Origin of the sequence: Yersinia enterocolitica, from assembly GCA_002082245.2 — a bacterium.
GTDB lineage: Bacteria > Pseudomonadota > Gammaproteobacteria > Enterobacterales > Enterobacteriaceae > Yersinia > Yersinia enterocolitica_E.
Genome location: NBTC02000002.1, coordinates 1,326,443 through 1,384,113, shown reverse-complemented (window position 1 = coordinate 1,384,113; position 57,671 = coordinate 1,326,443). Strand labels below are relative to the sequence as shown.

Genomic DNA, 57,671 nt, shown 5'->3' with positions numbered 1-57,671 from the left:
TGGGCGCATTAATTGGCGCTGAAAGACAATGGCGCCAGCGTATGGCGGGCTTACGTACTAATGCATTAGTCGCGACCGGTGCTGCAGTATTTATTCTCAGCTCTTATGCCACATCCCCTGATAGCCCTGGTCGTATCGCCGCTCAAGTTGTTTCAGGCATCGGTTTTTTGGGTGCAGGCGTCATTATGCGTGAAGGCATGAATATTCGTGGCCTGAACACCGCAGCTACACTCTGGTGCTCGGCGGGTATTGGTGTGCTTTGTGGCTTGGGACTGTATTGGAATGCAGTGGCCGCCACTGCCGTTATTCTGTGTGCCAATATATTGTTACGGGAGGCGGCGCAACGGATTAATATGCAGCCTCAACAACAAGCCATAGACCTGGAAGTTCGTTACCGGATTCAGGTCACTTGTGGTGCGGAAGATGAGATATTGGTTCGCACCCTTATTTTACAGGCGTTAAATGGTGTGGCATTACGATTACAGTCACTTTGCAGTGCAGATATTGCCAAACCCGGTCAATTGGAAGTGTGTGCAGAAATAATGGCGACACCCGCAGCGCAAAGAGAAATTGAAAGTATTGTTTGCCGTGTCAGTCTGGAGCGGAGCGTCAGTGCTGTCCATTGGCGTATCGCATCTGAATTACCTGCTTAATAATAAAGTAATTTACTCATTAATAAATTGCTCAATTTTTTGCAATAAATAATTAAATACTGACCCACGTGGTAGTAAGGAGTTGTTATGGACGATCACCCCGGAGTTAACCAAATTAGTCGCTGCTAATTAAATATAAATACAAAGTTGGCAGCGCAATAATAGTTCAGCACATTTATCTCTCAATAATTGAGCGGATAAACCCTGTGCGTTTAGAATTAAAAGAGAAGCGTTATGACCCAATTCAAAAAAACAGTTACCAGCCGTAACAGTAATAAAAAAACTTTTGCTATCGCGCAAGAAGCCAAGAATAGTTTGGATCAAACATTATCCAAGTTGAATGCTAATTTAAATGGGCTGACAGAAGAGGATGCCAGGGAGCGACTGGAATTATACGGCATTAATCAGGTAGCACATGAGAAAGCGCCCCCAGCGTTGCTTCAGTTATTGGCAGCATTTAATAACCCTTTTATTTTTGTTTTGATGGTATTGGCGGCAATCAGTTTCTTTACTGATTATTGGCTGCCATTACAACAGGGTGAGGAGACTGATCTGATTGGTGTCACAATTATTGTGACGATGGTATTGATCAGTGGTTTATTGCGTTTCTGGCAGGAGTACCGCACCAATAAAGCGGCTGAAGCCCTGAAATCGATGGTGCGAACCACCGCCACAGTATTACGCCGTAGTAGCCATAGTGCCCAACCGGCAAAACAAGAAATTGCGATTAAGCAATTAGTGCCGGGGGATATCATTCTGTTATCCGCCGGAGATATGATTCCGGCAGATTTACGGCTCATTAAATCCAGAGATTTGTTTATCAGCCAGGCGATCCTGACCGGAGAAGCTATCCCTATTGAAAAGTACGACGCAATGGGGGCCATCAGCTCAAAATCAGTAGATGCGGATGCCAATAGCGAGAGTGAATTACTTGAATTATCTAATATTTGTCTGATGGGAACTAACGTTGCCAGTGGAACGGCAATGGCTGTGGTTGTGGCTACCGGCGGGCATACTTATTTCGGGTCGCTTGCTAAGTCGATTGTTGGCACTCGCGCACAGACGGCATTTGATCGTGGCGTCAACAGTGTCAGTTGGTTATTGATTCGTTTTATGTTGGTAATGGTACCGATTGTATTGCTAATTAATGGTTTTACAAAAGGTGATTGGACTGAAGCGGCACTATTTGCATTGGCAGTTGCGGTTGGGTTAACCCCTGAAATGTTGCCAATGATTGTCAGTTCTAACCTGGCGAAAGGCGCAATTGCTATGTCACGGCGAAAAGTTGTGGTTAAGCGATTGAATGCAATACAGAACTTTGGTGCTATGGATGTGTTGTGCACAGATAAAACCGGCACATTAACCCAGGACCGCATCATTCTTGAACACCACCTGGATGCCAGTGGCAGCAATGACAATAAAGTGCTGCAATTAGCATGGCTTAATAGTTTCCATCAAAGTGGTATGCGAAATCTGATGGATCAGGCGGTCATAAAATTTAGCCGCGGTAAACCTGAAATAGATGCTTTGCGCGGCTTTAACAAGGTCGATGAATTACCGTTTGATTTTATCCGTCGTCGTCTGTCAATTGTGGTAAAAGATGAGCAGCAGCACCAGCGCTTAATTTGCAAAGGTGCGGTGGAAGAGATGCTGAGTATCTGCACCCAAGTTCGCGAGGGAGATAAGATATACCCACTGGATGAAGCCCGCAGAGCCAAATTACTGGCGTTAGCCACACAATATAATGAAGACGGTTTTCGTGTTTTGTTACTGGCAACCCGTGAATTAGGGACTCAGCTCAGTGAATTACCGTTAAATATTAATGATGAACGTGATTTAGTTGTTCAAGGGCTACTGACTTTCCTCGATCCGCCAAAAGAGAGCGCAGAGGCTGCTATCACCGCACTGCGAGAAAATGGTGTTGCAGTAAAAGTGTTAACGGGCGATAACCCGATTATTACGGCAAAAATCTGCCGCGATGTCGGGTTGGAGCCGGGGGAGCCGCTGAGTGGTCGTGATATTGAAGGTATGGATGATGAAACGTTAGCGCGTGAAGTCGAGTTGCGCACAGTGTTTACCAAACTTACCCCTTTGCAAAAATCACGGGTGCTAAAAATGCTGCAAAGCAATGGGCATACCGTTGGTTTTCTTGGCGATGGCATCAATGATGCACCGGCATTACGCGATGCTGACGTGGGGATATCGGTTGATACTGGCACTGATATCGCTAAAGAGTCGGCAGATATTATTCTGTTAGAAAAGAATCTGATGGTGCTGGAGGAGGGGGTTATTATAGGGCGTGAAACCTTCGGTAATATCATCAAATATCTGAATATGACGGCTAGCTCGAATTTCGGCAATGTGTTCTCAGTGCTGGTTGCCAGTGCATTTATTCCCTTCTTACCCATGCTTGCCATCCACCTGCTGTTACAAAACCTGATGTATGACATTTCCCAGCTCTCCCTGCCGTGGGATAAAATGGACAAAGAATTTTTACGCAAGCCGCGTAAGTGGGATGCTAAGAATATTGGCCGCTTTATGCTATGGATTGGGCCAACTTCCTCAATTTTTGATATTACGACTTATGCACTGATGTGGTTTGTTTTTGCGGCTAACAGTGTTGAGCATCAGGCTTTGTTCCAGTCCGGTTGGTTTATTGAAGGTCTGTTGTCGCAGACGTTGGTTGTCCATATGTTGCGCACACAAAAAATACCGTTTATTCAAAGTACCGCCGCCTTACCAGTGCTATTGACGACCGGATTGATCATGGCAATAGGTATCTATATTCCGTTCTCACCTTTGGGAGCATTAGTCGGATTGCAACCATTACCGTGGCAATATTTCCCTTGGTTGGCAGGTACCTTAGTCAGCTACTGTATTGTTGCGCAAATGATGAAGCAATTTTATATTCGCCGCTTCGGTGAGTGGTTGTAATTGCTTCGATTAATGTCTAGGTTTTATATCCGGCAAGACTATTTGTTGCTATCAGGGCATTGATATAACAGTTTCCGGGGCGAGTTGGCCCCGGAATTATTTCGACTATTCATTACTGACGCGAATCACCAACTTGCCAAAATTCTTGCCTTCCAATAGGCCGATAAAGGCTTGCGGCGCATTTTCTAGTCCGTCGACCAAGTCTTCACGGAACTTGATTTTGCCCTGATCAACCCATTGGGTCATTTGCTGTAGGAAATCACCAAAATGATGGCCATAGTCATCAAAAATGATAAATCCTTGCATCCTAATCCGTTTGCGCAAAATGATGCTTTGTAACAGTGGCAAACGATCCGGGCCGTCCGGTAATTCTGTATCGTTATAGCGTGCTATCAACCCGCATACTGGAATACGGGCGCGTGGGTTCAGCAATGGCAATACCGCGTCAAATACCGCACCACCTACATTTTCATAATAAATATCAATGCCGTCAGAACAGGCTTTTTCCAATTGTTGCGCAAAATCTGTTGCCCGGTGGTCAATACAGGCGTCGAAGCCCAATTCTTCCACCACATAGCGGCATTTCTCCGATCCTCCGGCTATCCCGATAACTTTGCATCCTTTTAGTTTACCGACTTGCCCGACAACTGAACCAACCGCGCCACTGGCAGCGGCAACGACCAGGGTTTCGCCCGCTTTGGGCTGACCAATATCCAATAGTCCCATATAAGCCGTGAAACCAGGCATGCCCAAAACGCCCAGAGAGCGTGAAGGATGGGAGAGTTGTGGCCCCAAATTGCGGATACCAGCACCATCCGATAACGTATAGTCTTGCCAGCCACTGTTGGCCAAAACCCAATCACCCACTTGAAACTCCGGATGATTAGAGGCTTCAACGCGTGAGACGGCCCCGCCTACCATGACGTCACCAATTTCAACCGGCGCGGCATAGGAGGGGGCGTCGCTCATACGGCCACGCATATAGGGGTCAAGCGACAAATAGCGAGTGCGAAGTAGCACCTGACCTGCTGCGGGTTGCGCAATAGGTTGAATATCTAAGGTGAAATTTTCGCTGGTTGGTGTGCCATGTGGGCGTGAAGCCAGCAGAATACGGCGGTTACTGGTTTTATCTTGAGGCATCAAATTCCCTTACTTGGACGGAGTAAAAAGGCCGGTAGTGAACATAGCGAATATTAAAAATAACGCGTGTTGAGAATAATAGTAGAACTCGGCGGGATGATTTCAGCTAATAGTGCGGCAACACAGCGAAAGGCATTACGGTGCTGACAGAACGGTTGTCGCAATGCACAGCTACGGGTTAATTAAAGTGGGACGATCAATACGTCGACACTACTGGTATTAATCAGCTTGGCAGCAGAACAGGAGAGTTTATTCATCAGGCTTGTACTGTGGTTACCGCAGATAACTAAATCAATATGCTGCTGTTGGCAAACGTAAGCCATGCTATCAGCGAATTGCCCGTGCACAATGGATCTATCCTCTATGGGATAATCAGCATTAATCGCTAACTCCTCCATAAATAGTTGCGCTTCTTCTTGCAACACAGAACGCAAGTCTCCCAGCATGGGGGCAGCATAACTGCTGTACATTTCTGGCTCAGTTGTCAGGGTGATTAACGAAACCCTGCCATTATAGGGCCGCACGATAGAAACGGCTTTATTAACCAATTGTTGGCTATCGGGTGAAAGGGCAACTGCGACCAGTACATTTCTGTATCCCATCATTAAGCTCCCATAAGCGCGGCTATAGATTAAAGGTTAGGGGAATACACCTTTGATAAATGGGATGTCAGTCACATTTGGTTACGACCAGCCAATAATGCGAGCCGTGATAGGGCGTTAATTAAAATAGTCGCTAATAAGCAATATTTGAAACTTATGTTTCAAACATTATTAATTATTTTTAATTACATTCTATTCACAAATTCCTTGTGGAAACGCGGATATGAACCGCAGTTGAAACTGCGGCAGAATGAAATGTGTGCAATAGCGTTGAATTGAAACATGCAGTTACCTCTGTTGCCTTTTTTAATACATGTTGTTGGGTTTTTTAACGTTAAAAGGTAAATAGGTTAATAAATGATCGGTAGGCGGTGTTTTGTGAAATCGCATAAATATTCGTTAAAACAAAATAGTTTCGGAAGGGTACTTATAGGATAACCGAACTATAATCCTCTGCTTTAGTCCTTACTGCTGATAATTTTGGGTTATAACAGATTTATGTTCTGCTATTTTGCTTTAGGAATGCTTTTGTTCGAACTGATCTAAAAACACTAAGAATTGGGCCTATATATCTAGTTTTTTAGCTCTTTTCTGACTTGTGAGTGTTTTTTAACCATGAGTGTGAGTGAAAAGTGAACAATTATGAGTGTAAGAAACAGCTTTATATTTTATTTTTGTGATCTATATCACATTACATTTAAAATGAATCACTAGTCACATTGTATGTGCTAACGATTCGGGAGTAGAGTTGGGCCTCTTTAGGAATAATCCTAATATTTTGTAAGAAAAGTTGCATAGCAAGATGCACTATCAGAGCAGCACAAAATCGAGCTGCCAAGTTTACGACATGTTATTTCATACCAAAATGGTATTTTTGTAATGTAACACCAGTAGGTTTTAATTACTTTTAGTTCTATGGGTTTTAATTAACTGTATAGCGGGAAGGATCCCAGGTCTTGGGTGAAGAATTCTATCATCCAACTTATGTTTTAAAACATAATCAGTCGGGATGTATAAAATGAGTACGTCTGAATTACTCAAACATATTTATGATATTAATTTGTCTTACTTGCTTTTAGCACAACGGTTAATTAACGATGAAAAAGCCTCAGCGATGTTTCGTCTGGGTATTACAGATACTATGGCCGACGCATTAGCGCAGTTAACTTTACCGCAAATGGTTAAATTAGCTGAGACTAACCAATTAGTCTGTCATTTCCGTTTCAGTGACCACAACACTATTCATCATCTGACGAAAGAATCTCGTGTCGATGACTTGCAGCAAATCCACACAGGGATCCTATTGTCGAGTCACTTACTCCACGAGCTATCGTTACAAGACGGTAGTGCGCCTAAAAAAAGAGCATGACTGATGGTTGTGAAAAGTATTGTTCAGGAAGCTAAAGACATTCATTTGGCAATGGAGTTGATCACTTTAGGTGCGCGTTTGCAGATGCTTGAAAGCGAAACGCAACTCAGCCGGGGGCGATTAATTAAGCTCTACAAAGAGCTGAGAGGGAGTCCGCCACCTAAAGGAATGCTGCCGTTTTCGACTGATTGGTTTATGACCTGGGAACAAAACATTCATTCATCGATGTTTTATAACGCTTATAGCTTCCTGCTAAAAAGCGGGCAATGCACCGGTGTTGAGGCCGTTATTAAGGCCTATCGTCTTTATCTGGAACAGTGTCCTGATCAGTCTGGAGTACCGCCATTACTGGCGTTAACTCGTGCCTGGACCCTGGTTCGATTCGTTGACAGTGGTATGTTGCAACTCTCAGGTTGCAGTTGCTGTGGTGGGACTTTTATCACCCATGCGCATCAACCACGAAATAGCTTTGTTTGCAGTCTCTGCCAGCCACCTTCCCGCGCAGTAAAAAAACGTAAACTTTCTCCGCCATCTGCCGATATTACTTCACAACTGCTGGATGAGCAGGTTAGACGCGCAGTTTGAGTCTCTTTGAGTTGTCAGAATTTTTTGGTTACAGCTGCGGTATGGATACCGTTCCTGTAGCCAGTTAATGACAATTCATTGCACTCAAAGGGTGCTAACGCCTCACCTTCCACCCACACACTTTGCTAAGGATGTCGCGTGTTAGTTATTTTGGGTTATATCGTGGTCTTAGGTGCGGTCTTCGGTGGCTACATGATTGTTGGTGGCAACCTTGGCGCACTGTATCAGCCAGCCGAATTTTTAATTATCGGCGGTGCAGGTATCGGTGCATTTATCGTGGGTAACAACGGCAAAGCGATAAAAGCGACAATAAAGGTCATGCCAAAATTGATGCGCCGTTCTAAATATAACAAAGTCCTGTATATGGACTTAATGGCGTTACTTTACCGTTTATTAGCTAAATCCCGTCAACAGGGAATGCTGTCACTGGAACGGGATATAGAAAGTCCGCGGGAAAGTGAAATTTTCTCTAATTATCCTCGGATCTTGGCCGATAAGTTATTAGTGGAATTTATTACTGATTATTTACGGTTAATTGTTAGCGGAAATATGAATGCTTTTGAAATCGAAGCACTGATGGATGAAGAGATAGAAACTCACGAACAAGAATGTGAAGTTCCCGCAGGTAGCTTGGCGATGGTGGGGGATTCGTTACCCGCATTCGGTATTGTTGCTGCGGTTATGGGGGTGGTACATGCCCTGGCTTCCGCCGACCGACCAGCCGCAGAACTTGGGGCACTAATTGCCCATGCGATGGTGGGGACGTTTCTGGGTATTTTGCTGGCATATGGTTTTATTTCACCTTTGGCCACCTTGTTGCGTCAACAGAGTGCAGAAACCACCAAAATGATGCAGTGCATCAAGGTGACACTGCTTTCCAGCCTGAACGGATATGCGCCACAAATTGCCGTGGAGTTTGGTCGTAAAACGCTCTACACCACTGAGCGTCCATCGTTCATTGAGCTGGAAGAGCATGTACGCAGAGTGAAAGCGCCGGCACCGCAAGCGACAGAAGAGGACGCATGAAGCATCAGAACCACCCCGTTATTGTGATTAGAAAGCGAAAAGCTAAGCATGGTGGCGGTCATCATGGCGGGTCATGGAAAATTGCTTACGCTGACTTTATGACAGCGATGATGGCCTTCTTTCTGGTGATGTGGTTGCTATCGGTTTCCAGCCCGCAGCAACTGACGCAAATTGCGGAGTATTTTCGGACACCGTTGAAAATAGCGTTGACCAGCGGTGATAAGAGCAGTGCCAGTACCAGTCCGATTCCAGGGGGCGGTGATGATCCCACCCAGCAAGTGGGCGAGGTACGCAAGCACATCGATTCAGAAGAGAGTCGCAAAGAAGAGTATCGACTGAACAAGTTGCGGGAAAAACTGGATCAATTAATCGAATCTGACCCGAGATTGAGAGCATTACGGCCACATCTGTTGATTAACATGATGGAAGAAGGGTTAAGAATTCAGATTATTGATAGCCAGAATCGGCCGATGTTTAAGATGGGCAGTGCGCAGGTAGAGCCGTATATGCGTGATATTTTACGTGCTATAGCCCCTATCTTGAATGACATACCAAACAAAATCAGTCTGTCGGGGCATACCGATGATCTGCCGTATGCCAATGGCGAACGAGGTTACAGCAACTGGGAGTTGTCGGCTGATCGTGCTAATGCTTCACGGCGTGAATTGCTCGCCGGTGGTTTGGATGAGGGGAAAGTGCTGCGGGTGGTGGGTATGGCCTCGACGATGCGCTTGAAAGAGCAAGCAGCGGATGATCCGGTTAACCGTCGAATCAGTATTTTAGTGCTGAACAAACAGACGCAACATGATATTGAGCATGAGAATTTAGATAACAAAGCGCTGGATATAGAAAAAGCCGCGAGCTTAAAGCAGCTTGAGACCAGTGGGACTGTGCCAACCGCGACGCCTGCTGCTGCGACAGCGCCAACGGGTACGGCAACCTCCACCGGGCAACCCGCGACTGGGGCGGTAACAGTATCGGCGGCGGCAGTACCGGTAACGGCAGCACCTGTGAAAACGATAACGCAGCCTGCAACAGCACCACAAACACAACAATCGAGCACGGGGAGCATCACTCCAGCAACCACTGGGCCAACGACATCGTTGCCAGCGGCACCTGCAAGTAATGCACCGGTCTCTCCGACAAGCCGCGACGCACAGTAGAGGTGACACCGTGAGCATGGATATTACCGCGTTTTATCAGACTTTCTTTGATGAAGCAGATGAACTGTTGGCAGATATGGAACAGCACTTGTTATTGCTGGACCCACTGGCACCAGATAAAGAACAACTCAATGCCATTTTCCGTGCTGCTCATTCGATCAAAGGTGGTGCAGCGACGTTTGGCTTTACGGTATTACAAGAGACAACCCATCTGTTGGAAAACCTGTTGGATGGTGCTCGTCGCGATGAAATGCGGTTGAGCACTGATATCATCAACCTGTTTTTGGAAACGAAAGATATTATGCAGGAACAGTTGGACGCCTATAAAACCTCTCAGGAACCTAATGCGGAAAGCTTTGAGTATATCTGCCACGCATTGCGCCAACTGGCATTAGAGGCTTTAGAACAACAAAGCACAGGTACCAACACATCAGTAGCACAAGGGAATGGCGTTGTGATGACTGACACCAAAGTGGGTGGTAAGTCACCTGCATTGGTTCAGGGGGGAATGCGCATTCGCTTGTCTGGCCTGAAAGAGCAAGAAATCCCACTGATGTTGGAAGAGCTAGGCAATTTGGGTGAAGTTAAAGATCCACATCAAAGTGCTGATAGCCTGGAAGCCACCCTGATTACGTCTGTCAGTGAAGATGATATCAGCGCCGTGCTCTGTTTTGTGTTGGAACCGGAACAGATCAGTTTTATACCCGCTGAATTGCAACCAGAAGCTACAGCTGAAGTGGCTGTAGTGGCGCCGGTTATCGCAGAATTACCGCCAACGGCGGTGGCCCCAGTGGCTGAAACCAACAGTTCCTCTAAAACGGGTGTTATTGCCGCACCGACCAGCCCGGAACATGTAAAACCAAAAGCGAAAGCCAGTGAGTCAACCAGTATTCGCGTCGCGGTTGAGAAAGTTGACCAGTTGATTAATCTGGTGGGCGAGTTGGTGATTACTCAATCAATGTTGGCACAGCGCTCCAGTACGCTGGATCCCGTCATCAACGGTGATTTGCTCAATAGTATGGGGCAGTTGGAACGCAATGCGCGTGACTTGCAAGAGTCGGTGATGTCGATCCGTATGATGCCGATGGAGTATGTGTTCAGCCGCTTCCCTCGTTTGGTGCGCGATTTAGCCAGTAAACTCAATAAGCAAGTCGAACTGACGCTGCTTGGCAGTTCTACAGAACTGGATAAAAGCCTGATTGAACGCATTATCGATCCCCTGACCCATCTGGTTCGTAACAGTTTGGACCACGGTATTGAAGATGCTGAAACCCGTATTGCTGCCGGTAAATCGCCGGTGGGGAATCTGACGCTGTCCGCAGAGCATCAGGGCGGTAATATCTGTATTGAAGTCTTGGATGATGGCGCAGGGTTAAACCGGCAGAAGATTCTGGCAAAAGCGCAGTCTCAAGGAATGGCCATTAATGAGCATATGAGCGATGAAGATGTTGGGATGCTGATTTTTGCTCCCGGATTCTCCACCGCAGAGCAAGTCACTGATGTTTCCGGCCGCGGTGTCGGTATGGACGTGGTTAAGCGAAATATTCAGGAGATGGGCGGCCATGTGCAAGTCAGTTTCCAGGCCGGTCTTGGCACTTCAATCCGTATTTTATTGCCATTGACGCTAGCTATTCTTGATGGAATGTCAGTAAAAGTCAGTGATGAAGTCTTCATCTTGCCATTGAATGCAGTAATGGAATCACTGCAACCTTTGGCTGAAGATTTACACCCGCTAGCCGGCGGTGAACGGGTATTACAAGTGCGCGGCGAGTATTTACCTTTGGTTGAATTGTACCGGGTATTTGATGTTGAAAACGCCAAAACTGAAGCCACTCAGGGCATCGTTGTGATTCTGCAAAGTGCCGGGCGTCGTTATGCACTCTTGGTAGACCAGTTGATTGGTCAGCATCAGGTGGTGGTGAAAAACCTCGAGAGTAACTATCGCAAGGTGCCAGGTATTTCAGCCGCAACCATATTGGGTGATGGCAGCGTGGCATTAATTGTTGATGTGTCGGCTTTGCAGGCATTAAACCGGGAAAAGCGTGTAACGGCTGATGATGTGGTCGCTGCCTAGCAGGTGGACCAATTGAAGCCTGTATGGAACCCGTATGAAAACAGGTATAGGGCACGGAGTGTTCCGGTCCTGAAAACAAACATAAATTCAACCTATTGATTGAAGGGTAAAAACATGGCAGGACTAGCAACCGTCACGAAGCTGGCTGGCGAAACGGTAGGACAAGAGTTCCTGATTTTTACGCTGGGCGATGAAGAGTACGGGATTGATATTCTGAAAGTACAAGAGATCCGTGGCTACGATCAGGTGACCCGTATCGCTAACACCCCGACGTTCATTAAAGGTGTCACTAACTTACGCGGCGTCATTGTCCCTATTATTGATTTACGGGTTAAGTTTGCACAAAAAGGTGTGAGCTATAACGAAAATACCGTAGTGATCGTACTGAATTTTGATCAGCGCGTGGTGGGTATTGTCGTTGATGGTGTGTCAGATGTGCTGTCATTAACCAATGAGCAAATACGTCCTGCACCAGAGTTTGCCGTCACTCTGGCAACTGAGTATCTAACAGGTTTAGGTTCACTCGGGGAAAGAATGCTGATTTTGGTGGATATCGAAAAGCTGTTGAGCAGTGAAGAGATGTCGTTGATTGACTCTGTCATTAAAGGGTAAGTTTCGGTTAATTTGCCTATCGGGTTTCGGTTGATATTCGTTCAGTGATCAGGTGATCTCCTGTCTCATGTCAACCGAACCAATCACCACGCCGCTCGCCATCGAAACCGTGGTCCGTTCTTGTCCGGCCAAAACCTGATGAGGCCGGTTTTCACCTCGATAATAACAAACTGCTAACACTCATCCTCATCTCGTTAAAATAATGTCTCTCTCCGGTAAAGTTCCCCCTCCCAGTGCCGATAACACAGTTAATTAGACGTCCTATGTTTTGGCGTACCTGTGTTTTGACGTACTTATGAAGGGATAACATGTTTAAGCGTATGAAAGTGGTCACCAGCCTCCTGTTGGTGTTAGTGCTATTTGGTGCCTTACAGTTCGTTTCCGGCGGGCTTTTCTTCAACTCCCTGAAAAATGACAAAGAGAACTTTGCGGTTTTACAGGTTATTCGTCAGCAACAGTCGGTGTTGAATGAAAGTTGGGTAAATCTGCTGCAAACCCGTAATACGCTGAACCGCGCAGGCATCCGCTACATGATGGATGTGAATCATACCGGTAGTGGCCCTACGGTGAATGACCTGTTGGCATCAGCCAAAGGGACATTAGGTGTGGCGGCGGAGCGTTTTAAAAGCTACGAACAGATCCCGTTGGATAGCCAGCAAGACGTCGAATCAGCTAAAAAATTAAAACAGACTTATGACCAATATTTTGGTGCGTTAACCGAACTGATCCAATTGATGGAAGCTGGCAAGATCAATGAGTTCTTCGACCAACCCACCTCTAGCTTCCAAAATGCTTTTGAACAGGATTACAACACTTACCTGACACAAAATGATCGCTTGTATGCCTCCGCAGTGGAAGACAGCAACCAGTCATTTAGCTTCGCGATGGGGGTGATTGTTACCGTACTGATTGTGGTATTCGCGGTAATTATTGTTGTTTGGCTTGGCATGCAACACATCTTGATTAATCCGCTTAAACACTTGATAGAACATATTAAACATATCGCTAACGGTGATTTAACGCAGACTATCGAAGTGCATAGCCGCAACGAAATGGGCACATTGGCCGCCAGCCTGAAACACATGCAATCTGAATTGATTACCACCGTCAGTGATGTGCGTTTAGGTGCCGATGCTATCTATAGCGGTGCCTCAGAAATTTCCGCCGGTAACAACGATCTGTCAGCGCGTACAGAACAACAAGCCGCCTCACTGGAAGAAACCGCCGCCAGTATGGAGCAGTTAACCGCCACAGTGAAACAGAATGCTGAGAATGCTCGTCAAGCTAGCCAACTGGCCTTAAGTGCATCGGAAACGGCACAGAAAGGTGGCAAAGTGGTGGCGAATGTGGTGCAAACCATGCATGAGATTGCCGGTAGTTCACAGAAAATTGCAGATATTACCAGTGTCATCGATGGCATCGCTTTCCAGACCAATATCCTGGCGCTGAACGCCGCCGTTGAAGCAGCCCGTGCCGGTGAGCAGGGTCGTGGTTTTGCCGTTGTTGCCGGTGAAGTACGTAACCTGGCACAACGTAGTGCGCAAGCTGCAAAAGAGATTAAAGGCCTTATCGAAGACTCGGTTAGCCGTGTCGATATGGGGTCAGTACTGGTTGAAAGTGCGGGTGAAACCATGGGAGATATCGTTAATGCGGTAACCCGCGTCACCGACATCATGGGTGAAATCGCTTCTGCTTCCGATGAGCAAAGTCGCGGTATCGATCAAGTGGGTCAGGCGGTCACTGAAATGGACCGGGTAACCCAGCAAAACGCCTCTTTGGTGGAAGAATCAGCCTCTGCCGCCGCCGCACTGGAAGAACAAGCCAGTATGTTAACCCAATCCATGTCTGTATTCGTTCTGCGTATGGATAACGGTAGTACTACAAGAGATGTTAGAAAAATAAAGCAGCCGACACAGGATTTGAGCGGAACTGCTAAAAAAACACTGGGAAGTGACCTGCAAGACAATTGGGAAACTTTCTAGTCCCCTACAACCCTTGATACTTGAAATTGCAGGGGTGTTAGCTGTGCTCACGAACCCGAATCACTTACTTGAGTAAGCTCATCGGGATTCGTTTGCTGGCTGCCTACCTGCAACTCCAATTATTTTGGGTGAACAAAAATAGATAAAGCTGGCCAATGAGCCGGCTGAGAAGAGGTTACGATGTTTGGCCGAATTCGGATTTCTACCAGCTTTTTCCTGTTACTGATATTAATTTGCTCGATACAGTTAATTTCAAGTGGTCTGTCATTTACTGCTTTTCGCTCAGACTACCAAAATTTGAACCGGGTGGATCTCAGTAGCCAGCAACGGGATGCATTAAGCCTCAGTTGGGTATCCTTGCTTCAGGCGCGTAATACCTTAAACCGGGCGGGGACGCGCTCGGCTCTCAAAGTACCTCAGGAGCAAGTCAACGCATTAATGGGCAATGCGCGCAGCTCATTACAGAAAGCGGACCTCTACTTCAATCAGTTTATTGCGGTGCCACGCCTTGATGAGAGTGATAACGGTGGCGAATTGTTGGATGCCACTAAAAACAGTTATCAGAACTTACGGACGTCGTTACGACAACTAATCGATTTTCTGGAAGCCGGTAATTTACAAGGCTTTATGGACCAACCCACCCAGAAAACACAGGATTTGTTCGAAGCCGATTTTTTACAGTATTTGCAGTATGCCAATGAAGTGATTGCTGAGGCCGGTACCCAAAACCAGCAGGCGTACCATCTCTCCATGTGGATATTTGGTGCGGCGATTGTAATGGTAATAGCCATGGCGATTTCGTCGCTTGTTTGGCTGCGCACCATGTTTGTCAGGCCGCTGAAAATTATGCGCGCGCATTTTGACCGCATCGCACGGGGGGATTTATCAGCGCAGATTCATGTCTCCGGGCGTAATGAAATCAGCGAGATGTTTGCCAGTTTACGCATCATGCAGCAGTCGCTTATCACCACTGTTAGTCATGTCCGAGATGGCACTGAAGCAATGCTAACGGGGATTCAGGAAATTTCTGCGGGTAACAATGATTTGTCAGCAAGAACCGAACAGCAAGCGGCGTCTCTGGAACAAACTGCGGCCAGCATGGAGCAACTGACCGCGACGGTCAAACAGAATGCGGATAATGCTCGTCAGGCAACATTGCTGGCGAAAGACGCATCAGCAACCGCTGCCAAAGGGGGTGAGTTGACGGGCAGTGTGGTGACAACTATGCATGATATCGCCACCAGTTCACAGAAGATTGGTGCCATTACCAGTGTTATTGATGGTATTGCCTTCCAGACCAATATTCTGGCGTTAAATGCTGCTGTTGAGGCTGCTCGCGCTGGTGAGCAGGGGCGCGGTTTTGCTGTCGTCGCCGGTGAAGTTCGTAATCTGGCCCAGCGCAGTGCACAAGCAGCAAAAGAGATTAAAGGGTTGATCGATGAATCGGTCAGCCGTGTTCGCCAGGGCTCCACTCTGGTTGAAAATGCGGGTACTACCATGGAAGAGATTGTTCGCTCAGTGACTCGGGTTACCGACATCATGGGTGAAATCGCTTCCGCCTCGGATGAGCAAAGCCGAGGTATTGAGCAGGTTTCACTGGCAGTAACACAGATGGATCAGGTCACTCAGCAAAACGCCGCATTAGTGGAAGAGGCTGCGGCTGCGGCTAACGCACTCGAAGAGCAGGCAAGTATGCTCTCCGATGCAGTGTCTGTTTTTCGTTTGGAGCAGGATAGCGACAGCGGGGAGGGGCAGGCAGCAGACGGCAGTGGTAAACAACCGGCTGTTAAGGAAATTCCAGATTGTCAAACGGCGTAACGAAGACTTTGTTGTGGGGTGAGGCCGGATGAAACCATCATCGATGAAACAGCCATCGCCCCAAGAGTCTGGGTCGATCCTGACTCAGATGATTCAACGGCTCCCGTTGCCGGATGTTCACTTCCGGCGCATATGCCAACTTATTTATCAACGAGCCGGGATAGTACTGGCCGATCACAAACGGGAAATGGTCTATAACCGCCTGGTCAGGCGGCTGAGATTGCTAGGGATTAACGATTTTGGTCAATACCTTGCTTTGCTAGAGACCGACCCGAACAGTGCAGAGTGGCAGGCATTTGTTAATGCCTTGACCACTAATCTGACGGCATTTTTCCGTGAGGCACACCATTTCCCGATTCTGGCTGAACATGCCCGCCAGCGGCCGGGAAGCTATTCGGTGTGGAGTACGGCGGCATCGACCGGTGAAGAGCCGTACTCTATCGCGATGACACTGTGTGATGTGTTGGGAAATAGAGCGGGTTCGTGCCAGGTGTTAGCCAGCGATATCGATACGCAAGTACTGGAAAAAGCGACCAGTGGTGTATACCGGCAAGATGAATTGCGTTCATTGTCGGCACAACAGATGCAACGCTATTTCTTGCGTGGCACCGGCCCACATCAAGGCATGGTGCGAGTGCGCCCGGAATTGGCCAATATGATCCATTTCCAGCAACTCAATCTGTTGGCACCAGAGTGGGCATTACCCGGGCAGTTTGATGCTATTTTTTGTCGTAATGTGATGATTTATTTTGATAAAGAAACGCAGGAGCGCATTCTGCGTCGCTTTGTCCCTTTGCTAAAACCAGGTGGTCTGATGTTTGCAGGCCACTCGGAGAATTTCAGTCAAATTAGTCGGGAATTCTATTTGCGCGGGCAGACCGTTTATGGGCTGACCAAGGAGAGGTGATGAGTAAAATCAGAGTATTGTGCGTTGATGATTCTGCATTGATGCGCCAACTAATGACCGAGATTATTAATAGTCACCCGGACATGGAAATGGTTGCAACGGCTCCCGATCCGTTGGTTGCCCGTGATTTGATCAAAAAATTCAATCCGCAGGTTTTGACGCTCGATGTCGAAATGCCGCGGATGGATGGTTTGGATTTTCTTGAAAAGCTGATGCGGTTGCGGCCGATGCCGGTGGTGATGGTCTCATCATTAACCGGTAAGAACTCTGAGATAACCATGCGTGCGTTGGAGTTGGGAGCGATTGATTTTGTTACCAAACCTCAGCTTGGGATCAGAGAGGGAATGCTGGCTTACAGTGAGTTGATTGCGGAGAAAATCCGTACGGCTGCTAAAGCTCGCCTGCCGCAGCGCGGCCCAGAAAACGCGCCGGTTATGCTTACGCATACACCACTGCTCAGTAGTGAAAAGTTAATTGCAATTGGTGCATCTACCGGGGGGACAGAAGCTATCCGTATGGTATTACAGCCGTTGCCACCGACCAGCCCGGCACTGTTAATTACTCAGCATATGCCACCGGGTTTTACCCGTTCATTTGCTGAGCGACTTAATAAGCTGTGTCAAATCACTGTGAAAGAAGCAGAAGACGGTGAGCGGGTCTTACCGGGGCATGCCTATATTGCTCCCGGCGATCGGCATATGGAACTGGCGCGTAGTGGGGCGAACTATCAGGTTCGCATTCATGACGGGCCGGCGGTTAATCGCCATCGTCCCTCGGTTGATGTCCTATTTCGCTCAGTGGCGCAGTATGCCGGGCGTAACGCCGTGGGGGTTATCCTGACGGGGATGGGCAATGATGGTGCGGCCGGGTTGTTGGAGATGTATCGCGCCGGTGCTTATACCATCGCGCAAAACGAGGCCAGTTGTGTGGTTTTCGGCATGCCGCGTGAAGCGATTGGTATGGGGGGCGTTAATGAAGTTCTGGATTTGAACCAGATAAGCCAGCGTATGTTGGCGCAGATTAGCAGTGGTCAAGCCCTGCGAATTTAGTAGACATTTTCCGGTGGAAATCGGGCGTTGATAGTTAATCGCTCAGCGGTGAGCAACAAACCTTAGGAGTTGGTATGGCGGATAAGAATCTCAGATTTTTGGTGGTAGACGATTTTTCGACCATGCGTCGTATTGTCAGAAACCTGCTGAAAGAGCTGGGTTTTAACAATGTGGAAGAGGCCGAAGATGGCGTCGACGCATTGAATAAATTACGTGCGGGTGGCTTTGATTTTGTGGTTTCTGATTGGAATATGCCGAATATGGATGGCCTGGACCTGTTGAAAACTATCCGTGCCGATGGTGCTCTTGGTACTTTGCCGGTTCTGATGGTAACCGCCGAAGCGAAAAAAGAGAATATCATCGCAGCAGCGCAAGCAGGTGCCAGTGGTTATGTAGTGAAACCTTTCACTGCCGCTACCTTGGAAGAGAAGCTCAATAAGATTTTTGAAAAGTTGGGTATGTAAGGAGGCGAGATGAGTAACCATCAAATGCCCGCAACAGATGCGGCATCGGCCAGTGATATAATAAGCCGCATTGGCCAATTGACGCGGATGTTACGCGACAGCCTGCGCGAATTAGGTCTTGATCAGGCGATTGCACAGGCTGCGGAAGCCATTCCAGATGCGCGTGATCGACTGGATTATGTCGTTCATATGACGGCTCAGGCCGCAGAAAGAGCACTGAACTGTGTTGAGGCAGCACAGCCGCGCCAAAATGAGCTGGAGTCATCGGCGAAGGCGCTTAAAGTTCGTTGGGACGAATGGTTTGCTAATCCTGTCGAGCTGTCAGATGCCCGCTCTCTGGTCACTGATACCCGTGAATATCTGGAAGTCGTACCGCAACATACCTCATTTACCAATGCACAATTGTTGGAAATCATGATGGCGCAAGATTTCCAGGACCTTACCGGTCAGGTTATCAAACGCATGATGGATGTGGTGCAAGAGATTGAGAAGCAGCTATTAATGGTACTGATGGAAAATATCCCAGATATGCCATCTAAACCGCAAAAATCTGCTGACAGTCTACTCAATGGGCCACAACTGGATAAGAATGGTGCTGGTGTTATTGCCAACCAGGATCAAGTTGATGATCTGCTAGACAGTTTAGGCTTCTAAGCCGACTGATCGACCATAATAGGCAGGTGAGGGGATATCTCATCTGCCATTATTTCTCTCTGGATTTATCGTCGTGATAATCTCATTTAAAACCGGCTATTCCTGGCGTTGCGGCTGATCGTGTTCTTCATCCCTTTTCCTTCATCTATCACTGGCTGTAGACGTTCCTAGCTATCAAATTTGACGACAGCCAGTCCCCCAACAGGCTACTGAGCCTGACATGATGTATTCATCCGAGAAATAACCCCCTAATTGCTGCTTTGTTCCATCCATAACCTTGCTGAATATTTGTCATGCTAGACAGCAATTTTTTATTTCCTAATTATCTGATATGGGAACGCTTACGCTGAACAGGAAAACCTGCTGTGGCTGAAGATAGCGACGCGGAAAAGAGCGAGGAACCCACAGCCCACAAGCTGGAGAAGGCTCGCGAAAAAGGCCAAATACCGCGTTCGCGCGAACTGACCTCGATGCTGATGCTCGGGGCCGGTTTGGCGATCCTGTGGGTATCTGGGGAGTCGATGGCTCGCCAACTGGCGGCGATGATTGCCCAAGGACTGCATTTTGACCATGGCATTATCAGCGATGATAAGCAAATGTTGCGCCAAATAGGGACGCTGCTGAGTCAAACGATGATGGCATTACTGCCCATCTTTGCCGGATTGGTGATCGTGGCGCTAGCAGTACCGATGCTGTTAGGTGGGGTGCTGTTCAGCGGAGAATCCATCAAGTTCGATTTTCAGCGGATGAGTCTGATTGCGGGCTTAAAGCGCATGTTTTCTTCTCAGGCACTGGCCGAATTGCTGAAAGCCATCCTCAAGGCCACGCTGGTCGGTTGGGTCACGGGAATATTCCTCTGGCATAACTGGCCAGATATGATGCGGTTGATGGCAGCCCCGCCAGTGGCGGCTTTAAGTGATGCTGTCCACTTGATTATTTTCTGCGGACTGGTGGTGGTATTAGGCCTGACCCCGATGGTCGGATTCGACGTGTTTTTCCAAATAACCAGCCACATTAAAAAATTACGTATGACCAAACAAGAGATACGTGATGAATTCAAAGATCAAGAAGGTGATCCACATGTGAAAGGGCGCATTCGTCAGCAGCAACGGGCTATGGCTCGTCGCCGAATGATGGCTGATGTCCCTAAAGCTGATGTAATAGTGACCAACCCAACCCACTATGCTGTTGCCTTGCAATACAACGAAGCAAAAATGAGTGCACCCAAGGTGCTGGCGAAAGGTGCTGGCGCAGTGGCACTGCGTATCCGCGAGTTAGGTGCAGAGCATCGTATTCCGTTATTAGAAGCGCCGCCGCTGGCCAGGGCACTGTTTCGGCACAGCGAGGTAGGCCAACATATTCCAGCCACCCTTTATGCCGCGGTGGCAGAAGTTCTTGCCTGGGTATACCAGTTGAAGCGTTGGAAACGGGAAGGCGGGCTAATCCCGAAAAAACCTGAACATCTGCCAGTGCCGGAAGCACTGGATTTTGCAACAGAGAGTGAGACTGACTAATGGCTAATTTGGCCGCCCTGCTACGTTTACCGGGCAATTTTAAAGATACGCAGTGGCAAATCCTTGCCGGGCCAATTCTTATCCTGATGATCTTGTCGATGATGGTGCTGCCGCTGCCGCCCTTCATCCTTGATTTGCTGTTTACCTTTAATATCGCGCTGTCCATTATGGTGCTGTTGGTTGCCATGTTTACCCAACGCACGCTGGATTTTGCCGCCTTCCCAACCATTCTGTTGTTCTCAACGCTGTTGCGTTTATCGCTAAACGTCGCCTCCACCCGTATCATTCTGATGGATGGGCATACCGGTGCGGCGGCTGCGGGCCGTGTGGTGGAAGCGTTTGGTCACTTTCTGGTTGGTGGCAACTTTGCCATCGGCATCGTGGTCTTTATTATTTTGGTCATAATCAACTTTATGGTTATCACCAAAGGGGCGGGGCGTATTGCCGAAGTGGGGGCGCGCTTTGTTCTGGATGGTATGCCCGGTAAGCAGATGGCGATCGATGCCGACTTAAATGCCGGCTTGATTGGTGAAGACGAAGCCAAAAAACGCCGTTCCGATGTTACGCAAGAAGCTGACTTCTACGGTTCAATGGATGGGGCCAGTAAATTTGTTCGTGGTGATGCGGTTGCCGGGTTACTGATCATGGTGATTAACGTGGTCGGCGGCTTACTGGTCGGGGTGCTTCAGCACGACATGGCGGTGGGCCATGCAGCAGAAACCTATACCTTGCTGACGATTGGTGACGGCTTGGTAGCACAAATCCCGGCATTGGTTATCTCGACGGCGGCGGGCGTTATCGTGACCCGCGTCAGTACCGACCAGGATGTTGGCCAGCAAATGGTCACCCAGCTATTTAATAACCCTCGCGTGATGGTGCTGAGTGCCAGTGTCCTCGGGTTACTGGGGATGGTGCCTGGCATGCCTAACTTTGTCTTCCTGCTATTCACCAGCGCACTGTTGGCATTAGCCTGGCGCTTACGTGGTAAGCAAATGAAGCAACCGATGGTGGCAGAATCACCGGTGGTGCAAGACCAGCAACAAGCCACTGAAGCGACCTGGTCAGATGTTCAACTGGAAGATCCGCTGGGTATGGAGGTGGGGTATCGCCTGATTCCGATGGTGGATTTCCAGCAAAATGGTGAGCTGTTGGGGCGGATTCGCAGTATTCGTAAAAAGTTTGCTCAAGAGATGGGATACCTGCCACCGGTGGTGCATATCAGAGATAATCTGGAACTGCCGCCAGCAAACTATCGGATATTAATGAAAGGGGTCGAGATTGGCAGTGGCGAAGCTCATCCCGGCCGTTGGTTAGCCATTAACCCCGGCAATGCGGTTGGCTCGTTACCCGGTGAGGCCACCCATGATCCCGCCTTCGGATTGGCGGCGGTTTGGATTGAAAGTGCATTACGTGAGCAGGCGCAGATTCAAGGTTTTACCGTGGTTGAGGCCAGCACCGTCGTGGCGACCCATCTAAACCATCTGATTAGCCAATTTGCTAGCGAACTGTTTGGCCGCCAGGAAACCCAGCAATTGCTGGACAGAGTTGCGCAAGAGATGCCGAAGCTGACGGAAGACTTCATTCCCGGCGTCGTCACCTTAACCACGCTGCATAAAGTACTGCAAAATCTACTAATGGAGCGGGTATCCATTCGCGATATGCGCACCATTATCGAGACACTGGCTGAACATGCGCCAAACCAGACCGACCCTTACGAATTAACAGCGGTAGTTCGAGTGGCGTTAGGGCGCTCCATTGCGCAACAATGGTTCCCAGGAACCGGCGAGATTCAGGTCATCGGGCTGGATGCGGCATTAGAGCGTTTGTTACTACAGGCGCTGCAAGGTGGGGGTGGTCTGGAGCCAGGTCTGGCTGACCGTTTGTTGGATCAATCTAAACAAGCGCTGCAACGTCAGGAGATGCTGGGTGCACCGCCGGTGTTGCTGGTTAACCATGCACTGCGGGCACTTTTAGCCCGTTTCTTGCGCCGCAGTTTGCCGCAGATGGTGGTGCTGTCTAATCTGGAAATTGGCGATAATCGCCAGATCCGTATGACATCAACGATAGGAGCTGCTTGATGCTAACTCGTCTCTCCCTAATGTTGGCTACACTACTTCCGGTATGTGTATTGCCGTTGAATGCTGTCGCTTCAGGCACTTGGGTGGCGGACGATATTGGGGTTACGCAGGGTTTGCGCGGGGTAGCTACCTCGTCGGCGGTACTGCAACCACCGGTAGCGCTGGCGCAGGAAAATGCGCGCATCGTGTCGGTTGGCTGGCGCTACCAATTAATGTCGACAGCGCCAGAGGGGTTACAGGTTAAATTATGCACCCCGACCCGTTGTATGCCACTTGAGGGTGGCAGCGGACAGAGCCGGGGACTGGCGGGAGAGGCGGCAGCAACTCAACTGAGGTTTGTTTACTTTATTGCCGGTAAAGGCCGAGTCAACCCGCCGTTGCAAGTGATCAGCAATCAGGTGCTGGTCAATTATCGCTAAAACCAGACGAAGGGGTAATAGCAAGTCATACAGAAATAGACCGGATGTTCGAGCTGATTGTTGGTCTCAACGGCCTGCACTGCCTGACTCATTGACAGTGCTGCCGCCCCGCAAAAAAAACACCCCAGTAGCAGACTTACATACCTTTTTTTCATATCTCCTCCTTGAAACTAAGCACATTTGCTCAGTTTCAGCAGACTAAAACATCGGAGAAAAACAGGAAAACTCATTTTTTAAGTAGGTAGAAAGCATTGAGGGCACGAGTCAATTAACGCGGAGGAACGGTACGGATATAAGCCTCGACTGAGCGGCGGTTTATATCCGTAGGGATGAGGTTTTAAATACCGATCTTGCGGCCCAGTAGACTGGCACCTTTAGAATGACCATCTGGCCCGTATAGTGACTGGCCGTGGCGGGTATTCAATACTGCCAGCGCCTGAGTATTATGCTCAATATGCTGTTGTAGCAATAATCCATTGTGCAAATTACTGTACTGAAGGTTCTCAGCCAACTGCAAGATACGTTGCCAACGTATTGCCAACTCTTGAATCTCGCTATAAGGCGCCTGTATATTGGCCGCAATTTCGGTGGTGAGCCGGGTTTGATCCAGATAAGCCAAGGTGGCCAGTATTGAACTTTTTTGTTCCGTCACACCTTGCAGCACGACACCTTGAATCCGACCGGAGCAGAGTAATTGCTGCTCTTGTGCTACCACAGTCGTCAGTGACTCGAGAAGTTCCAGTTGCTGGTCCAAATTGGTCTGTAGTCTTTCCACCACCACGTATCCTTTTACGGTTAACGACTGTTTTGCGGTTAACGATTGTTCTAGGGTTAATGACTTTTGTTATGTTTAGCTATTTCTCAGATCATCCGCGACATTCTTTAACAGAGCATCGGCAATTTTACCGGTGTCCATCGTTAGTTGACCTGAACGGATAGCCTGTTTTAAGGTTTCTACACGTTCTACGTTGATGTCCTGGCTGCCCGGTTGCATCAGTTTTGCCTGCGCATCACTTAATTTAACCTCAGTACCACTCACCTGTGCTTTTGTTTGGGCAGAAGGCTTACGCATCTGCTGCGCAATGTCACTGGTTTCCCGTGGCTGCACTTGCGATACCGGTAATAACGGTTGAGTGCGATCAATACTCATGTTGTGTTGCTCCCTCTATAGCGGGATTGACGTTTATCGACCCGCGAGACTTTTATCTTTTAACAAAAAGAAAGGCGGGATTGTCACTGTGCTACCCGCAAATAACTGCATACCAGAGTTATCGGCAAAGGTTAAAAAAACTTTAATCACTATAACATAATCCGAATTGTGCCATCTTCGGCCACGGTGCCACTGACGATTTGGCCAGATGCCATGCGCACCCGAACGTTATCCTGTATGGCGGCGTTGTTCATCGCTTTACCATTGCTGTTAACATTAAATCCTTCTCCCTGTGCCAAAACTTGCACCTCTTGCCCTGCTTTAATGACCCATAATCGACGCAGCATATTGCGCGTCAGCGGCTGGCCGGCACTGATTTGCCGCAAGCTGACGGCACCTTGAGCAAAATGTGAATCCAGCAAGGCGCCGGGGGGGAGGGTATCCAACCGGCCTTGTTTCATCTGAATATCAGACACGGCAATTTTCTCACCAGCTGCCAGTTGGCGGCCAGCCACAGCATATTGTCCACTAACCTGCACTTGTGTCTGAATAAAACGGCGAACCCCCTCACAGCGTACGGACAAACTGATATTGCCCCACGGGCGCGCATTGGCAGGCAGCGTAATTTCTGGCACTTCGCATTGTGGCCATTGGTTCTGTGGCGTTTTGATAACCACCTTAACCTGACTCTCTTTATCCGGGTATTGCTGTTGGAAGAATTGATTTACCTGCGTTGATAAATCTGCCGCCATCGCTGAATGAGTGACGGTCTGACTCAGCAATAGCACCCCCCAAGCCAACTTTATGACGCCATTTTTATTCATTGTCATCAATCTCCTTCTGCCGGTGTAACCAGGTAATACCAGGGCACACCTCTTTTGCACACTAGTGTACCTGTAGCGCGATGAGGTTAAGGGGACAAATAGCGACGCATTTTGCTCTTATTCTGGCGATAGGCTTTCCTATACGGCGTTTATGCTGTCGACTCCAAATTCTAACCTTGCGGGGGGACTATGCTCGACAAACTGGACGGTGCTCTGCGTTTTCAACAAGAGGCGCTTAACTTGCGTGCGCAACGACAGGAGATCCTGTCGTCCAATATTGCAAATGCGGATACACCCGGCTTTCAGGCACGTGATATTGATTTCTCCAGCCAACTGAAAAAAGTGATGGAGCAAGGCCGTGCCACAGGTACAGGGGTGTCGCTCAGTTTAACGTCAGCCCGTCATATCCCGGCAAGCACCGTTGCGCCACCTGACCTTGACCTTTTATTCCGGGTTCCAGACCAGCCGGCGATGGACGGTAACACGGTTGATATGGATCGTGAACGTACTAATTTTGCCGATAACAGCCTGAAATATCAGACCGATTTGACCGTTCTTGGCGGCCAGATCAAAGGGATGATGTCAGTGTTACAACAAGGATAAGACGTATGTCTTTACTGAATATTTTTGATATTGCCGGTTCGGCATTATCAGCCCAATCGCAACGGTTGAACGTCAGCGCCAGTAACATGGCCAACGCCGATAGCGTTACCGGCCCGGATGGTCAGCCTTATCGTGCCAAGCAAGTGGTGTTTCAGGTAGCGGCTCAACCAGGGCAGGAAACCGGCGGGGTACGTGTATCACAAATCGTTGACGATCCCGCACCGGATCGTTTGGTGTATCAGCCGGGTAATCCGCTGGCTGATGCCAAGGGTTATGTCCGCATGCCTAACGTTGATGTAACAGGGGAAATGATTAACACCATTTCGGCCTCGCGTAGCTATCAAGCCAACGTTGAAGTGCTTAATACCACTAAATCTCTGATGCTCAAGACGCTAACACTGGGTCAATAACAGGAGCTTGTATACATGGCCATTACCAATTCCCTGACCGATAGCGATTACGGTATTACCAGCACTAGCGGGACCAATTCCACCACCGGTAGCGGTAGCACCAGTCAGGATTTGCAGAACAGTTTCCTGACGTTGCTGGTTGCCCAGTTAAAGAATCAGGACCCGACTAACCCAATGCAAAACAACGAGTTGACAACGCAATTGGCGCAAATCAACACCGTAAGCGGCATTGAAAAGTTGAATACTACGCTGGGTTCCATCTCCGGGCAGATTGATAGCAGCCAGTCGCTGCAAGCCAGTAGCCTGATTGGCCACGGCGTGATGATCCCTGGCACCACGGTGTTGGCAGGCAGTAAAGATGGCACCGTCACTACTACGCCATTTGGTGTTGAGTTAGAACGTTCAGCAGACAAAGTGACGGCAACCATCAGCGACAGCAATGGTCTGGCAGTACGCACCATTGAAATCGGTGGTCTGTCAGCAGGTGTCCACTCCTTTACCTGGGATGGTTCACTGGAAGCGGGCGGTAATGCGCCAGATGGTGCTTACACCGTGACGATCGCCGCCAGCAGTGGTAGCGAGTCACTGGTTGCTACTCCGCTGAGCTATGCGGTTGTTAATGGTGTGACCCGTGGCAGTGACGGTTCCAAGCTGGATCTGGGCCTGGCGGGGACTATCACCATGGATAAAGTCCGTCAGATTTTGTAGGTCAGAGATCAGTCTTAAGCAGTAACCAAACAAACACCACGGTGAGTTAACTAATTGAAAAAACTTACCTTAATTTTTAAATAGCGTTTGATATGTCATCAATGCTCAAGGTCTTTAACGGACCCCGAATCTAACGGAGAAGAAAATGGGCTTTTCTCAAGCAGTCAGCGGTTTGAACGCAGCATCCAGCAATCTGGATGTGATCGGTAACAATATCGCCAACTCGGCGACGTCAGGTTTTAAAGCCGGCTCAGTTTCTTTTGCCGATATGTTCGCAGGTTCACAGACCGGTATGGGGGTTAAAGTCGCCGGGATTACTCAAGACTTTAACGACGGTACGCCAACCACCACCAACCGCCGTTTGGATTTAGCCATCAGCCAGAGTGGTTTCTTCCGCATGCAAGATAGCAGCGGCGGTGTGTACTTTGCCCGTAACGGCCAGTTCAAACTTGATGAAAACCGTAACATCGTTAACATGCAAGGGCTGAGTCTGACCGGTTATCCGGCAACAGGAACTCCTCCTACCATACAGCAAGGGGCAAACCCGGTACCCCTGTCGATTCCTCAGGATATGATTGCCGCGAAAGCCACCACCTCGGGCAATATGGTCGCTAACCTGACCTCAACCCATGATGTTATTAGCGCAACCTTTGATCCGCAAAAGCCAGATACTTACAGCTTTGTGAATAACATGACCACCTACGATAGCCTGGGTAACCGCCACGTTATCAATGTGTATTATGTGAAAACCGCTGAAGATGCCGTCAATGGTAATAGCTGGAATGTCTATACCAAGGACAGCAGCGGGACATTGGCCGATGCGACTAAACCTTTTGACCCTGCTGACCCTGCCGCTGCCTCTCTGCGCGGAACGATGGTATTTGATACCAATGGCGCACTGAAAAGCGTGAAAAATGGCGCGGGTGCTGCCAGTACCACTGACTTCAATCTGACTGTCCCTATGGCGGTGGTGAATGGTGCCCCGGCGCAAACCTTCGCGCTGAATGTTGGGGGTAGCAAACAGCAAAATACCGGTACTGACGGTATTGTGACTCAAAACCAAACCGGCTATGCCGCAGGTGAGTTCACCGGCTTCCAGATCAACAACGATGGCTCGGTTGTCGGCACTTATTCAAACCAGCAGACCCAACTGCTTGGCCAAATTGTGCTGGTTAACTTCTCTAACCCTGAAGGTTTGTCTCCTGAAGGCGATAACGTTTGGAAAGAAACCAAATCTTCCGGTAACCCGATCCTCGGTACCGCCGGTGGTGGTGGTTTCGGCACCTTGACCAGTGGCGCGTTGGAGTCTTCTAACGTGGATTTGAGTAAAGAACTGGTGAATATGATTGTGGCGCAACGTAACTATCAGTCCAATGCGCAGACCATCAAAACTCAGGATCAGATCTTACAAACTCTGGTTAACCTGCGTTAATCGAACTGACGGGATAAGCTCATGGATCACGCAATATATACCGCGATGGGGGCTGCCAGGCAGTCGCTGGAGCAGCAAGCGGTTACGGCTAACAATCTGGCTAACGCCTCGACGCCGGGTTTCCGCGCGCAGTTGTCAGCGATGCGTGCCGTACCTATCGACGGGCCGAGCATGGCAACCCGTACCATGGTGACGGCATCGACCCCCGGTGTGGATATCAGTCAGGGGACGATGAATTATAGCGGCCGCCCATTGGATGTTGCCTTACAGCAAGATGGTTATCTGGCGGTACAACTGCCTGATGGTACCGAGGCTTATACTCGCAATGGGAATATTCAGGTTGCGGCTAACGGTCAAATGACCGTGCAGGGCTACCCGCTGATGGGCGATAACGGCCCGATTGAAGTGCCACCGCAGGCCGCAGTGACTATTGCGGCTGATGGCACCATTTCGGCGCTGAACGCCGGTGACTCACCGAATACGATTGCTCAGCTCGGCCAAATCAAACGGGTTAGGGCCAATGCGGGTGAAGTGATGCACGGTGATGACGGTTTGTTCCATTTGACTCCCGCGACGCAACAGGCGCGTGGTGCTCAGTTGGCCAATGACCCGCTGATTAAAATTATGCCGGGTGTACTGGAGGGCAGCAACGTGAAAGCGGTTGAAGCCATGACAGACATGATTGCCAATGCCCGCAGTTTCGAAATGCAGATGAAAGTCATTCACAGTGTGGATGAAAATGAACAGCGCGCTAATCAGCTGTTAGCAATGGGCTAAGCGCGCAGGCGCAGAGGAATAAACTGATGATCCGATCATTATGGATTGCCAAAACTGGTTTGGATGCACAGCAGACCAATATGGATGTCATCGCCAACAACCTGGCGAACGTCAGCACCAATGGCTTTAAGCGCCAGCGGGCGGTATTTGAAGATTTGCTCTACCAGACGATGCGCCAGCCGGGTGCGCAATCCTCCGAGCAGACAACCTTGCCATCGGGTTTACAGATTGGTACCGGTGTTCGCCCGGTAGCGACAGAGCGTTTACACAGTCAAGGCAACCTGTCCAAGACCGACAATACCAAAGATATCGCCATTAAAGGTGAAGGGTTCTTTCAGGTGCAAATGCCTGATGGTACCAACGCTTATACTCGCGATGGGTCTTTTCAGGTGGACCAAAACGGCCAGTTAGTAACATCCGGCGGTTTTCAGGTACAACCGGCAATTACCATTCCGGCCAATGCTCTGAGCATGACGGTGGGGCGCGACGGGATAGTCAGTGTCACCTTGCAGGGGCAAACTGCCACGCAGCAAGTCGGGCAACTGACATTGACCACATTTATCAATAACAGTGGCTTGGAAAGTATTGGCGAAAACCTGTATCAGGAGACCGCCAGTTCCGGTGCACCAAACGAAACCACGCCAGGTCTGAACGGCGGGGGCTTGCTGTATCAGGGCTATGTTGAAACCTCTAACGTCAATGTGGCGGAAGAGTTGGTCAATATGATCCAGACGCAACGAGCCTATGAAATCAACAGTAAAGCGGTTTCAACTTCAGACCAGATGTTGCAAAAACTGACCCAATTGTAAATCCGCTTTCAGGGGGTAATTTAGCCCCCTGACTGCAACAGAATAATGAGTAGATGAGGCCGACCGCGTGGCCTCTTACCGGTTACAGGACTGATAATCAGAGATGGACAGAAAGCCGCTGCGCAAATCAGGTGGATTGAAATGGGTCTGTATGCCGTTGACGGCGATGCTGCTCAATGGCTGCGCGTATATTCCGCATAAACCACTGGTGGATGGTACCACCTCGGCACAACCGGCACCGGCCAGTGCGCCGTTGCCGAATGGCTCTATTTTCCAGGCTGCTCAGCCAATGAACTATGGTTATCAACCTTTGTTCGAAGACCGTCGCCCACGTAATGTCGGTGACACGCTGACCATTACCTTGCAGGAAAATGTCAGTGCCAGCAAAAGCTCCTCTGCCAACGCTAGCCGTAATGGTTCAAGCAAATTTGGTGTCGCCACCGCGCCGCGTTATCTGGAAGGATTATTGGGCAATGCGCGGGCTGATATGGATATCTCAGGTGACAATACCTTTGGCGGTAAGGGCGGGGCGAATGCCAACAACACCTTCAGCGGCACGATCACCGTTACCGTCGATCGCGTGCTCGCTAACGGCAACTTGCATGTGGTCGGTGAGAAACAGATTGCAATCAACCAGGGGACTGAATTTATCCGCTTCTCTGGGGTAGTAAACCCACGCACCATCAGCGGCAGCAACACTGTGACCTCAACGCAGGTTGCAGATGCGCGCATCGAGTATGTGGGTAATGGTTATATCAATGAAGCGCAGACCATGGGCTGGTTGCAGCGGTTCTTCCTTAATATCTCACCGTACTAAGAGGCCGTCGATGCGTAAACAGTCACTTGTCACTCTATTTGTTATACAGCTTATTGTGCTGCTCACACTGGTGTCATTACCTGCCACCGCAGAGCGTATCCGCGATTTGGTGACCGTTCAGGGAGTACGTGATAACGCGTTAATCGGTTATGGCCTGGTGGTCGGCCTGGATGGTTCCGGTGACCAGACCATGCAAACGCCGTTTACCACGCAAAGCCTGAGTAACATGCTGTCGCAGTTGGGGATTACCGTACCGCCAGGTACCAATATGCAGCTCAAAAACGTAGCAGCAGTGATGGTCACGGCCAAGTTACCGGCATTCTCCCGTGCCGGGCAAACCATTGATATTGTGGTTTCTTCAATGGGTAATGCCAAAAGTATTCGCGGCGGCACCCTGCTGATGACCCCATTGAAAGGGGTGGATAATCAGGTTTATGCCCTGGCACAAGGTAACGTGCTGGTCGGCGGTGCGGGTGCGGCATCGGGTGGCAGTAGTGTACAGGTCAACCAACTGACCGGTGGGCGAATCAGCAATGGTGCCACTATCGAACGTGAGCTGCCGACGACCTTTGGTACCGATGGTGTGATTAATCTTCAATTGAATACCGAGGATTTCACCATGGCACAACAGGTGAGTGATGCCATTAACCGCCAGCGCGGTTTTGGTTCTGCCACAGCGATTGATGCTCGCACCATTCAGGTTTTGGTCCCGCGCGGCAGCAGCTCGCAAGTGCGTTTCCTGGCAGATATTCAAAATATCCCAGTGAATGTCGATGCGGGTGATGCCAAGGTGATTATCAACTCTCGTACCGGCTCGGTGGTGATGAACCGCAATGTAATGCTGGATTCTTGTGCTGTGGCGCAAGGGAATCTATCGGTGGTGATTGATAAGCAAAATACCGTCAGCCAGCCTGATACCCCATTTGGTGGTGGGCAGACCGTAGTTACCCCGAATACTCAGATTTCCGTTCAGCAACAAGGTGGGGTATTGCAACGCGTCAATGCCAGCCCGAATCTGAATAATGTGGTCCGCGCCCTGAACTCGCTGGGGGCAACCCCGATCGATTTGATGTCTATCTTGCAGGCAATGCAAAGTGCTGGCTGCTTGCGGGCTAAATTGGAAATTATCTGATGAGTGATTTGATGGCGATGTCTGGGGCGGCGTATGACGCCCAATCACTGAATACCTTAAAACGTGATGCGGCAAGAGATCCACAGGGTAACTTGAGGCAGGTTGCCCAGCAGGTAGAGGGGATGTTTGTGCAGATGATGCTGAAAAGTATGCGTTCTGCCTTGCCGCAAGATGGCGTGATGAACAGTGATCAGACCCGGCTTTATACCTCGATGTATGACCAACAAGTCGCGCAGCAAATGTCGGTCAAGGGGTTGGGTCTGGCCGATATGATGGTGGAGCAGCTTTCAGGCTCTACCTCGCCAAGTGAAACGGCAGGAACGGTGCCGATGCTGCTGGATAATGAAGTGCTGCAAACATTGCCAGCACAGGCATTGGCACAAATGGTACGTCGCGCCATGCCAACACCGCCAGCCAACAACTCAGCGTCATTGCCACAGGGCACCGGTAATTTCGTGGCGCGGATGTCTATTCCGGCACAAATTGCCAGTCAGCAAAGTGGCATTCCTCATCAGCTGATTGTGGCTCAGGCGGCACTGGAGTCGGGCTGGGGTCAGCGCGAAATTCCGACGGCCGACGGCAAAACCAGTTACAACGTATTTGGCATCAAAGCGGGTAGCAACTGGGATGGTCCAGTCAGTGAAATTACGACTACCGAATATGAGCAAGGTGTGGCGAAGAAAACCAAAGCTCGCTTCCGGGTATATGGCTCATATGTCGAGGCCGTCAGTGATTATGTCAAATTACTGACACAAAACCCGCGCTACGCCAATGTTGCCGCAGCACAAAGCCCTGAGCAGGGGGCACATGCGCTGCAACAAGCCGGTTATGCCACCGACCCGCAATATGCGCAAAAATTAGTCAGCGTGATCCAGCAAATGAAAAATAGCGGCGAACAAGCAGTAAAGGCATACAGCAGCGACCTAAGTCAGTTGTTCTAAATAGGCTATTTTATTTTCCATTTTGGGATTGGACAGTGCTCGGTACCGTTACGTAGCCATAATTTACAAAGTCATGGTGTGCGCTGGCTGCACCCAAACTGTCTGCGACAATAACGCCTATTGGATTGGTGAGGATCGAGATTTACACCCATATTTTGACTCAAGTTTTCCAAAGTCGAGCCGATAATAATCACAGGCTGTGCGGAGGCTTAGGTCTCCTCAGGCAGTATCCCAATATTAATTAATGCAGGCGCTGCGATGCTCGTCGTCTGTGGTAAAAGGATTTCTTCATGTCCAATAGTTTAATGAATACTGCGATGAGTGGTCTGAGCGCAGCGCAATATGCCCTGAGCACCGTCAGTAATAACATCACTAATTTTCAGGTGGCGGGCTATAACCGTCAGAATACTATTTTTGCCCAAAATGGTGGAACCTTAAGTCCCGCCGGCTTTATTGGTAATGGCGTTGCAGTAACCGGTGTTAACCGCGAATATAACTCGTTTATTACCAACCAATTACGTTCTTCACAAACGCAAAGCAGTGGCTTAACTACCTACTATCAGCAAATTTCGCAAATTGATAATTTGCTCTCTAATTCGTCCAATAACCTCTCCAGCACCATGCAGGACTTTTTCAGTAACCTGCAAAATTTGGTGAGTAATGCCGGTGATGATGCGGCCCGTAAAACGGTATTGGGCAAGGCTGAAGGGTTGGTTAACCAGTTCCAGAATGCGGATAAATATCTGCGTGATATGGATACCGGCGTAAACCAGAAGATCACCGAAAGCGTTACGCAAATCAATAACTATGCTGACCAAATTGCCAAGTTAAACGATCAAATTACCCGTTTGCGCGGCAGCAGTGGCAGCGAGCCAAATGCGTTACTCGATCAGCGCGACCAATTGGTCACCGAATTGAACCAGATTGTTGGCGTGACCGTGACCCAGCAAGACGGCGATGCTTACAACGTTTCTTTTGCCAGCGGTCTGCCATTGGTGCAAGGACCGGATTCTTATAAAGTCGAAGCCATACCTTCCAGCAGTGATGCTACCCGATTAACCATTGGCTACAAATATGGTAGTGGCGATGTGCTTGAAGTGGACGAAAGCCGCCTGACCACCGGTAGCCTGGGGGGTACGCTGAAATTCCGCAGTGAGGCACTCGACAGTGCACGTAACCAACTGGGGCAATTGGCCCTGGTCATGGCAGACAGCTTCAATACTCAGCATAAAGCCGGATTTGATACCAGCGGTGATCCGGGCGTTGATTTCTTCAGCTTTGCACAACCAAATGTGTTGAAAAATGCAAGAAATCAGGGTGATGCCAGCTTGACGGTGTCCTACACCGATACTTCAAAAGTCAAAGCCAGTGATTATAGTGTGGAGTTTGATGGAACTGACTGGCAGGTGACACGGCTGTCTGATAACACCAAAGTGCCGGCTAACCCGGTAAAAGACGGCAGTGGTAACACCACTGGGCTGAGCTTTGATGGTGTCGCCGTCAGTGTTGATAACGGCACTGCCGGCGCGCAAGCCAGAGATAAATTCATCGTCAAAACCGTCTCTAACGTGGCTGCTAATTTACAGGTCGATATCACCGACTCAAGTAAGATTGCTGCTGCCGGTACCGCTGATGGTGGCGCGAGTGACAACGTTAACGCCCAGGCATTGTTAGATCTGCAAACCAAAAAACTGGTTGATGGCAAAGCCACGCTGTCTGGTGCTTATGCCGGTTTGGTCAGTAACGTCGGTAACCAAACCAGCACCGCGAAAACCAACAGCACGGCGCAAGCCAATATCGTCAAACAGTTGACCGCCGAGCAGCAGTCTATTTCCGGCGTGAACCTGGATGAAGAGTACGGCGATTTACAGCGTTTCCAGCAATATTATCTGGCGAATGCCCAGGTCATTCAGACGGCTTCGACGCTGTTTAATGCGTTGCTGAGTCTGCGCGGTTGATTTTTTGTCAGCGGCAGAGAGTCCCTGTCGCTACTTATCTTATTTAGCGGTTAGTCAGTATCCCTGTTAAGACAGATTGATTGTTGAAACGGGGTTGGCGGGCTGAACGATTACTAAAAGGAACTGGCATCATGCGCTTAAGTACCAGCATGCTGTATCAGCAAAATATGCAGGGCGTGACTAACGCCCAATCACTGTGGATGCAGTCGGGCCAACAACTCTCCACCGGCAAGCGGGTGGTTAACCCTTCCGATGACCCGATGGCCGCATCTCAAGCGGTGATGGTGTCGCAAGCCCAATCGGAAAATAGCCAATATACTTTAGCGCGCAGTTTCGCTCGCCAAAGTTCTTCGCTGGAAACCACGGTTTTGGCGCAGGCGACCAGTACCATTCAATCAATTCAGACCTTAGTCATTAGCGCGAAGAGCGATATGTTGAGTGATGATGACCGTGCCTCTTACGCCACTCAGTTACAGGGTTTGAAAGACCAACTGGTCAATCAGGCTAACACCACTGATGGCAACGGTCGTTACATCTTTGCTGGCTTCAAAAGTGATAAAGCGCCGTTTGCGGTTAGTGCTACCGGTGATGTGACTTATCAGGGCGGCGATGTCGCTATTGAGCAGAAAGTCGATGCTAACCGTTCGATTACAGTTGGACATACCGGTTCCAGTGTCTTTATGGCATTGACCAGTAATGCGAAACCTGAACCTGATGATGCCGGTGGTAATCCGGTTGCGTCAGAAAGCAATATTTTCAATACCATCGATACCGTGCTGAACTCACTGAAAGTCCCGTTACAAGGGGCGACTGATGCGGTTAAAGATCAAGCTAATGCCGATATGGATAAAGGTATCCGTGGGATGTCCAACTCATTGAATAATGTGTTGTCGGTTCAAGCCGAAATCGGTACCCAACTGCAAGAGCTAGACAACCTGGATAGTTTGGGCAGTGACCGTAATTTGATTAATAAACAGCGTTTGAGTGATTTGCAGGATGTGGATTGGACCGCGGCTATCTCGTCATATGTGATGCAGCAGGCTGCGCTACAGGCTTCATATACCACATTTACCAATATGCAGGGTTTGTCCCTGTTCCAGCTTAATAAGTAATCCGTCTTCTGCCTGTGGGTCTACCCCACAGGTTCCCTCTTAAGTGTACTTAAACCGGGTGCACTTTTTGGTGTGTCATCTTTTCCCACTAAGGTTTGGGGTGACATACCATTTTTTTGCAGCGACTCAGTTTGCCAATCCGCTCAATACACCTGCTAATCGGTCAAAAACTTCCCCGAACAGATGCTCAGCAAAGGGGGGCAATAATGGCATTATCAATCCGATTGAGATGATCCCGACGGTCAAGGTCAGTGGAAAACCGATAACGAACACCGAAAGCTGTGGGGTCATTCGGTTTAGCATGCCTAATGCCATATTCAGAGTTAACAACAGCGTGATCAGCGGCAATGCCAACATCAGCCCATTCATAAAGATTAATGAGCCAGCCTGCGTCAATGCCAGAAAGCCATTACCATTGAGCGGTTCGAACTGAATGGGTAAGGTATGAAAACTGTCGGCCAACAATGAAATCAGCCATAAATGACCATCAAAAGTGAGGAATAACAGCAGGGCCAGCAAGTTAAGTAACCGGGCTAAAACCGGCATATTCGGCCCCCCCGAGGGGTCAAAGAAGGTCGCGAACGATAATCCCATCTGTAAACCAATCACTTCACCGGCCAGCCGGATGGCAGCAAAAGCAAATTGCATGGTCAAGCCGATGGCTACCCCAATCAACACTTGTTGGGCGGCGACCCAGACTGCACCGGTTGAGACTAAGGGAATATTGACCGGGGGCAGCGAAGGGGCAATCAGAAAAGTAATTAACAGCGCCAAACCGACTTTAACTTTGCGGTTTATCTGTTTCTCACTTAACACCGGCGCGGTGGTGATCAGCGCCAGCACCCGAATTAACGGCCAGAAATACTGGCTGACCCAGAGGCTAAGTTGAGTGGTATCGAGGGAAAGCACCGTTAGCCAATCAACGTGGGCAGGCTGGTGAACAGATTACGCATATAGTCCAGTATCAGGTTCAGCATCCATGGGCCTGCGATCACCATCGTGGCGAACACGGCCAGTATTTTTGGGATGAATGACAATGTCATTTCGTTAATTTGCGTTGCTGCCTGCAACAGGCTCACGATCAGGCCGCTTATCAGGGCGGCTAATAACAAGGGAGCAGCCAGAGCAAGTGCAATCTTCATTGCCTCAACGCCGAGGGCCATTACCGATTCAGGTGTCATGATGAGTCTACCTTAGCTATAAAAACTCTGTGCCAGGGAACCCAGTAGTAGCTGCCAACCATCAACCAAGACAAATAGCATCAGCTTGAAGGGCAGTGAGATACTGGCTGGGGGAACCATCATCATCCCCAATGCCATCAGCACACTGGCTACCACCAGATCGATAATCAGGAAGGGAATAAACACGGTAAAACCGATTTGGAAGGCGGTTTTCAGCTCGCTGGTGACATAGGCAGGTAGCAGAATGCGCATCGGTACCACTTCGGGACCTTCCAATGGCGGCAGATTGGCCAGCCGGGCATACAGTGCCAGATCTGATTCTCGGGTTTGGCGCAGCATAAATTCACGTAAAGGTTGTGAGCCTTTATCCATTGCCACTTCCATGCTTATCTTGTCCTGACTGAAAGGCAGATAAGCGTCCTGATACACCTTGTCAAATACCGGCGACATAATAAAAAATGTCAGAAACAGCGCCAGACCCAACATCACCTGATTGGGTGGTGCAGAGGGGGTACCCAATGCGTTGCGCAGCAACCCGAGCACAATAATAATACGGGTAAAACTGGTCATCATCAGTAAGGCGGCAGGCAGGAAACTTAGGGTGGTGATGAAAACCAAGGTCTGAACCGGTAAAGACCAGCTCTGCCCACCATTAGCCAATGGCTGGCTGATGATACCGGGTAGTTGAGCCAGTACCGCCGGAGAGCAGAGTAAGCCTAATAGCAGTAGGGTGGTTTTATTGATGAGTGCAGCCAGAAGACGGCGCAGCAGCAACCGATAAGTGAAATCAGTGTTGGCCGCTGCGGTTGTTACGCTATTTGCTGCGGTAAGCACGGGGCGAAGAGACATCATGCCGATTTTTCCGGGTGTTTCGATTTCTTGTTAAATAGATGGTTGTTCAGTAGCTGGCGAAAATCGGCCGGTTTCGCACGGTCGGGCGACGAAGCCGCTGTGGCTTCATCAATCGCAGGACGTGTCAGAGTGTGGAGTTGTGTCACCTGCTGTGCAGTTACGCCTAACACCAGCCAGGTATTGTCTACTTCAACAATGACCACCCGTTCGCGCTGACCAACCTGACAACTGGCCTTCACATTCAATAATTTGTTGTTACGTGCCTGCGGGGCAAAACCTAAACGGCGTACCAGCCAGGCACCACATAAAATCAGCAGTAAAATACCGCCTAACACGCTGCCAACCTGCGTTAACACCGAGCCGGCAGGTATCGCTGGTGCCGTCTGTTGCACCGCAGTACCTGGGTGGCTGGCCGCAAAGCCAGTAACCGGTGTCGTAACCGTGGATGCGGCAGTATCAACCTGTGCTGCGGTCATTAGCGGCTCAGACGGCGCATACGTTCTGACGGAGTAATGATGTCAGTGATACGTACGCCATATTTATCAGCGACTACCACCACTTCACCCTGCGCAATCAGATAACCGTTAATCAAAATATCCAATGGCTCACCGGCCAGTCCATCAAGGGAGACGACCGAGCCTTGAGACAAGCGCAGTAACTCTTTGATGGTCATTTTGGTGCGACCCAGTTCAACGGTCAGCTTTACCGGGATATCCAGAATTAAATCGATATCCTGTAGGTTACCCAAGGCATCCGGCGCTTCCAGTGATTTAAATACCCCCTCGGTGGTGGCCGCTGGTTTATCCGCTGCCTGCTGCTCATTAAACGCATCAGCCCACAGATCGTCCACGGATTCCTTTCCATCATCAGACGGAAGCTTAGGGTCACTCATTGGGCTGTTCCTCATTCAGAGCATTCAAAATAGGGTTAATCAAATGTTCAACACGTAGGGCATATTGCCCGTTTAATGTCCCGTACTGACTGGTCAGTACCGGTACGCCGTCGACATGCGCAATCAGTCGATCCGGTTTATCTATGGGTAATACATCCCCTGGTTGCAGCTTGAGTATCTGCGATAGTCTCAGCGGGATATCGACAAAATTAGCCACCAGCTCCAGCTCGGAGTGCTGCACTTGCTTCACCAGTGTTTCGCGCCAGTGGCTATCTTCCTGTCGGGAATTTTCCAACGGTGGGTTGGTTAGCAGCTCACGCAATGGCTCGATCATGGCGAAGGGAATACAGATGTTGAACTCACCGCTCAACGCACCGATCTCCACATGGAAAGGGGTGGTGACCACGATATCGTTGGGGGAGGTGGTGATATTGGTGAATTTCACCTGTATTTCAGAACGGACATATTCCACATCAATTTTATAGATAGGTGCCCAGGCATCACGGTAGGCATCCAGTGCCAGCCGTAACATGCGGTTAATCACACGTTGTTCGGTGTGGGTAAACTCGCGACCTTCTACTTTGGTGGGGAAGCGACCATCACCACCGAACAGATTATCAACCGCAATAAAGACCAGGCTCGGGGCGAAAACGAATAGCGCGGTGCCGCGTAGCGGTTTGAGATGAATCAGGTTGAGATTGGTCGGTACCGGCAGATTACGGGCAAAGTCGTGGTATGGCTGAATTTTTATCGGGCCGACGGTGATATCCGGGCTGCGACGTAACAGGTTAAACAGCCCCATACGGAACTGACGAGCAAAACGTTCATTGATGATCTCCAACGCTTGCAGGCGTTCACGCACCACACGTCGCTGGGTCGTCGGATCGTAAGGTTTAACGTCTGTTTCATTACCGACGACAGCAACTGGCTCATCGCCACCGCTGTCACCGTTTAACAGTGCGTCAATCTCTGCTTGTGAAAGAATGCTATCGCCCATAATGATTATCGCAATATAAATGCGGTAAACAGCACATCGCTGACTACCTGATTAGGTTGGCCTTTAACCATTGGCGGGCTAAGTACGTTTTTAATTTCACCGACTAAACGCTGTTTGCCTTCTTCATTTGACAGGCTATCGGCGGACTGCCGAGAAAGTAGCAACAGCAAGCGGCTGCGAACTTCCGGCAGATAGTCATTGAGTTTAGCGCGAGTCGTATCGTCGGGCAGCCTTAACGTTAATCCGATATAAAGCACGCGATCCAGATTGTTATCTGGCGTGATCAGATTGACCGTAAAGGTCTCCAGCGGCATAAACACCGGAATAACAGGAACGGCTTTCGCAGCGGTAGGTTTACTCTTATGGAGTATCCACCAGCTATAACCGCCACCTGCAGATGCTGCCACAGCAATCAGCACTAGCAGGATCACCCAGATCGAACTCTTACGCTTGGCCGGGAAGGTATTATCAGACATGGAGAAGACAAATTCCTGTTTCGGTATCAAACCGGTGAATCACGACAATAACCTGGGGTATCTCATTGCTGGATGGCACAAACCGCTGACCACCGACAAATAACCCCATGCTATCCGAATTATTACTGATGATTATCCCGCGTATCTTTAATGCCAATAGGCAGAATAGGTGGCGAAAAACGGCCTAACTTGTCCGTTTGTCACCTTTTGCTGAAATTAACACCCGTTTTAGGCGAAAATATCAACACCACCATTACCATTAGCCAGTGATTGCAACGCCGCAGGTGTCACTAGCGGTGTGCTGTTCGGTACATCACCCGATGCGCTGCTACCGTAAGCGGGTTGGCCGTGTGATGCGAAACTCTGCTGATTTTGTTGGCTCTGTTGTTGTGCCTGTTGCCACTGTCCTTCACTGCCGACACTGCTTTGGCCCAACTGGATACCACTTTCAGCCAATGCCGAGCGTAAACTTGGCATCGCCGCTTCAATAGCTGCCCGAACCTGGCTGTGAGCTGAAGCAAAGTGCAACTGAGCTTGGTTATCTTCCATTTTCAGGCTGATTTGCAATGCCCCCAACTCTTGCGGATGTAGCCGCAGTTCAGCATTTTGTTGGCCGTTACGGCTGAACATCACCACTTGCTGACCCAGCGATTGTTGCCATTCCTGGCTACCTAACTGAGCACTTAAATGGCCACTGACTGGCACGCTAACCGCACCACTGGCCGTCGCTGGCAGGACCGGGCTGGAAACCGGAGGGAGTGATGGTGTTACCGTGGCTGAACTCACGGCTATTTTATCCACGGCGGCTGTGGCAATAGTTTTGTCAGCCTGTACTGCTACAGGAACTGCTTTCGCGCTGAGACTGCTATCTGCATCCTGTGCTGCTGTTAGGCGCACCAATTTATCTTGAGCTGTGGTGGTTTTTGTCTTACCGGGGGTGGCCGCTGGCAGTGCGTTGTTGCTGGCATTGTCACTTTTCGCAGTGCCGATTGTGCCGCCGATCAATGCCGCCAAACCTTTATCTTGTGAGGTCAGACTGGTCAGAGTGGCTAAGTCCTGCTTAGCGCTGGTTTTGTCGCTGGTCAGGCCATTGCCGTCAGTCAACTGCGTTTTCTGCCCATTGTTGGCGCTGCCCAGCGTGGTAGCAACCTGGTGGGGTAACATGGCTAATAACGACTGCAACGCACTGGATTCGGCCAGCGCGGTGGTTTTATCCAGCGTGCTGTCATCATCTAAGGTGGTTTTCTTCACATTAGCCGCGTCTCCAGTCTGCCCTGCGTGGGTCAGGCCTGCAGGCAACGTGGCACTGATATCACCTAAGGCGGCCAATAACTGATTCAATTTACTGTTACCACTGATTGACTTTCCTCCATCCACATCGGCAGTGATATCAGTGGTTGCAGCCAGCGATGATTTCAGGGTCGAGGCATCCATAACCGTCAGCTCTTTACCCAGTTGGTCACCCAATAATTTGGCAAAATCAGCCGGCAGCCCAGCATCAGTAAATAACGCAGCAATCGATGAAGAGGATGATGCGCCCTCAGTTTCACTGGCAGTTGCAGTGGCAGGCAATAGGGACAGATTCATGAATTAAGACTCCTTTGTGAGGCGCGCTGTGCGAACTCATCCATCAATTTTTGATCCAAACGGTTTTCTTGCAAGCGCGCGGTGGTTTCAGCCCGCTCATTCAAGGTTTCAAATGCATTTAACCGTTGCTGCTTTTCTTGCCAATGCTTAACTGCCTGCTCAACTTTGACATTCCACTGAGCCAACTGATTACGATGTTGGTCAATAGCTTGCTCCAACGTCTGAATAAATTGCTGATAGTTTTGCCAACTGGAGGAGGCCATCCCGTTACTCAGTGTGTCATTCAACCGCACCCGGTATTCATCCTGATAAGTCAGCAACATCGTGAGTTGCTGCTCAGCATTCTGATAGGACAGGCGAACCTGACCCAGTTGCGTGCTTGCCTGTTCGACGGCTTTCTGGGCCAGATCGCGCAGGGTGATGAGAGGTGACTGACTTTTCATCGTATTCCTTATACCCTCCGTACTTGAAGCCGCAGGGTTGTTGGCTACGTTCACTTACCCAAATTACTTGACTGTGTAAGCTCATTGGGATTAATGAGGCTCATCCTACGGGCTAGCATAAATGCTGTTCAAATCGGTTCCCGACCGATTTGTCATTCACTTGCTGCCTACCTGCCACGCCAATTTCTTTGGGTATACGACAGGGGCGGTGGCTTGAGTCACTGGCTATCAACCCGGAAACAGACTCTTCAGATGCTGGCATGCATCGTCGTAACTGCTGCGTTCGAACATGCCTTGCTGTAAGAAGATTTCCATTTGCGGGTAAAGAGCAATGGCCTTATCCAATAGCGGATCACTACCGGCGGCATAGGCACCCACACTGACCAAGTCTCGGTTACGCTGATAACTGGCAAGTAGTTGTTTAAACTGGCGAACTTGACTGTAATGGTTCTCATCGATCAGTGATGTCATGGCACGACTGATCGATGCTTCAATATCGATGGCCGGATAGTGGCCAGATTCAGCCAGACGGCGTGATAACACCACATGGCCGTCGAGAATGGCGCGTGCCGAGTCTGCAATCGGGTCTTGCTGGTCATCGCCTTCGGTTAATACGGTATAAAATGCAGTAATCGAGCCACCGCCGGTGACACCGTTACCCGCACGCTCCACCAGCGCCGGTAATTTAGCGAATACGGAGGGTGGATAACCCTTGGTTGCCGGTGGTTCGCCGATGGCCAACGCAATTTCACGTTGCGCCATGGCATAGCGAGTCAGCGAGTCCATAATCAGCAATACGTGCTGACCACGGTCACGGAAATCTTCTGCAATGCGAGTTGCATAAGCGGCACCTTGCATACGCAGTAATGGCGATACGTCGGCAGGAGCGGCTATCACTACCGAACGAGCACGGCCTTCCGGCCCTAAAATATTCTCGATAAAGTCTTTTACTTCACGGCCACGTTCGCCAATCAGACCCACCACAATGACATCTGCTTGGGTATAACGTGCCATCATGCCGAGCAGCACACTTTTACCTACCCCAGAGCCGGCGAACAGACCCATACGTTGCCCACGGCCAACGGTGAGTAGGGCATTAATCGTCCGCACACCGACATCGAGTACCTGCACAATCGCGGTACGTTGCAATGGATTGATTGGCGGGGTGATCAGTGGGGCGCGATAACTGGTTTCTGGTGCAGGTAGACCATCAAGCGGTTTGGCACTGCCATCCAATACTCGCCCCAGGAGTTCCGGGCCGAGCGGCAGTTGTTTACTGGCTGAAGCACCACCGGTGGTCACCCGGGCATAGACTCTGGCTCCTGGCACAATGCCTTCGACTTCTTCCAACGGCATCAGAAACAGGCGATGGCCGTTAAAACCGACCACTTCACTTTCAACTTCCTGCACTTCGCCGTTATCGTGGCGCTCAATCAGACAAGTTGCGCCCAATGGCAGTTGTAACCCTGTGGCTTCCAAGACTAAACCGGTGGCGCGAGTCAACCGTCCGTAGCGGCGGATAGTGGTTGACTGGCTGATGCGCTCTTCGAATTTATCTAAAGAGGCGAGCCAACGACCAAGGCGCGCGGTCATCATAATTCTCCCGGCGCGGCGAGGCGGCACAACTCATGCCAGCGGGTCGCCAAACTGGCATCCAGATCACCTTCTTCGGCGCTGACTTTGCAGCCACCCGGATGAATTTGACTATCACCCAGCAAGCGCCAGCCATGCAGACTTAAGGTGCTGCCTAAGCGTTGCTCGACGACAGCCAGATCATCGGGATTAACCCGCAGTTGTGGCTTACCGGTGAACATCGGTTCCTGCTGAATCAGTTGTTGGATTTGGGCCAATAATGCCGTGCCATCGCAGATTGCAGGTTGCCCGAGAATTTGTTTCGCGGCGGCCAGGGCCATTTGCATTAACCGCGAGGCTATCACGCTGTCGAGTGCATCAAGGGTACTTTGGAAGTCGTTCACCATCAGTTGCCAGTGGGCAGTCATCGGGGCCAATTGCTTTTGAGCATCGGCCAGTGCCTGTTGATGACCTTCCTCCAGACCGGTCTGGTAACCTTTATCCAACCCTTCTTGTAACCCTTTAGCGAACCCTTGTTGGCGGCCCTGCTTCTCGGCTTCGAGTTGCAGATTTACCAGCGCTTGCTGCTCACTGACCCCGGTTGATTCACTATCGCTACCCGTATCCGGTTCATCAGTAAACAGCATACTGATATCCGGCGCAGCCGCTGGCGGAGTAGTATCCGATGTAGTGGCAAAGTCGTTGAGTGACCAAGGTTGCCAGGGCAGGGCATTTATCCTGTCAGACATAGATATCCTCGCCACCACCAATGACTATCTCGCCGCTTTCCGCCAGACGACGGACGATAAGCAAGATGGCTTTCTGTTCGTTTTCGACCAGTGACATACGTACCGGTCCACGGGTTGCCAGATCGTCGCGCAAGATTTCTGCTGCACGCAATGACATGTTGCTGAGGAAACGCTCGCGCAATGCTTGATCGGCACCTTTCAGGGCGATCAACAGTGATTCGTTGTCTATCTCTTGCAGTAAACGCTGAATGCTGCGGTCGTCGACACTGACCAAATTCTCGAACAGGAACATTTCGTCGATAATTTTTTGAGCCAATTCGCCGTCGTATTCGCGCACTGCATCCATGACCGTCTCTTCCTGTTGTGTTTTCATCAGGTTGATAATCTCGGCCGCTGTGCGGATACCGCCCATTTTGCTGCGTTTGAGGTTCTGGCCATCGAGCAGGTTGTTCAATACTTCGGTCAACTCAGCCAATGCGGCGGGCTGGACACCACCAAAGGTGGCGATACGCAACATCACATCGTTGCGCAGGCGCTCGTCGAACAGCGCCAGTATATCGGCGGCCTGAGCGCGTTTCAGATGGACCAGGATGGTGGCGATAATCTGCGGATGTTCGTCGCGGATCAGGTCGGCCGCCATCTGCGGCTCCATAAAGTTGAGCGTTTCCATGCCACTGGTGGTTTCGCGCGATTCCAGAATATCTTCCAACAAGCTGGATGCGCGCTCTTCCCCCAGGGCTTTTATCAGCACACTGCGCAGGTAATCACTGGCGTTCACGCTCAGTGCGGCATATTGCTCGGCATCGTCTTCAAATTCAGCCAATACATCAATCAGTTGCTGGTGAGAAACCTGACGCATACTGGCCATGGTGGTACTGAGTTGCTGCACTTCGCGCGAGGAGAGGTGTTTAAACACCTCGGCGGCATGGTCTTCACCCAGAGTCATCAGCATGATGGCGCTTTTTTCAGTTCCGGTCAGGCTCATTGGTCATTACTCATCCATTGACGGATAACCAGCGCGACAACACGTGGGTCTTTATCCGCAAGTTCGCGTATACGCTGGGCCTGAACTTCAGCACTCACTCGCTGCTGATTTTTCTTACGTAAGGCCAGCTCTTCTTTACTCTGTTTGGCATTTTCAGACGCTACCGCAGTCTGGACAATGTTATTGACCGATGCCGCAGCCTTATCAGCAACTTGTTTCTTAGCGACCATAGGGCGCACTAATTTGCGCCATAAGATCCATGCCACCAGCAAGATAAGCAGATAACGACCAGCATTTAACATCTGATCAAAGAACGATTGTTGTTGCCAGAAGGGCAGTGTGTTACCGCTGGCATCATCGGTGGCGTTAAATGGTGTATTCACCACATTTAATGTGTCGCCACGATCAGTAGAGAAGCCCATCGCCTCGCGTGTCAGGGATTCCACTTGTGCCAATTGATCTTTGGTCAGCGCAACTGGCTTGCCCGCCTTATCACTGCCGTAATTAACAACAACGGCAACCGAGAGGCGCTGCACCATGCCAGCTTGTTGCTGGGTATGACGGATTGTGCGGTCAACTTCAAAGTTAGTGGTTTGGTCGTGGCGGCTGTTGCTTGATGTCGCTGTCGATTTAGCGGCAGTGGCCGGACGATTAGCCGCGTTGGCATTGTTGGCCGTGGCACCAGCAGCACCAGCAGCACCGGCAGCAGGTGTCGCTGCTGGGGTTTCAATCGGTGCGACCGGTGTGGCAGATGGCTGATTGGATAATGCCCCCGGAACACCACCGACATTGGTTCCCCCCAGCTGTTCACTGGTGCTAACTTGCTGTGAGCGGACCGCGCCTTTGTCGGCGGCCTGATTAGGCTTATACTCTTCATCGGTCTGTTCACGGCTGGCAAAATCAACTTGAGCCGTGACCTGCGCATGCACATTACCGCTACCGACCATCGGGGCGAGTATGGTTTCAATGCGACGTTGGAAGCGATTTTCAACTTCGTTAGTAAATTTGAGTTGTGCGGCGTTTAAATCACGGCCCGCACTGTCGGATTGCGTCAACAAACGGCCGGTTTGGTCAACGACAGTCACGTTACCCGGCGGTAAACCGGCCACGCTACTGGAGACCATATATACGATGGCGTTAATCTGACCATCATCAAGGGCACGACCTGGTTGCAATGCGAGTGTTACAGAGGCGGTGGGAGACTTTTGTTCCCGAACAAAGAGAGAAGGTTTTGGCATTGCCAAGTGAACACGCACATTCATCACTGGCCCGAGGGTGCCAATAGTGCGCGCCAGTTCACCTTCCAATGCCCGTTGATAGTTAACTTGTTCACTGAACTGGCTGATGCCAAATTTTTCCTGGTCCAGCAGTTCAAAACCTACCGCACCGCCTTTAGGCAAGCCTTGTTGGGCCAGACGCAGACGGGTTTCATGCACCTTATCTGCCGGGACCAACAACGCGCCACCATTATCCGCGAAGCGATAAGGGATATTCAGTTGTGTCAGTTGCGTAACGATATCGCCACCGTCACGATCATTTAGGTTGCTATAAAGGACGCGATAATCCGGGCTTTTAGCCCATAACATCAGCGCGACAATAATAGCGACGGCCGCAGCCGCAGCAATCAGCAGTGGGATTTTTGGATTCGCGCGTAGGCGTGCCAGTGTTGTCGTAAAAACATTTTCACGATTTTCACCGCCAGTTATCGAGGCATTCATACACGTCCTTGGCCAAGCTGAACAACGTTTGAGTTAGTATTTTTTATGTAACTAATGTGTCGAAACAAAACAGACTCCCAAGTGCTGTGAGCGATAAAGCATCAATAGCTGATCTCCCCTTTTATGGGCATGCCATTATTTGCTGTAAGTGATGAATTCGATGGCTCAATAAGCCGGTATTTTTGTGTCTAATTAGCGGCTTTAGTCCAAAAATGATGTGTTAGGGTGTCATCCTGAAAATAGTGACACGTGGCGAATGGTGAATAACTGCATTTACGGACTCACTTTCCATGTTGTTATTTGACCCATTACATCGTTTGAGGATGAGCATGTCTGTTCAAGGTATTGAAGGGGTTTTACAGCAGTTGCAGGTCACTGCATTGCAGGCATCCGGTTCTGCAAAGATGTTGCCAGCAGAGGCCGGTTTCGCCAGTGAGTTGAAAGCGGCCATCGGCAAAATCAGTGAAAACCAAGAGCATGCCCGCACTCAGGCACAGAATTTTGAATTGGGTGTGCCCGGTGTTGGCCTGAATGATGTGATGGTAGATATGCAAAAATCATCAGTATCTTTACAACTGGGCATTCAAGTTCGTAATAAGTTAGTTGCGGCTTATCAAGATGTAATGAATATGGGGGTGTGAGGCTACTTATACCGTCTCATGTGACAGTGCCCATAGATAGAGGGATGCCGTTGTTCCATAGGGTGTGTAACGGCGGCGGTAACGCTCAAAGCGTTCTCGTGGCAGCGTTTTATGGCCATATAGATTCATCATGCCGCGCCGGATCGCTAAATCTCCCCAACTGACGACATCGGGTCGTGCAAGTGAGGAGATCAATAACATTTCTGCGGTCCAGATGCCAACACCGTTGAGGTTTGATAGCTGTGCAATAACGTCGTTATCGGGCAGCAGAGAAATAGCAGATAAATCCAGCGTGCCATTAAGTGCAGCATCTGCAGCACCTTTAATGTATCCCGCTTTCCTCATCGTCATACCACACCCTTGAATAGCCTCTACCGTTGCAGTTGCGACAGTTATTGGCGTCACGACCCCGAGCAATGCGACCAACCGTGAGTTGACCGTTAGTGCCGCCTTGACCGAAATTTGTTGGTCAACGATATTTCTGATCAATGCAGCAAATAAATCAGGGGATAGCGGGCGAGTTATCATCCCCAGCCGTTCGATGGCTGCGGCCATCTTTTTATCACGCCGTTTGAGATGGTTAATTTCTGTTTCACCGTAATGATAGAACATGCCCGACAGCCCCCTGTTATCTAAGTAATAAAATATATAAGTAGAAAGTTAAAAATCATAGCGCTAATTCTAGCTGCTGCACACTCTGTTTGTTGCTGATGTTTTTTTACAATTGAGAATTATCTGACCACTATCACTGCTATATTTATTATTCATCTATTTAAAAAAGAATGCTTCATTTAGGTACATATCACCTATTAGCATAATGAGGATTAGATAATGAGTGAAGAAAATAGAAAGACAAACAGTGATCCCTCATCGAAAACGGGTGAGAAAGCTTTTCCGACAAAGGTAGGTTATATAATCGGGATTATTATTTTATTTATTGCTGTAAGTTATATGTTTATGTATTGGTAATTAGCTGAAAAAAGAATGGGTTATGCCTTATAAATCTAATGAATTACTACCAGACTCAGTGAGGAGTGTTCTCCCCGCCCATGCGCAAGATATATATCGTGCGGCATTTAACAGTGCATGGGATCAATATCAGGACAGTGATGAACGGCGCGGACATGACTCGCATGAAGAGACTGCCCATAAAGTCGCCTGGAGTGCGGTAAAACAAAGCTATCGTAAAAATGAGAGCGGTGAATGGAGTAAAAATAACACTCACCACTCAGGAAAATAACACGCCTTGTCGTTATCCTGTCTTTGCCAATGAGATATTCTGGTGGCCAATTTTTTGCAATAATACAGGAATATCAATTGGATCAATTTTATCTGCTTGTAGATAAGCAACGGCATATTCGTGCCAGATACCCGATTGCAGGAACAAAATAAACAGTTCCCGGTCCAGATGATTCTCATTCACCATGTTGACCATGATATTGAGGGCTTCAGACAACAACTTCCCTGGTTTATAAGGTCGATCGGCAGCCGTCAGAGCCTCAAATACGTCAGCTATGGCCATCATCCTCACCGGAATACTCATCTGTTTATAGGTGAGCTGATAAGGATACCCTTTACCGTCCATGCGTTCATGATGCCCACCCGCAATCACTGGGACATTTGCCATGGTTCGTGGGAAGGGGAGTTTATTTAACATCACGATGGTCTGCATGATGTGTTCGTTTATTTTATAACGATCCTCGTCTGTCAGGGTGCCACGGCGAATACTGAGGTTATAAATTTCGCCACGGTTATAGAGGAACCTCGGTTCTTGTACTTTGAAATCAAAATATTCCGGGCGTTTATTTTTATTATCACGGAAAATAATATGTTCATCTTTATCCGCCAGCATCGGCTCCTGTACCGGCAGTGGAGCGGCGGGTTGTCTGGCTTTACGCACTCGCTCTTCTTGGGCGATACCTGCATTATCATCTAATGTGCGAGTCCAATGGTAAGCGGCAATTTGCTGGATACGCGCGATAGCTTCGTCAGACATATACTCGCCACCCACATTGCAGTTGGCAATAAAGTAAAAATCTTCATCTAATTGGCGTAATTCCTCAGCTAACAACTGTTGCTCGGCTTCACTGGCGCTCATCGCACCATATTGGCGTAAGAAGGCGATTTCTTTCTCACGTTTTAAGACTTCAAACCGCATGCGTATTTCATGGATGCGATCATAAATTAGCTCCAGTTTTGTTGATTTATCGACTACAAATTCCGGCGTGGTAATCTTGCCACAGTCATGTAACCAGCAGGCTGTATGTAACTCTTCCCACTCATTCTCTGATAACGTAAAGTTGGCGAAAGGCCCCTCTTTAATATTGACTGCGGCACGGGCGAGCATTTTAGTTATTTCAGGCACACGCTGACAATGCCCACCGGTATAGGCACTTTTGGCATCGATAGCTCCGGCAATAAGCTCAATAAATGCGTTGAGCAGGTTTTTTTGTTCTTGCAATAATCGCTGTGTTTCTACTGAAACTGATAAACTGCCCACCAGGGCATTAACTAATTGAATTTTTGAGCGTTCACGCTCAGCATTTAGCTCATAAGGGTTAAATAACAGTAGGAATCCGAGCAATTGGTTATCATGGGTCTTCATCGGTACGGCAACAAAGCGGAGGGGCAAATAAGGTTGTAGGAAGTCATGTAATTGGCTAAAGATATTATCTTTATTGAGCGTTCCTACAATGGTTTTCCCTTCGAGTACCGGCAGGAAAGTCGTGAGATTGTCTTCTTTAATTTGTAATGAGGACATTTCTGCTACCGGGATATTTTCACCATTCCAGCGAAATGCCGTTGGTGTGAAGGTTCCCTCATCTTTATCTGACAGAAAAATAATCCCTCCGGTCATGGCAGCAATTTCTGTGGTTTCACTTAATAGCCCTTGCATCTGCCGGAAGAAATTACTTTCTGCTGTCAGCATATTTCCCATCGAAATAAACTGCTTCAGTGTTGATTTCATTTTTGACATTGATTTGTGGAGCTCGTCAACTTCCTCAATCACAGAGCGTTCTAATTCGCGCTCTTCGAAATGGAGATTGCTGATGGAATCCGCGTCCTGGCGTAGACGAATAAGGGGTTTGGATATTTTTCTGGAGAAATACCAAACTAACGGCAAGCTGAGCATTAACAGAATAAATGCAATAAAGGTTGAGTGATTACGAATAGAATTTGCATCGGCTGTCAGATAGCTGGCGGGTGTCGCAATAATCAACTGATAGGCATTGCCGTTGCTATTAATCTCAACAACTGAGCCGAACCAGCGCTGATTTTGTGCTTCAAACATGATACTACGATTAGCATTGTTTACCGGTGAGTTGCTAGCTGTCTGACTATTCTTTTGACTATTGAGCAAAACTTGCAATACAGGGATTTGCCGGTCTGCATTGGTGTTATCTGCCGCCTTATCTTTAGGTTTTGGCAGGCTAGCGATAACTTCACCATGGGAATTAATAATAATGGCCTGGCTACCTGGCGGTAGATTTTGTTTTATTAAAAATTGCGAAAGTGAAGCTAGGGAAACGTCCAATCCAATAATTGTCTGTTTATTCTCAGCTTGACGGCTATAAGTAAAACCGACTTCTCCGGTGCCTTTAAAAATATAAATAGGGGAGGTGATCAGCATAGGACTTGCGGCGGCCAGAATAAACCAATCCCGCCGCCGTGGATCGTAGTTATCATTTTCACGCGGCATAACAGCAATCACTCGCTGCTGCTTATTAAGATAAATAAAACGTTTCTCCGGTAAACTATCAAGAAAACGATTACTTTGAACCATCCATTCGGCATCTTCAGGGGCATGGAATAATGTACGGTTAGCTTCCGTTAAACGCCGCAGCATAAAAAAATCACCATTAGCATAGGCGCTATACACGGCACTGGCATAACTATTCTGCTTCAGAATTTCAATAAATTTATCGACAAAGGCCATTCGTTGTTCAAGGGTCGATAGTTCTGTGATTTGCATACTGGCAAGAATATTAACCGACATTATCATTGGTCGTGTTACGGCATCCAATTCAGCGGCAATCGCCTCTCCGGTTTTTTGATACTGCCGATTGGTGCTGATTTCAGTCAATTTAGTCAGTTGGCTATGACCAAAAATAATAATGACGGTACCTATTGAGACGATCAACAAGGTGAAGAGAGCGGCAATCTGGATATGCAAAGGATAGCGGTTTTTTAGCCCGAATAGATTACTTAGCATCATAGCCATCCCGGAAGTTTATTATTTAATTACTTATAATCATAGAATGTACTGACATAATCAGCATATTTCCCTATCTTTCAGTAGGTTGTATGTAATTGCATGATTGTAAAAGCTTTGTTTTATATTGCATCGGAATTGTTGGATGAAAAAACCAATCACAGTCAGAAAAAAAATGTTTTAACGTGCAGAATATCTAAAAGCAGTATTTAGCAGCCCGATTTTTAGGCGGTTAAAAGGACTTGATGAGTCGAATGGGATGCAGCGAATTTACTGACCGGCATTAAACAGGCCATATCGGAAATTATTAAAAGTATCACCTCAATAGGCTCATATTGGCCCTAAATCAGACGCATGCAGACCTAAATAGCGATGATAGTTGTCAGGGGGTGGATCATTATCTGTCGGATGTAAGCGATGGTGCCCACGGATGGCGGTAGGGGCAAAGCCAAAACGTTTGCGAAAACGTTCAGCAAAACGTGATGCACTCTCGTAACCCACTTGGCTGGCTATTAATGATATTGGCCAATCAGTACCTTGCAATAAACGCAATGCACTGGTCATGCGGACATCAATCATTAAGTCACGTAATAGTATTTTTTCGGCAGCTAATTTTCGGCGTAATACAACTTCGCTCATCGCCATATGGTCTGCAACTTCTGATGCCGACCATATTTTGTATGGATCTGTCGCCAAACAACGGCGCACTCTCTCACTTAACGAATCACTTTCATTTAATATAAATTTAACGCCACGCTGAGCCAACCAAAGTAACAATTCAAGCATGCGGTGTCTGACGATAGTTGGCGGAATATCACCAATGTCAGATATTGCTTTAAACGTATTGCCGAATGTATTGATGAATTCAGGTGCTAAATTACGTACCGGCATAACGCCTGGAACATACCCAAGACCAGCGGATGCTGGATGATTGGCAAAGGTAGCAATCAAACGGGGATCACAGCGAAGTTGGTGGCTAAAAAATAGTCCGTCGTCAGATAAGCCATTAATTACATCAACTGTTTGACCACTACTCACTGCGACTATTTCACCGGCTTGTATAATACATTCCTGATTATCCCAGCGAATGATTTTGTACCCACGGTTAACCATAATGAGCAATGGATGCTCAATATAGACGGAGGTGAGTAGTAGCTCTGTGTGTTGAATAACATGTGCCGAGCTACCCACACCGGGGCAAAAATTAATTGTACGTTCCATCGATATTCATTTCACAATTTTAGCCTGAGAATATCTTTACGCTTTGAGTGGCAGAGTAGCAACTCATTTTAATAGAAAATTTACAGCAACTGGCTATTTTAGCGAAAAATATTAAGGGTGAGAATAATAGCCAGCTCGATATGAGTGATTGTTACTGTCAATATAATCCCATGTTAAAAACAATGACAATAAAAATTAATTGGCATGTTAATAATTGCAGTGACATGTAATTTCTTTACAACAAAAGGTGTAATCGTTTTCGGCAACTGACCGCTACTGTGTTTCACCCAGCAGCAATGCATGATCAGGGAATTGACCATAAGTATTATTAACAGCTTGCTGTCGGGTTGATTGCCCGACTAATTCACTGAGTGCATCGAGACGTAACTGTAATAGACGTTTAATTTCTATTTCATTTTCCAAAATAGCTCTCAATTTCTCACGTAACAGCTCTTGCAACACCTGAGATGAGCATGAGGATATAGTGACATTTGCCGTGCTTTCTACCGCTTTAAGGTAAGTCATTTCGAGATCAACCAGCGCATCCCAATTCCCCTCAGTGGCTAATGCAAGCATTTGCTCACTGAGTGTCAGGATTTGTTGATATTCGGACAAAAGGTGCTGGTGACGTTCCATTAAATGAGGTCCTAATCAGGTTGATAATTGGGGCCGATCTGCCGCCAGGCGTCTGCAATATTTTCGAGCAAAGCAGACACTTCATTAATTGCCTGTTCGTCATTATGCAAATTGGCATGCAGCAAGCGCCGCGACATATAGTCATATAAAGCTGACAAATTCTGTGCCAGCTCACCGCCTTTTTCCATATCCAGTCCTGCACTCAGCCCATTATCAATAATATTAATGGCTTTTGACAGTGCAGCACCTTTGGCCGGAATATCTCCCTGACTCATCAAGATGCGAGCACGAACCAGGGCGCTTTGCGCCCCGTCGAAGAGCATCACGATCAATTGATGAGGGCTGGCACTCATTACACCACTTTCGACTCCTACGTTTGCGTAAGCTTGAACCCCTGATCGGCTGTACATGCTCTATCCTTTATGAAGAGAATTGTTGAGTTAAGAAATTACCGGTATTGGTTAATGAACTCACCAATTTGTCCAACTGGGTAAATTGTGCCTTATAGCGTTCAATGGTGGCATTAATGCTATCAGTGGTTGAAGTAACCTGTTTCTCTAATGATTTTAATGTCTTGTTAATACCATCAGTGGCTGTCTTTAATGAGCCTTTGGTGGAATCCAGTGCGGTATTTAGCAGGTTATCCATCTGAGTGGCGAAACCGGTGGTTTTGCCATCGCCGACAAAAAATGCTGTTACGTTATTCGGCTGGTCAGTCAGTGCTTTATCAAGTTTCTTCGAATCAATGACTAATTTTCCATCAAGATCTTGAGTAATACCCATCGCTGCCAGGGTTTTCACATCACCGGCCTGGGCAGAGGCTAATTGGCTCTTCAATTGCGTTTGGATGCTGCGCAATGTGCCATCGCCAACTAATGCGCCATTACTGGTTGATTGATCCTTACCCGCTTCAACCGCAGTATATTTGGTTAAAGAAGCAAACGTGGTTTGTAATGAATTATACGCATCGACAAATGTTTGAATCGCAGCTTTGGTCGCGGTGGAGTCACGTGTAATTGTCAGTTGCTCAGGTTCATCTTTTTTTGTTAAGGCTTTCAGGCTGAGTGTAACGCCTTGTGGTGCATCAGTAATGGTATTGCTTTGACGGGTAATGGATACGCCATTTACTGTCAGTGTTGCATCTTCAGCTTTTACTTTTTGCGTTAAAGCGCCACTACCACCGGTGGTGCTTGGGGTGTAGTTCAAAAAGTTGTTTAAAGTATCATCACCAGAAACACTGACTGTCATTTCTGACTTCGTCCCTGTTTCCTTGGAAGTTAATGCGAGGTAGTAAGTATCATCATCCGCTTTCATGATACTGGCGCTGACACTACCTTCTTGTTTATTAATCGCATCGCGAATACCGGTCAACGAGGTCTGCTCACTGGTCAGTTTTACTTCCAGTGGTTTTGCTTGACCGGGTTGAGTGATAGTAATTGTCCGGCTGTCGTTACTATTACCCAGTTTATCTGTGGCGTTCGGCACATCAGAAGAGAGTAATGATTGCGCTTTAGCCAAATTAGTCACTTCAATCGTGTAATTACCTGCTGTCGCACCACTGCTGGTAGTGGCGGCAAAAGCGGTATTGGTGCTGTTAACAGAGGTCGTGGCTAGGGTATCGGCTTTTTTTAGTGCTGCAGATGCCGTTTCGACTTTAGCCAGGGCGCTTTGTAACACACCATAGGCAGTAAGCTTGCCTTTATAACTGGTCTGCTGGTTGGTTAGCGGAGTTAAGCGGGTTTGTTCCCCGGCACTTAACTTATCCAGTAAAGTGCCTAGCTCCAAATTTGAACCGATACCCAGAGAACTGATACTTGCCATGTCTAATCCTTAATATTCAAGTGTCGTTACAGGGGTTATCGGCCAGAGAATTGAAAAGTTTACACATAAAATGGAATTTATGATGGCTGGAATAACGGGGGATAACAGGGCGCTATTTGCCCTATTGAATCGAGTGATAATTAAAGAAGAGAGAAAAAATAATTTTACCTAAATTTAAAATTATTTCACAGAATGGCTAAAGGTTCCTTAAAGAGCGCCGATACAAGTTGTGACGGTGATGAAGCCGTGGGCAGTAAGCCCAAACCATAACCCAACAGCATTTAAGGAATAACATTATGGCGGTAATTAACACTAACATTCTGTCTCTGACGACTCAGAACAACATGAACAAATCCCAGTCAGCTTTAGGTTCCGCCATTGAGCGTTTGTCCTCTGGTCAACGTATCAACAGTGCGAAAGACGATGCTGCGGGTCAGGCAATCGCTAACCGTTTCACTTCTAACATCAAAGGCCTGACTCAGGCTTCCCGTAACGCAAACGACGGTATCTCTCTGGCGCAAACCACTGAAGGTGCGTTGGGCGAAATCAACAACAACTTGCAACGTGTGCGTGAGTTGAGTGTTCAGGCTGCTACCGGTTCTAACTCATCTTCTGACCTGAAATCAATCCAGGACGAAATTAAACAACGTCTGGATGAAATCGACCGTGTATCTGACCAAACTCAGTTCAACGGCGTGAAAGTTCTGGCTGGCAACAGTAGCATGAAAGTTCAGGTTGGCGCTAACGATGGCGAAACTATCAGCATCAATCTGGAAAAAATCGACTCAAAAAGTTTGGGTCTGCAAGGCTTCAACGTTGATGGTGCAAAACAAGCCTCTGTTGATGATCTGACTTCTCAGTTCAAAGCTACTGGGACTAACAACTTTGATGTCGGCGGTGTTGCATATAAAACTGATATCAACAGCGGTGCAGTGACTAAAGCTGGTGTAGCACAATATATTGATGCGGGTACCGGTGCATTCTCCGGCACTGCGACTGCTGCTAACACAGCATCAACTGTTTACACAACTACAGCAGTCGCTGGCGCAGAAGCTACTTCTATCGCTGCTGCGTCTGTTGGTAAAGCAACAGGTGATAAATTCACTGCTCAAGGCATGGAATTTACCGTTAAGACTGCGGCTGACGCGAATGGTAACGGTGTTTTCAGTGCTACAGTTGACGGTAAAAGTGTTGATTTCACAACTTCAGCCAGTACTGCACCTGCCGGTACCGCTGCTGAAGTGAAAACTTCTAGCGCTTTATTCGCCTCTGTTGTTGGTGGTGGTTTAACCACAAAAGCTGCTGAAACCAACCGTGCTGCAACCTTAGCTGATCTGGATTTACAAGGTGCTACCAAAACTGGCAGTACTTTGACTGTTAACGGCACTGCATACACCGCTAACGCCAAAGGTGATGAAATCACCGATGCGGGTGGCAAAGTAATGTACATGTCACGTACTGCTAACGGCAACACCACCCTGATCAATGAAGATGCTGCTGCATCTCAGAAATCAACTGATAACCAACTGGCGACTGTTGATAAAGCGCTGGCACAAGTTGATGCGCTGCGTAGTGGCCTGGGTGCGGTACAAAACCGTTTTGACTCAGCTATCACCAACTTGGGTAACACCATCAATAACCTGACTTCAGCTCGTAGCCGTATCCAGGATGCTGATTACTCTACTGAAGTTTCTAACATGAGCCGTGCTCAAATCCTGCAACAAGCAGGGACTTCAGTATTGGCACAAGCAAACCAAGTACCACAAACTGTGCTGTCTCTGCTGCGTTAATTCGCCAGAAAGACCACATTATGTCAACCCCGCTGCGGCGGGGTTTTTATATTACTCACTGGAAAGAGAAAAGAGCACTTTTTCCAGTGGGAATAAGTTTAAACCAGACGCTAATGGCTTATTTTTAGCGGTTTTCATCTCTATTTATCGCTCTGTTTTTTCAATGACTGCAATAGGTTAA

General features: G+C 48.7%; 56 protein-coding genes (1 of these 56 cut by a window edge). 32 read left to right on the top strand and 24 right to left on the bottom strand.

The features are described 5' to 3' along the window. Together A6J66_007735 and mgtA are read left to right on the top strand one after the other, a co-directional pair. Positions 1-653, top strand: the 3' portion of a protein-coding gene (locus A6J66_007735; GenBank protein ID PNM24099.1) for a hypothetical protein. The gene continues 58 nt to the left of window position 1, outside the view; the window shows 653 of its 711 coding nt (coding positions 59-711); its start codon lies off the left edge, out of view; the stop codon is at positions 651-653. A 234-nt stretch (positions 654-887) separates the two neighbouring features. Next, positions 888-3,587, top strand: coding sequence for a magnesium-translocating P-type ATPase (gene mgtA, locus A6J66_007730; GenBank protein PNM24098.1), 2,700 nt, complete (start codon positions 888-890; stop codon positions 3,585-3,587). Positions 3,588-3,692: 105 nt separating this feature from the next. Here the strand turns inward: mgtA and A6J66_007725 are convergent, their stop codons facing one another. Together A6J66_007725 and A6J66_007720 are read right to left on the bottom strand one after the other, a co-directional pair. Next, complete coding sequence (locus A6J66_007725) at positions 3,693-4,727, bottom strand: NADP-dependent oxidoreductase (GenBank protein ID PNM24097.1); 1,035 nt, start codon at positions 4,725-4,727, stop codon at positions 3,693-3,695. 182 nt (positions 4,728-4,909) lie between these two features. After that, positions 4,910-5,329: a universal stress protein UspC gene (locus A6J66_007720; protein PNM26927.1), complete on the bottom strand. Its 420-nt coding sequence runs from the start codon at positions 5,327-5,329 to the stop codon at positions 4,910-4,912. A gap of 1,009 nt (positions 5,330-6,338) precedes the next feature. Between A6J66_007720 and A6J66_007715 the strand changes: the two genes are divergently transcribed. From A6J66_007715 to A6J66_007645, 15 genes are all read left to right on the top strand, one after another. Beyond that, on the top strand, positions 6,339-6,698 hold the full coding sequence (locus tag A6J66_007715; protein ID PNM24096.1) for a flagellar transcriptional regulator FlhD: 360 nt from the start codon (positions 6,339-6,341) through the stop codon (positions 6,696-6,698). A gap of 3 nt (positions 6,699-6,701) precedes the next feature. Beyond that, positions 6,702-7,283, top strand: a complete 582-nt coding sequence (locus A6J66_007710; GenBank protein ID PNM24095.1) for a flagellar transcriptional regulator FlhC — start codon at positions 6,702-6,704, stop codon at positions 7,281-7,283. Positions 7,284-7,421: 138 nt separating this feature from the next. Continuing rightward, a complete protein-coding gene (gene motA, locus A6J66_007705; GenBank protein PNM24094.1) occupies positions 7,422-8,309 on the top strand; it encodes a flagellar motor stator protein MotA in 888 nt (295 codons plus the stop codon). Then, a complete protein-coding gene (locus tag A6J66_007700; GenBank protein PNM24093.1) occupies positions 8,306-9,472 on the top strand; it encodes a motility protein MotB in 1,167 nt (388 codons plus the stop codon). The genes motA and A6J66_007700 overlap by 4 nt, the downstream gene beginning before the upstream one ends. Positions 9,473-9,482: 10 nt before the next feature. Beyond that, entirely contained in the window at positions 9,483-11,546 is a 2,064-nt protein-coding gene (locus A6J66_007695) for a chemotaxis protein CheA (GenBank protein PNM24092.1), read from the top strand. 114 nt (positions 11,547-11,660) lie between these two features. After that, positions 11,661-12,158, top strand: a complete 498-nt coding sequence (locus tag A6J66_007690) for a chemotaxis protein CheW (GenBank protein PNM24091.1) — start codon at positions 11,661-11,663, stop codon at positions 12,156-12,158. A 308-nt stretch (positions 12,159-12,466) separates the two neighbouring features. After that, the gene (locus A6J66_007685; GenBank protein ID PNM24090.1) at positions 12,467-14,140 is read left to right on the top strand and encodes a HAMP domain-containing protein; all 1,674 of its coding nucleotides are present in this window, start codon (positions 12,467-12,469) and stop codon (positions 14,138-14,140) included. Between the two features lie 180 nt (positions 14,141-14,320). Further along, entirely contained in the window at positions 14,321-15,958 is a 1,638-nt protein-coding gene (locus A6J66_007680) for a HAMP domain-containing protein (protein ID PNM24089.1), read from the top strand. A 43-nt stretch (positions 15,959-16,001) separates the two neighbouring features. Next, positions 16,002-16,865, top strand: a complete 864-nt coding sequence (locus A6J66_007675) for a protein-glutamate O-methyltransferase CheR (GenBank protein ID PNM26926.1) — start codon at positions 16,002-16,004, stop codon at positions 16,863-16,865. After that, entirely contained in the window at positions 16,865-17,914 is a 1,050-nt protein-coding gene (locus A6J66_007670) for a chemotaxis response regulator protein-glutamate methylesterase (protein PNM24088.1), read from the top strand. Before A6J66_007675 ends, A6J66_007670 begins: the two co-directional genes overlap by 1 nt. A 74-nt stretch (positions 17,915-17,988) precedes the next feature. Further along, entirely contained in the window at positions 17,989-18,378 is a 390-nt protein-coding gene (locus tag A6J66_007665; GenBank protein ID PNM24087.1) for a chemotaxis protein CheY, read from the top strand. 9 nt (positions 18,379-18,387) lie between these two features. After that, entirely contained in the window at positions 18,388-19,032 is a 645-nt protein-coding gene (locus A6J66_007660; protein ID PNM24086.1) for a protein phosphatase CheZ, read from the top strand. Between the two features lie 365 nt (positions 19,033-19,397). Further along, entirely contained in the window at positions 19,398-20,546 is a 1,149-nt protein-coding gene (flhB, locus tag A6J66_007655; GenBank protein PNM24085.1) for a flagellar type III secretion system protein FlhB, read from the top strand. Next, positions 20,546-22,624 (top strand): flagellar biosynthesis protein FlhA, encoded by a 2,079-nt coding sequence (flhA, locus tag A6J66_007650; GenBank protein PNM24084.1) that lies wholly within the window; start codon positions 20,546-20,548, stop codon positions 22,622-22,624. Before flhB ends, flhA begins: the two co-directional genes overlap by 1 nt. Continuing rightward, positions 22,624-23,043, top strand: coding sequence for a flagellar protein FlhE (locus A6J66_007645; GenBank protein ID PNM24083.1), 420 nt, complete (start codon positions 22,624-22,626; stop codon positions 23,041-23,043). The genes flhA and A6J66_007645 overlap by 1 nt, the downstream gene beginning before the upstream one ends. A 337-nt stretch (positions 23,044-23,380) precedes the next feature. Here A6J66_007645 and A6J66_007640 read toward each other — a convergent pair whose 3' ends face one another. The 3 genes from A6J66_007640 to A6J66_007630 form a co-directional block, all read right to left on the bottom strand. Beyond that, positions 23,381-23,821 carry a flagellar biosynthesis protein FlgN gene (locus tag A6J66_007640; GenBank protein PNM24082.1) on the bottom strand — a complete coding sequence of 147 codons (441 nt, stop codon included), beginning with the start codon at positions 23,819-23,821 and terminating at the stop codon, positions 23,381-23,383. A 72-nt stretch (positions 23,822-23,893) separates the two neighbouring features. Continuing rightward, positions 23,894-24,193 (bottom strand): anti-sigma-28 factor FlgM, encoded by a 300-nt coding sequence (locus A6J66_007635; GenBank protein ID PNM24081.1) that lies wholly within the window; start codon positions 24,191-24,193, stop codon positions 23,894-23,896. Positions 24,194-24,342: 149 nt separating this feature from the next. Beyond that, on the bottom strand, positions 24,343-25,023 hold the full coding sequence (locus tag A6J66_007630; GenBank protein ID PNM24080.1) for a flagellar basal body P-ring formation protein FlgA: 681 nt from the start codon (positions 25,021-25,023) through the stop codon (positions 24,343-24,345). A gap of 183 nt (positions 25,024-25,206) precedes the next feature. Between A6J66_007630 and A6J66_007625 the strand changes: the two genes are divergently transcribed. The 11 genes from A6J66_007625 (at position 25,207) to flgL (ending at position 35,716) form a co-directional block, all read left to right on the top strand. Continuing rightward, the gene (locus A6J66_007625) at positions 25,207-25,620 is read left to right on the top strand and encodes a flagellar basal body rod protein FlgB (GenBank protein PNM24079.1); all 414 of its coding nucleotides are present in this window, start codon (positions 25,207-25,209) and stop codon (positions 25,618-25,620) included. A 5-nt stretch (positions 25,621-25,625) separates the two neighbouring features. Then, positions 25,626-26,030: a flagellar basal body rod protein FlgC gene (gene flgC, locus A6J66_007620; GenBank protein PNM24078.1), complete on the top strand. Its 405-nt coding sequence runs from the start codon at positions 25,626-25,628 to the stop codon at positions 26,028-26,030. A 15-nt stretch (positions 26,031-26,045) separates the two neighbouring features. Beyond that, positions 26,046-26,738, top strand: a complete 693-nt coding sequence (locus tag A6J66_007615) for a flagellar hook assembly protein FlgD (protein PNM24077.1) — start codon at positions 26,046-26,048, stop codon at positions 26,736-26,738. Between the two features lie 145 nt (positions 26,739-26,883). Next, on the top strand, positions 26,884-28,170 hold the full coding sequence (gene flgE / locus A6J66_007610) for a flagellar hook protein FlgE (protein PNM24076.1): 1,287 nt from the start codon (positions 26,884-26,886) through the stop codon (positions 28,168-28,170). Positions 28,171-28,191: 21 nt separating this feature from the next. Beyond that, complete coding sequence (gene flgF / locus A6J66_007605) at positions 28,192-28,947, top strand: flagellar basal body rod protein FlgF (protein ID PNM24075.1); 756 nt, start codon at positions 28,192-28,194, stop codon at positions 28,945-28,947. A gap of 26 nt (positions 28,948-28,973) precedes the next feature. Continuing rightward, positions 28,974-29,756, top strand: a complete 783-nt coding sequence (gene flgG / locus A6J66_007600) for a flagellar basal-body rod protein FlgG (GenBank protein ID PNM24074.1) — start codon at positions 28,974-28,976, stop codon at positions 29,754-29,756. Between the two features lie 103 nt (positions 29,757-29,859). Then, on the top strand, positions 29,860-30,573 hold the full coding sequence (locus tag A6J66_007595; GenBank protein ID PNM24073.1) for a flagellar basal body L-ring protein FlgH: 714 nt from the start codon (positions 29,860-29,862) through the stop codon (positions 30,571-30,573). Positions 30,574-30,583: 10 nt separating this feature from the next. Continuing rightward, positions 30,584-31,705 carry a flagellar basal body P-ring protein FlgI gene (gene flgI, locus A6J66_007590; protein PNM24072.1) on the top strand — a complete coding sequence of 374 codons (1,122 nt, stop codon included), beginning with the start codon at positions 30,584-30,586 and terminating at the stop codon, positions 31,703-31,705. Continuing rightward, positions 31,705-32,646, top strand: coding sequence for a flagellar assembly peptidoglycan hydrolase FlgJ (gene flgJ / locus A6J66_007585; protein PNM24071.1), 942 nt, complete (start codon positions 31,705-31,707; stop codon positions 32,644-32,646). Before flgI ends, flgJ begins: the two co-directional genes overlap by 1 nt. 290 nt (positions 32,647-32,936) lie before the next feature. Beyond that, positions 32,937-34,604 carry a flagellar hook-associated protein FlgK gene (locus tag A6J66_007580; protein ID PNM24070.1) on the top strand — a complete coding sequence of 556 codons (1,668 nt, stop codon included), beginning with the start codon at positions 32,937-32,939 and terminating at the stop codon, positions 34,602-34,604. A gap of 131 nt (positions 34,605-34,735) precedes the next feature. Continuing rightward, positions 34,736-35,716 carry a flagellar hook-filament junction protein FlgL gene (gene flgL / locus A6J66_007575; GenBank protein ID PNM24069.1) on the top strand — a complete coding sequence of 327 codons (981 nt, stop codon included), beginning with the start codon at positions 34,736-34,738 and terminating at the stop codon, positions 35,714-35,716. 126 nt (positions 35,717-35,842) lie between these two features. Here flgL and fliR read toward each other — a convergent pair whose 3' ends face one another. From fliR to fliJ, 9 genes are all read right to left on the bottom strand, one after another. Continuing rightward, positions 35,843-36,625: a flagellar biosynthetic protein FliR gene (gene fliR / locus A6J66_007570; protein ID PNM24068.1), complete on the bottom strand. Its 783-nt coding sequence runs from the start codon at positions 36,623-36,625 to the stop codon at positions 35,843-35,845. A gap of 2 nt (positions 36,626-36,627) precedes the next feature. Further along, positions 36,628-36,897: a flagellar biosynthetic protein FliQ gene (gene fliQ, locus A6J66_007565; GenBank protein ID PNM24067.1), complete on the bottom strand. Its 270-nt coding sequence runs from the start codon at positions 36,895-36,897 to the stop codon at positions 36,628-36,630. A gap of 12 nt (positions 36,898-36,909) precedes the next feature. Continuing rightward, complete coding sequence (fliP, locus tag A6J66_007560; protein PNM26925.1) at positions 36,910-37,641, bottom strand: flagellar biosynthetic protein FliP; 732 nt, start codon at positions 37,639-37,641, stop codon at positions 36,910-36,912. A 104-nt stretch (positions 37,642-37,745) separates the two neighbouring features. Beyond that, entirely contained in the window at positions 37,746-38,225 is a 480-nt protein-coding gene (gene fliO / locus A6J66_007555) for a flagellar biosynthetic protein FliO (GenBank protein PNM24066.1), read from the bottom strand. Further along, a complete protein-coding gene (locus A6J66_007550) occupies positions 38,225-38,641 on the bottom strand; it encodes a flagellar motor switch protein FliN (protein PNM24065.1) in 417 nt (138 codons plus the stop codon). Before A6J66_007550 ends, fliO begins: the two co-directional genes overlap by 1 nt. Beyond that, positions 38,634-39,638, bottom strand: a complete 1,005-nt coding sequence (locus A6J66_007545) for a flagellar motor switch protein FliM (GenBank protein ID PNM24064.1) — start codon at positions 39,636-39,638, stop codon at positions 38,634-38,636. Before A6J66_007545 ends, A6J66_007550 begins: the two co-directional genes overlap by 8 nt. 5 nt (positions 39,639-39,643) lie before the next feature. Beyond that, on the bottom strand, positions 39,644-40,114 hold the full coding sequence (locus A6J66_007540; GenBank protein PNM24063.1) for a flagellar basal body-associated protein FliL: 471 nt from the start codon (positions 40,112-40,114) through the stop codon (positions 39,644-39,646). Between the two features lie 228 nt (positions 40,115-40,342). Continuing rightward, complete coding sequence (locus tag A6J66_007535) at positions 40,343-41,569, bottom strand: flagellar hook-length control protein FliK (protein PNM26924.1); 1,227 nt, start codon at positions 41,567-41,569, stop codon at positions 40,343-40,345. 128 nt (positions 41,570-41,697) lie between these two features. After that, entirely contained in the window at positions 41,698-42,144 is a 447-nt protein-coding gene (fliJ, locus tag A6J66_007530) for a flagella biosynthesis chaperone FliJ (protein PNM24062.1), read from the bottom strand. Positions 42,145-42,237: 93 nt separating this feature from the next. On the opposite strand from fliJ, the gene A6J66_007525 reads away from it, so the two are divergent. Beyond that, on the top strand, positions 42,238-42,447 hold the full coding sequence (locus tag A6J66_007525; protein ID PNM24061.1) for a hypothetical protein: 210 nt from the start codon (positions 42,238-42,240) through the stop codon (positions 42,445-42,447). On the opposite strand, the gene fliI is transcribed toward A6J66_007525, so the two are convergent. The 4 genes from fliI to A6J66_007505 are packed head-to-tail and all read right to left on the bottom strand — an operon-like array spanning position 42,373 to position 47,168. Next, entirely contained in the window at positions 42,373-43,737 is a 1,365-nt protein-coding gene (gene fliI, locus A6J66_007520) for a flagellum-specific ATP synthase FliL (protein PNM24060.1), read from the bottom strand. The two genes, A6J66_007525 and fliI, sit on opposite strands and share 75 nt — an antisense overlap. Then, a complete protein-coding gene (locus A6J66_007515) occupies positions 43,737-44,465 on the bottom strand; it encodes a flagellar assembly protein FliH (protein ID PNM24059.1) in 729 nt (242 codons plus the stop codon). The genes fliI and A6J66_007515 overlap by 1 nt, the downstream gene beginning before the upstream one ends. Beyond that, positions 44,458-45,450 (bottom strand): flagellar motor switch protein FliG, encoded by a 993-nt coding sequence (locus A6J66_007510; protein PNM24058.1) that lies wholly within the window; start codon positions 45,448-45,450, stop codon positions 44,458-44,460. Before A6J66_007510 ends, A6J66_007515 begins: the two co-directional genes overlap by 8 nt. Next, positions 45,447-47,168 (bottom strand): flagellar basal body M-ring protein FliF, encoded by a 1,722-nt coding sequence (locus tag A6J66_007505; protein ID PNM24057.1) that lies wholly within the window; start codon positions 47,166-47,168, stop codon positions 45,447-45,449. Before A6J66_007505 ends, A6J66_007510 begins: the two co-directional genes overlap by 4 nt. A gap of 329 nt (positions 47,169-47,497) precedes the next feature. Between A6J66_007505 and A6J66_007500 the strand changes: the two genes are divergently transcribed. After that, a complete protein-coding gene (locus A6J66_007500) occupies positions 47,498-47,809 on the top strand; it encodes a flagellar hook-basal body complex protein FliE (GenBank protein ID PNM24056.1) in 312 nt (103 codons plus the stop codon). 6 nt (positions 47,810-47,815) lie between these two features. Here A6J66_007500 and A6J66_007495 read toward each other — a convergent pair whose 3' ends face one another. Next, positions 47,816-48,421 (bottom strand): DNA-3-methyladenine glycosylase 2 family protein, encoded by a 606-nt coding sequence (locus tag A6J66_007495; GenBank protein ID PNM24055.1) that lies wholly within the window; start codon positions 48,419-48,421, stop codon positions 47,816-47,818. Positions 48,422-48,800: 379 nt separating this feature from the next. On the opposite strand from A6J66_007495, the gene chaB reads away from it, so the two are divergent. Beyond that, entirely contained in the window at positions 48,801-49,049 is a 249-nt protein-coding gene (gene chaB, locus A6J66_007490; GenBank protein PNM24054.1) for a cation transport regulator, read from the top strand. Positions 49,050-49,061: 12 nt separating this feature from the next. Here chaB and A6J66_007485 read toward each other — a convergent pair whose 3' ends face one another. The 5 genes from A6J66_007485 to A6J66_007465 all read right to left on the bottom strand — a co-directional run bounded on the left by A6J66_007485 (position 49,062) and on the right by A6J66_007465 (position 55,700). Beyond that, positions 49,062-52,022 (bottom strand): metal-dependent phosphohydrolase, encoded by a 2,961-nt coding sequence (locus A6J66_007485; GenBank protein ID PNM26923.1) that lies wholly within the window; start codon positions 52,020-52,022, stop codon positions 49,062-49,064. Positions 52,023-52,352: 330 nt separating this feature from the next. Next, positions 52,353-53,243, bottom strand: a complete 891-nt coding sequence (locus A6J66_007480; GenBank protein ID PNM24053.1) for an AraC family transcriptional regulator — start codon at positions 53,241-53,243, stop codon at positions 52,353-52,355. Between the two features lie 273 nt (positions 53,244-53,516). Further along, on the bottom strand, positions 53,517-53,879 hold the full coding sequence (locus A6J66_007475) for a flagella biosynthesis regulatory protein FliT (GenBank protein ID PNM24052.1): 363 nt from the start codon (positions 53,877-53,879) through the stop codon (positions 53,517-53,519). 11 nt (positions 53,880-53,890) lie between these two features. Beyond that, on the bottom strand, positions 53,891-54,289 hold the full coding sequence (gene fliS / locus A6J66_007470; GenBank protein ID PNM24051.1) for a flagella export chaperone FliS: 399 nt from the start codon (positions 54,287-54,289) through the stop codon (positions 53,891-53,893). A gap of 10 nt (positions 54,290-54,299) precedes the next feature. Then, a complete protein-coding gene (locus A6J66_007465) occupies positions 54,300-55,700 on the bottom strand; it encodes a flagellar filament capping protein FliD (protein PNM24050.1) in 1,401 nt (466 codons plus the stop codon). Between the two features lie 296 nt (positions 55,701-55,996). On the opposite strand from A6J66_007465, the gene A6J66_007460 reads away from it, so the two are divergent. Continuing rightward, a complete protein-coding gene (locus tag A6J66_007460; protein ID PNM24049.1) occupies positions 55,997-57,490 on the top strand; it encodes a flagellin FliC in 1,494 nt (497 codons plus the stop codon). The last annotated feature ends 181 nt before the right edge of the window (positions 57,491-57,671 follow it).

Excerpts from the sequence above, each read along its gene's own strand:
- A6J66_007480 (PNM24053.1), bottom strand. The coding sequence starts at position 53,243 with ATGGAACGTACAATTAATTTTTGCCCCGGTGTGGGTAGCTCGGCACAT.
- A6J66_007680 (PNM24089.1), top strand. The coding sequence starts at position 14,321 with ATGTTTGGCCGAATTCGGATTTCTACCAGCTTTTTCCTGTTACTGATA.
- A6J66_007475 (PNM24052.1), bottom strand. The coding sequence starts at position 53,879 with ATGGAACGTCACCAGCACCTTTTGTCCGAATATCAACAAATCCTGACA.
- A6J66_007540 (PNM24063.1), bottom strand. The coding sequence starts at position 40,114 with ATGTCTGATAATACCTTCCCGGCCAAGCGTAAGAGTTCGATCTGGGTG.
- A6J66_007725 (PNM24097.1), bottom strand. The coding sequence starts at position 4,727 with ATGCCTCAAGATAAAACCAGTAACCGCCGTATTCTGCTGGCTTCACGC.
- flgC (PNM24078.1), top strand. The coding sequence starts at position 25,626 with ATGTCTTTACTGAATATTTTTGATATTGCCGGTTCGGCATTATCAGCC.
- A6J66_007720 (PNM26927.1), bottom strand. The coding sequence starts at position 5,329 with ATGGGATACAGAAATGTACTGGTCGCAGTTGCCCTTTCACCCGATAGC.
- A6J66_007595 (PNM24073.1), top strand. The coding sequence starts at position 29,860 with ATGGACAGAAAGCCGCTGCGCAAATCAGGTGGATTGAAATGGGTCTGT.
- A6J66_007465 (PNM24050.1), bottom strand. The coding sequence starts at position 55,700 with ATGGCAAGTATCAGTTCTCTGGGTATCGGTTCAAATTTGGAGCTAGGC.
- A6J66_007645 (PNM24083.1), top strand. The coding sequence starts at position 22,624 with ATGCTAACTCGTCTCTCCCTAATGTTGGCTACACTACTTCCGGTATGT.
- A6J66_007665 (PNM24087.1), top strand. The coding sequence starts at position 17,989 with ATGGCGGATAAGAATCTCAGATTTTTGGTGGTAGACGATTTTTCGACC.
- A6J66_007690 (PNM24091.1), top strand. The coding sequence starts at position 11,661 with ATGGCAGGACTAGCAACCGTCACGAAGCTGGCTGGCGAAACGGTAGGA.
- A6J66_007580 (PNM24070.1), top strand. The coding sequence starts at position 32,937 with ATGTCCAATAGTTTAATGAATACTGCGATGAGTGGTCTGAGCGCAGCG.
- A6J66_007715 (PNM24096.1), top strand. The coding sequence starts at position 6,339 with ATGTATAAAATGAGTACGTCTGAATTACTCAAACATATTTATGATATT.
- A6J66_007510 (PNM24058.1), bottom strand. The coding sequence starts at position 45,450 with ATGAGCCTGACCGGAACTGAAAAAAGCGCCATCATGCTGATGACTCTG.
- A6J66_007615 (PNM24077.1), top strand. The coding sequence starts at position 26,046 with ATGGCCATTACCAATTCCCTGACCGATAGCGATTACGGTATTACCAGC.
- fliS (PNM24051.1), bottom strand. The coding sequence starts at position 54,289 with ATGTACAGCCGATCAGGGGTTCAAGCTTACGCAAACGTAGGAGTCGAA.
- flhA (PNM24084.1), top strand. The coding sequence starts at position 20,546 with ATGGCTAATTTGGCCGCCCTGCTACGTTTACCGGGCAATTTTAAAGAT.
- A6J66_007630 (PNM24080.1), bottom strand. The coding sequence starts at position 25,023 with ATGACAATGAATAAAAATGGCGTCATAAAGTTGGCTTGGGGGGTGCTA.
- A6J66_007550 (PNM24065.1), bottom strand. The coding sequence starts at position 38,641 with ATGAGTGACCCTAAGCTTCCGTCTGATGATGGAAAGGAATCCGTGGAC.
- A6J66_007710 (PNM24095.1), top strand. The coding sequence starts at position 6,702 with ATGGTTGTGAAAAGTATTGTTCAGGAAGCTAAAGACATTCATTTGGCA.
- A6J66_007700 (PNM24093.1), top strand. The coding sequence starts at position 8,306 with ATGAAGCATCAGAACCACCCCGTTATTGTGATTAGAAAGCGAAAAGCT.
- fliJ (PNM24062.1), bottom strand. The coding sequence starts at position 42,144 with ATGAAAAGTCAGTCACCTCTCATCACCCTGCGCGATCTGGCCCAGAAA.
- A6J66_007485 (PNM26923.1), bottom strand. The coding sequence starts at position 52,022 with ATGCTAAGTAATCTATTCGGGCTAAAAAACCGCTATCCTTTGCATATC.
- flgG (PNM24074.1), top strand. The coding sequence starts at position 28,974 with ATGATCCGATCATTATGGATTGCCAAAACTGGTTTGGATGCACAGCAG.
- flgI (PNM24072.1), top strand. The coding sequence starts at position 30,584 with ATGCGTAAACAGTCACTTGTCACTCTATTTGTTATACAGCTTATTGTG.
- fliI (PNM24060.1), bottom strand. The coding sequence starts at position 43,737 with ATGACCGCGCGCCTTGGTCGTTGGCTCGCCTCTTTAGATAAATTCGAA.
- A6J66_007545 (PNM24064.1), bottom strand. The coding sequence starts at position 39,638 with ATGGGCGATAGCATTCTTTCACAAGCAGAGATTGACGCACTGTTAAAC.
- chaB (PNM24054.1), top strand. The coding sequence starts at position 48,801 with ATGCCTTATAAATCTAATGAATTACTACCAGACTCAGTGAGGAGTGTT.
- A6J66_007685 (PNM24090.1), top strand. The coding sequence starts at position 12,467 with ATGTTTAAGCGTATGAAAGTGGTCACCAGCCTCCTGTTGGTGTTAGTG.
- flgJ (PNM24071.1), top strand. The coding sequence starts at position 31,705 with ATGAGTGATTTGATGGCGATGTCTGGGGCGGCGTATGACGCCCAATCA.
- A6J66_007495 (PNM24055.1), bottom strand. The coding sequence starts at position 48,421 with ATGTTCTATCATTACGGTGAAACAGAAATTAACCATCTCAAACGGCGT.
- A6J66_007505 (PNM24057.1), bottom strand. The coding sequence starts at position 47,168 with ATGAATGCCTCGATAACTGGCGGTGAAAATCGTGAAAATGTTTTTACG.
- A6J66_007625 (PNM24079.1), top strand. The coding sequence starts at position 25,207 with ATGCTCGACAAACTGGACGGTGCTCTGCGTTTTCAACAAGAGGCGCTT.
- A6J66_007525 (PNM24061.1), top strand. The coding sequence starts at position 42,238 with ATGAGGCTCATCCTACGGGCTAGCATAAATGCTGTTCAAATCGGTTCC.
- flgL (PNM24069.1), top strand. The coding sequence starts at position 34,736 with ATGCGCTTAAGTACCAGCATGCTGTATCAGCAAAATATGCAGGGCGTG.
- A6J66_007675 (PNM26926.1), top strand. The coding sequence starts at position 16,002 with ATGAAACAGCCATCGCCCCAAGAGTCTGGGTCGATCCTGACTCAGATG.
- flgF (PNM24075.1), top strand. The coding sequence starts at position 28,192 with ATGGATCACGCAATATATACCGCGATGGGGGCTGCCAGGCAGTCGCTG.
- fliO (PNM24066.1), bottom strand. The coding sequence starts at position 38,225 with ATGACCGCAGCACAGGTTGATACTGCCGCATCCACGGTTACGACACCG.
- A6J66_007460 (PNM24049.1), top strand. The coding sequence starts at position 55,997 with ATGGCGGTAATTAACACTAACATTCTGTCTCTGACGACTCAGAACAAC.
- A6J66_007670 (PNM24088.1), top strand. The coding sequence starts at position 16,865 with ATGAGTAAAATCAGAGTATTGTGCGTTGATGATTCTGCATTGATGCGC.
- A6J66_007515 (PNM24059.1), bottom strand. The coding sequence starts at position 44,465 with ATGTCTGACAGGATAAATGCCCTGCCCTGGCAACCTTGGTCACTCAAC.
- mgtA (PNM24098.1), top strand. The coding sequence starts at position 888 with ATGACCCAATTCAAAAAAACAGTTACCAGCCGTAACAGTAATAAAAAA.
- A6J66_007635 (PNM24081.1), bottom strand. The coding sequence starts at position 24,193 with ATGAGTATTGATCGCACTCAACCGTTATTACCGGTATCGCAAGTGCAG.
- A6J66_007500 (PNM24056.1), top strand. The coding sequence starts at position 47,498 with ATGTCTGTTCAAGGTATTGAAGGGGTTTTACAGCAGTTGCAGGTCACT.
- fliQ (PNM24067.1), bottom strand. The coding sequence starts at position 36,897 with ATGACACCTGAATCGGTAATGGCCCTCGGCGTTGAGGCAATGAAGATT.
- flgE (PNM24076.1), top strand. The coding sequence starts at position 26,884 with ATGGGCTTTTCTCAAGCAGTCAGCGGTTTGAACGCAGCATCCAGCAAT.
- A6J66_007660 (PNM24086.1), top strand. The coding sequence starts at position 18,388 with ATGAGTAACCATCAAATGCCCGCAACAGATGCGGCATCGGCCAGTGAT.